56 protein-coding genes and 3 pseudogenes (2 of these 59 running past the window's edge) are annotated in these 55340 nt (G+C 75.1%); 34 read left to right on the top strand and 25 right to left on the bottom strand.

Annotation, left to right across the window (positions count from 1 at the left end):
* On the top strand, nucleotides 1–86 hold the 3' end of the coding sequence (locus HL189_RS21225) for a hypothetical protein (protein ID WP_369135720.1). It extends 529 nt beyond the left edge of the window; only the last 86 of its 615 coding nucleotides appear in the window; its start codon lies beyond the left edge, outside the window; its stop codon occupies nucleotides 84–86.
* Nucleotides 87–283: 197 nt separating this feature from the next.
* Here the strand turns inward: HL189_RS21225 and HL189_RS21220 are convergent, their stop codons facing one another.
* A complete protein-coding gene (locus HL189_RS21220) occupies nucleotides 284–514 on the bottom strand; it encodes a hypothetical protein (protein ID WP_369135719.1) in 231 nt (76 codons plus the stop codon).
* Nucleotides 515–799: 285 nt separating this feature from the next.
* The gene (locus tag HL189_RS21215) at nucleotides 800–2143 is read right to left on the bottom strand and encodes an FAD-dependent oxidoreductase (protein WP_369135718.1); all 1344 of its coding nucleotides are present in this window, start codon (nucleotides 2141–2143) and stop codon (nucleotides 800–802) included.
* A gap of 571 nt (nucleotides 2144–2714) precedes the next feature.
* Here HL189_RS21215 and HL189_RS21210 point away from each other — a divergent pair.
* Complete coding sequence (locus tag HL189_RS21210) at nucleotides 2715–3293, top strand: MBL fold metallo-hydrolase (RefSeq protein ID WP_369135717.1); 579 nt, start codon at nucleotides 2715–2717, stop codon at nucleotides 3291–3293.
* Nucleotides 3294–3420: 127 nt separating this feature from the next.
* Here HL189_RS21210 and HL189_RS21205 read toward each other — a convergent pair whose 3' ends face one another.
* On the bottom strand, nucleotides 3421–3567 hold the full coding sequence (locus HL189_RS21205; RefSeq protein WP_369135716.1) for a hypothetical protein: 147 nt from the start codon (nucleotides 3565–3567) through the stop codon (nucleotides 3421–3423).
* 42 nt (nucleotides 3568–3609) lie between these two features.
* Between HL189_RS21205 and HL189_RS21200 the strand changes: the two genes are divergently transcribed.
* Nucleotides 3610–3942 (top strand): hypothetical protein, encoded by a 333-nt coding sequence (locus tag HL189_RS21200; protein ID WP_369135715.1) that lies wholly within the window; start codon nucleotides 3610–3612, stop codon nucleotides 3940–3942.
* On the opposite strand, the gene HL189_RS21195 is transcribed toward HL189_RS21200, so the two are convergent.
* Both HL189_RS21195 and HL189_RS21190 read right to left on the bottom strand, forming a co-directional pair.
* Nucleotides 3918–5300: a hypothetical protein gene (locus HL189_RS21195; protein WP_369135714.1), complete on the bottom strand. Its 1383-nt coding sequence runs from the start codon at nucleotides 5298–5300 to the stop codon at nucleotides 3918–3920. The two genes, HL189_RS21200 and HL189_RS21195, sit on opposite strands and share 25 nt — an antisense overlap.
* Nucleotides 5297–5776: a sigma factor-like helix-turn-helix DNA-binding protein gene (locus HL189_RS21190; RefSeq protein WP_369135713.1), complete on the bottom strand. Its 480-nt coding sequence runs from the start codon at nucleotides 5774–5776 to the stop codon at nucleotides 5297–5299. Before HL189_RS21190 ends, HL189_RS21195 begins: the two co-directional genes overlap by 4 nt.
* A 113-nt stretch (nucleotides 5777–5889) precedes the next feature.
* Here HL189_RS21190 and HL189_RS21185 point away from each other — a divergent pair, with 113 nt between their 5' ends.
* The 7 genes and pseudogenes from HL189_RS21185 (at nucleotide 5890) to HL189_RS21155 (ending at nucleotide 10144) form a co-directional block, all read left to right on the top strand.
* The gene (locus tag HL189_RS21185; RefSeq protein WP_369135712.1) at nucleotides 5890–6720 is read left to right on the top strand and encodes an alpha/beta hydrolase; all 831 of its coding nucleotides are present in this window, start codon (nucleotides 5890–5892) and stop codon (nucleotides 6718–6720) included.
* A 113-nt stretch (nucleotides 6721–6833) separates the two neighbouring features.
* A pseudogene (locus tag HL189_RS21180) lies at nucleotides 6834–7028 on the top strand (cold-shock protein); the annotation flags it as partial.
* 111 nt (nucleotides 7029–7139) lie between these two features.
* A pseudogene (locus tag HL189_RS21175) lies at nucleotides 7140–7322 on the top strand (cold-shock protein); the annotation flags it as partial.
* A 135-nt stretch (nucleotides 7323–7457) separates the two neighbouring features.
* Nucleotides 7458–7640: pseudogene (locus HL189_RS21170) on the top strand (cold-shock protein); the annotation flags it as partial.
* A 147-nt stretch (nucleotides 7641–7787) separates the two neighbouring features.
* Nucleotides 7788–7979 carry a cold-shock protein gene (locus HL189_RS21165; protein WP_369135732.1) on the top strand — a complete coding sequence of 64 codons (192 nt, stop codon included), beginning with the start codon at nucleotides 7788–7790 and terminating at the stop codon, nucleotides 7977–7979.
* A 109-nt stretch (nucleotides 7980–8088) separates the two neighbouring features.
* Entirely contained in the window at nucleotides 8089–8673 is a 585-nt protein-coding gene (locus HL189_RS21160) for a hypothetical protein (protein WP_369135711.1), read from the top strand.
* Nucleotides 8674–8773: 100 nt separating this feature from the next.
* On the top strand, nucleotides 8774–10144 hold the full coding sequence (locus HL189_RS21155) for an AI-2E family transporter (protein WP_369135710.1): 1371 nt from the start codon (nucleotides 8774–8776) through the stop codon (nucleotides 10142–10144).
* 3 nt (nucleotides 10145–10147) lie between these two features.
* Here HL189_RS21155 and HL189_RS21150 read toward each other — a convergent pair whose 3' ends face one another.
* Entirely contained in the window at nucleotides 10148–12004 is a 1857-nt protein-coding gene (locus HL189_RS21150; protein ID WP_369135709.1) for a TIM barrel protein, read from the bottom strand.
* On the bottom strand, nucleotides 11997–12884 hold the full coding sequence (locus HL189_RS21145) for a shikimate dehydrogenase (protein ID WP_369135708.1): 888 nt from the start codon (nucleotides 12882–12884) through the stop codon (nucleotides 11997–11999). The genes HL189_RS21150 and HL189_RS21145 overlap by 8 nt, the downstream gene beginning before the upstream one ends.
* Before the next feature lie 152 nt (nucleotides 12885–13036).
* Here HL189_RS21145 and HL189_RS21140 point away from each other — a divergent pair, with 152 nt between their 5' ends.
* Nucleotides 13037–13711: a TetR/AcrR family transcriptional regulator gene (locus HL189_RS21140; RefSeq protein ID WP_369135707.1), complete on the top strand. Its 675-nt coding sequence runs from the start codon at nucleotides 13037–13039 to the stop codon at nucleotides 13709–13711.
* Between the two features lie 112 nt (nucleotides 13712–13823).
* On the opposite strand, the gene HL189_RS21135 is transcribed toward HL189_RS21140, so the two are convergent.
* Nucleotides 13824–13979: a hypothetical protein gene (locus HL189_RS21135; protein WP_369135706.1), complete on the bottom strand. Its 156-nt coding sequence runs from the start codon at nucleotides 13977–13979 to the stop codon at nucleotides 13824–13826.
* A 447-nt stretch (nucleotides 13980–14426) separates the two neighbouring features.
* Between HL189_RS21135 and HL189_RS21130 the strand changes: the two genes are divergently transcribed.
* Nucleotides 14427–15779, top strand: coding sequence for an MFS transporter (locus tag HL189_RS21130; protein WP_369135705.1), 1353 nt, complete (start codon nucleotides 14427–14429; stop codon nucleotides 15777–15779).
* Nucleotides 15780–15841: 62 nt separating this feature from the next.
* Complete coding sequence (locus HL189_RS21125) at nucleotides 15842–17284, top strand: carboxylesterase family protein (RefSeq protein WP_369135704.1); 1443 nt, start codon at nucleotides 15842–15844, stop codon at nucleotides 17282–17284.
* Here HL189_RS21125 and HL189_RS21120 read toward each other — a convergent pair.
* Together HL189_RS21120 and HL189_RS21115 are read right to left on the bottom strand one after the other, a co-directional pair.
* Nucleotides 17274–18497: an MFS transporter gene (locus HL189_RS21120; RefSeq protein ID WP_369135703.1), complete on the bottom strand. Its 1224-nt coding sequence runs from the start codon at nucleotides 18495–18497 to the stop codon at nucleotides 17274–17276. The genes HL189_RS21125 and HL189_RS21120 overlap by 11 nt on opposite strands.
* Entirely contained in the window at nucleotides 18494–19093 is a 600-nt protein-coding gene (locus HL189_RS21115) for a TetR/AcrR family transcriptional regulator (RefSeq protein ID WP_369135702.1), read from the bottom strand. The genes HL189_RS21120 and HL189_RS21115 overlap by 4 nt, the downstream gene beginning before the upstream one ends.
* Nucleotides 19094–19206: 113 nt before the next feature.
* Here HL189_RS21115 and HL189_RS21110 point away from each other — a divergent pair, with 113 nt between their 5' ends.
* Together HL189_RS21110 and HL189_RS21105 are read left to right on the top strand one after the other, a co-directional pair.
* Nucleotides 19207–19362, top strand: coding sequence for a hypothetical protein (locus HL189_RS21110; RefSeq protein ID WP_369135701.1), 156 nt, complete (start codon nucleotides 19207–19209; stop codon nucleotides 19360–19362).
* Nucleotides 19359–19955, top strand: coding sequence for a DUF4334 domain-containing protein (locus HL189_RS21105; protein ID WP_369135700.1), 597 nt, complete (start codon nucleotides 19359–19361; stop codon nucleotides 19953–19955). Before HL189_RS21110 ends, HL189_RS21105 begins: the two co-directional genes overlap by 4 nt.
* Nucleotides 19956–19957: 2 nt before the next feature.
* On the opposite strand, the gene HL189_RS21100 is transcribed toward HL189_RS21105, so the two are convergent.
* Together HL189_RS21100 and HL189_RS21095 are read right to left on the bottom strand one after the other, a co-directional pair.
* Nucleotides 19958–20650 carry a GAF and ANTAR domain-containing protein gene (locus HL189_RS21100; RefSeq protein ID WP_369135699.1) on the bottom strand — a complete coding sequence of 231 codons (693 nt, stop codon included), beginning with the start codon at nucleotides 20648–20650 and terminating at the stop codon, nucleotides 19958–19960.
* 63 nt (nucleotides 20651–20713) lie between these two features.
* Nucleotides 20714–21121: an STAS domain-containing protein gene (locus HL189_RS21095; RefSeq protein ID WP_369135698.1), complete on the bottom strand. Its 408-nt coding sequence runs from the start codon at nucleotides 21119–21121 to the stop codon at nucleotides 20714–20716.
* A gap of 290 nt (nucleotides 21122–21411) precedes the next feature.
* Here HL189_RS21095 and HL189_RS21090 point away from each other — a divergent pair, with 290 nt between their 5' ends.
* From HL189_RS21090 to mug, 4 genes are read left to right on the top strand one after another with little or no spacing between them, the layout of a single operon-like run.
* Nucleotides 21412–22551 (top strand): zinc-dependent alcohol dehydrogenase, encoded by a 1140-nt coding sequence (locus tag HL189_RS21090; RefSeq protein ID WP_369135731.1) that lies wholly within the window; start codon nucleotides 21412–21414, stop codon nucleotides 22549–22551.
* A gap of 13 nt (nucleotides 22552–22564) precedes the next feature.
* Entirely contained in the window at nucleotides 22565–23146 is a 582-nt protein-coding gene (locus HL189_RS21085; protein ID WP_369135697.1) for a hypothetical protein, read from the top strand.
* 19 nt (nucleotides 23147–23165) lie between these two features.
* Entirely contained in the window at nucleotides 23166–23774 is a 609-nt protein-coding gene (locus HL189_RS21080; RefSeq protein ID WP_369135696.1) for a hypothetical protein, read from the top strand.
* Between the two features lie 16 nt (nucleotides 23775–23790).
* Nucleotides 23791–24309 carry a G/U mismatch-specific DNA glycosylase gene (gene mug / locus HL189_RS21075; RefSeq protein ID WP_369135695.1) on the top strand — a complete coding sequence of 173 codons (519 nt, stop codon included), beginning with the start codon at nucleotides 23791–23793 and terminating at the stop codon, nucleotides 24307–24309.
* Nucleotides 24310–24337: 28 nt separating this feature from the next.
* On the opposite strand, the gene HL189_RS21070 is transcribed toward mug, so the two are convergent.
* The 7 genes from HL189_RS21070 to HL189_RS21040 all read right to left on the bottom strand — a co-directional run bounded on the left by HL189_RS21070 (nucleotide 24338) and on the right by HL189_RS21040 (nucleotide 30154).
* Nucleotides 24338–25087: a DivIVA domain-containing protein gene (locus HL189_RS21070; RefSeq protein WP_369135694.1), complete on the bottom strand. Its 750-nt coding sequence runs from the start codon at nucleotides 25085–25087 to the stop codon at nucleotides 24338–24340.
* Complete coding sequence (locus HL189_RS21065; protein ID WP_369135693.1) at nucleotides 25084–26223, bottom strand: globin domain-containing protein; 1140 nt, start codon at nucleotides 26221–26223, stop codon at nucleotides 25084–25086. The genes HL189_RS21070 and HL189_RS21065 overlap by 4 nt, the downstream gene beginning before the upstream one ends.
* A 24-nt stretch (nucleotides 26224–26247) precedes the next feature.
* Complete coding sequence (locus tag HL189_RS21060; RefSeq protein WP_369135692.1) at nucleotides 26248–26400, bottom strand: hypothetical protein; 153 nt, start codon at nucleotides 26398–26400, stop codon at nucleotides 26248–26250.
* A gap of 220 nt (nucleotides 26401–26620) precedes the next feature.
* Complete coding sequence (locus HL189_RS21055) at nucleotides 26621–27025, bottom strand: universal stress protein (protein WP_369135691.1); 405 nt, start codon at nucleotides 27023–27025, stop codon at nucleotides 26621–26623.
* Nucleotides 27022–28536 (bottom strand): tripartite tricarboxylate transporter permease, encoded by a 1515-nt coding sequence (locus tag HL189_RS21050; RefSeq protein WP_369135690.1) that lies wholly within the window; start codon nucleotides 28534–28536, stop codon nucleotides 27022–27024. The genes HL189_RS21055 and HL189_RS21050 overlap by 4 nt, the downstream gene beginning before the upstream one ends.
* 8 nt (nucleotides 28537–28544) lie before the next feature.
* Nucleotides 28545–29057 (bottom strand): tripartite tricarboxylate transporter TctB family protein, encoded by a 513-nt coding sequence (locus tag HL189_RS21045; protein ID WP_369135689.1) that lies wholly within the window; start codon nucleotides 29055–29057, stop codon nucleotides 28545–28547.
* A gap of 83 nt (nucleotides 29058–29140) precedes the next feature.
* Nucleotides 29141–30154, bottom strand: coding sequence for a Bug family tripartite tricarboxylate transporter substrate binding protein (locus HL189_RS21040; protein WP_369135688.1), 1014 nt, complete (start codon nucleotides 30152–30154; stop codon nucleotides 29141–29143).
* Nucleotides 30155–30296: 142 nt separating this feature from the next.
* Between HL189_RS21040 and HL189_RS21035 the strand changes: the two genes are divergently transcribed.
* From HL189_RS21035 to HL189_RS20995, 9 genes are all read left to right on the top strand, one after another.
* The gene (locus HL189_RS21035; RefSeq protein WP_369135687.1) at nucleotides 30297–31190 is read left to right on the top strand and encodes a LysR family transcriptional regulator; all 894 of its coding nucleotides are present in this window, start codon (nucleotides 30297–30299) and stop codon (nucleotides 31188–31190) included.
* A 133-nt stretch (nucleotides 31191–31323) separates the two neighbouring features.
* The gene (gene kdgD, locus HL189_RS21030; RefSeq protein WP_369135686.1) at nucleotides 31324–32238 is read left to right on the top strand and encodes a 5-dehydro-4-deoxyglucarate dehydratase; all 915 of its coding nucleotides are present in this window, start codon (nucleotides 31324–31326) and stop codon (nucleotides 32236–32238) included.
* 28 nt (nucleotides 32239–32266) lie between these two features.
* Nucleotides 32267–33598, top strand: a complete 1332-nt coding sequence (locus HL189_RS21025; protein ID WP_369135685.1) for an enolase C-terminal domain-like protein — start codon at nucleotides 32267–32269, stop codon at nucleotides 33596–33598.
* Nucleotides 33599–33615: 17 nt separating this feature from the next.
* The gene (locus tag HL189_RS21020; RefSeq protein ID WP_369135684.1) at nucleotides 33616–34788 is read left to right on the top strand and encodes a mandelate racemase/muconate lactonizing enzyme family protein; all 1173 of its coding nucleotides are present in this window, start codon (nucleotides 33616–33618) and stop codon (nucleotides 34786–34788) included.
* Between the two features lie 38 nt (nucleotides 34789–34826).
* Nucleotides 34827–36356, top strand: a complete 1530-nt coding sequence (locus HL189_RS21015; protein ID WP_369135683.1) for an aldehyde dehydrogenase (NADP(+)) — start codon at nucleotides 34827–34829, stop codon at nucleotides 36354–36356.
* A complete protein-coding gene (locus HL189_RS21010) occupies nucleotides 36353–37219 on the top strand; it encodes a RimK family alpha-L-glutamate ligase (RefSeq protein ID WP_369135682.1) in 867 nt (288 codons plus the stop codon). Before HL189_RS21015 ends, HL189_RS21010 begins: the two co-directional genes overlap by 4 nt.
* Complete coding sequence (locus HL189_RS21005) at nucleotides 37216–38139, top strand: AEC family transporter (protein WP_369135681.1); 924 nt, start codon at nucleotides 37216–37218, stop codon at nucleotides 38137–38139. Before HL189_RS21010 ends, HL189_RS21005 begins: the two co-directional genes overlap by 4 nt.
* Nucleotides 38140–38245: 106 nt before the next feature.
* Entirely contained in the window at nucleotides 38246–39748 is a 1503-nt protein-coding gene (mqo, locus tag HL189_RS21000) for a malate dehydrogenase (quinone) (protein ID WP_369135680.1), read from the top strand.
* Nucleotides 39745–41166, top strand: coding sequence for an FAD-binding oxidoreductase (locus HL189_RS20995; protein ID WP_369135679.1), 1422 nt, complete (start codon nucleotides 39745–39747; stop codon nucleotides 41164–41166). Before mqo ends, HL189_RS20995 begins: the two co-directional genes overlap by 4 nt.
* Before the next feature lie 15 nt (nucleotides 41167–41181).
* Here the strand turns inward: HL189_RS20995 and HL189_RS20990 are convergent, their stop codons facing one another.
* The 3 genes from HL189_RS20990 to HL189_RS20980 are packed head-to-tail and all read right to left on the bottom strand — an operon-like array spanning nucleotide 41182 to nucleotide 44334.
* Complete coding sequence (locus HL189_RS20990; protein WP_369135678.1) at nucleotides 41182–43017, bottom strand: TrkA family potassium uptake protein; 1836 nt, start codon at nucleotides 43015–43017, stop codon at nucleotides 41182–41184.
* Between the two features lie 7 nt (nucleotides 43018–43024).
* A complete protein-coding gene (locus tag HL189_RS20985) occupies nucleotides 43025–43411 on the bottom strand; it encodes a DUF6394 family protein (RefSeq protein WP_369135677.1) in 387 nt (128 codons plus the stop codon).
* Nucleotides 43408–44334 (bottom strand): helix-turn-helix domain-containing protein, encoded by a 927-nt coding sequence (locus HL189_RS20980; RefSeq protein ID WP_369135676.1) that lies wholly within the window; start codon nucleotides 44332–44334, stop codon nucleotides 43408–43410. The genes HL189_RS20985 and HL189_RS20980 overlap by 4 nt, the downstream gene beginning before the upstream one ends.
* 37 nt (nucleotides 44335–44371) lie before the next feature.
* Here HL189_RS20980 and HL189_RS20975 point away from each other — a divergent pair, with 37 nt between their 5' ends.
* Nucleotides 44372–44923 carry a TIGR03086 family metal-binding protein gene (locus HL189_RS20975; RefSeq protein WP_369135675.1) on the top strand — a complete coding sequence of 184 codons (552 nt, stop codon included), beginning with the start codon at nucleotides 44372–44374 and terminating at the stop codon, nucleotides 44921–44923.
* Nucleotides 44924–44958: 35 nt separating this feature from the next.
* On the opposite strand, the gene HL189_RS20970 is transcribed toward HL189_RS20975, so the two are convergent.
* Nucleotides 44959–46155 carry an SDR family NAD(P)-dependent oxidoreductase gene (locus HL189_RS20970; protein ID WP_369135674.1) on the bottom strand — a complete coding sequence of 399 codons (1197 nt, stop codon included), beginning with the start codon at nucleotides 46153–46155 and terminating at the stop codon, nucleotides 44959–44961.
* Entirely contained in the window at nucleotides 46124–47467 is a 1344-nt protein-coding gene (locus HL189_RS20965) for a M20 family metallopeptidase (protein ID WP_369135673.1), read from the bottom strand. Before HL189_RS20965 ends, HL189_RS20970 begins: the two co-directional genes overlap by 32 nt.
* Nucleotides 47468–47600: 133 nt before the next feature.
* Between HL189_RS20965 and HL189_RS20960 the strand changes: the two genes are divergently transcribed.
* The 5 genes from HL189_RS20960 to HL189_RS20940 all read left to right on the top strand — a co-directional run bounded on the left by HL189_RS20960 (nucleotide 47601) and on the right by HL189_RS20940 (nucleotide 54943).
* Nucleotides 47601–52274, top strand: coding sequence for an HAD-IC family P-type ATPase (locus tag HL189_RS20960; RefSeq protein ID WP_369135672.1), 4674 nt, complete (start codon nucleotides 47601–47603; stop codon nucleotides 52272–52274).
* 36 nt (nucleotides 52275–52310) lie between these two features.
* Entirely contained in the window at nucleotides 52311–52919 is a 609-nt protein-coding gene (locus tag HL189_RS20955; protein WP_369135671.1) for a hypothetical protein, read from the top strand.
* A 426-nt stretch (nucleotides 52920–53345) separates the two neighbouring features.
* Nucleotides 53346–53750: a VOC family protein gene (locus HL189_RS20950; RefSeq protein WP_369135670.1), complete on the top strand. Its 405-nt coding sequence runs from the start codon at nucleotides 53346–53348 to the stop codon at nucleotides 53748–53750.
* Nucleotides 53747–54028 (top strand): winged helix-turn-helix transcriptional regulator, encoded by a 282-nt coding sequence (locus tag HL189_RS20945; protein WP_369135669.1) that lies wholly within the window; start codon nucleotides 53747–53749, stop codon nucleotides 54026–54028. Before HL189_RS20950 ends, HL189_RS20945 begins: the two co-directional genes overlap by 4 nt.
* 405 nt (nucleotides 54029–54433) lie before the next feature.
* A complete protein-coding gene (locus HL189_RS20940) occupies nucleotides 54434–54943 on the top strand; it encodes a GNAT family N-acetyltransferase (RefSeq protein ID WP_369135668.1) in 510 nt (169 codons plus the stop codon).
* Nucleotides 54944–54997: 54 nt separating this feature from the next.
* Here the strand turns inward: HL189_RS20940 and HL189_RS20935 are convergent, their stop codons facing one another.
* Nucleotides 54998–55340, bottom strand: the 3' portion of a protein-coding gene (locus HL189_RS20935; RefSeq protein WP_369135667.1) for a hypothetical protein. It continues 86 nt past the right edge of the window; the window shows 343 of its 429 coding nt (coding positions 87–429); its start codon lies off the right edge, out of view; it ends in the stop codon at nucleotides 54998–55000.

Raw genomic sequence — 55340 nt, 5'->3', positions numbered from 1 at the left:
CGGAGGACTCCCGCGCCGGCGGCCCGTCGATCCCCATCACCGTGCGCTGGCACTGGAACGGGCGGGAGTTCGTCCGCGTCTCCTGACCGGACGAGCCGCCCACGGGGCGGCCGTTCTGCGAGCTGCCCACTGCGGGACACGTGCAGACGACGGCGTTCCCGCGGGAACGTGTGCGAGCGTCTCGCTCGCGCAGCACCTCTGATCGGGGTTCCTCGTCCGCTGCCGCCCTCGTGGGCAGAGCACAGCCGTCCGGCTCGCCGGGCAGCCGTGGCTGGTGGTCAGTTCAGCCGGTGGGCCCCGTGGCGTCGGCGATGCCCGGGCGCTTGGCATCCGGCTGGTCCGGCGCGCGGTCGGGCACCTGGGTGACGTCCCCGGACATCGGCCCCTCCGCAGCACGGGGTTCCTCGGCGGAGTTCGCGCCGACGCTCTCGTGGGTGGGGCGCTCGCCGGGCAGCACGTCGTTGTCGTCGGGGCGCTCGTTCACGCCGCCGTAGGGGCGACCGGTCTCGGTCATGGCAGCCTCCTCCACGTCGGAACGATGGATGCTCCAGGTCTGCCCGTGCTACGTCGGGTGAAACGGCCCGCCCTGCCCGGATCCGCCGGAGAAGACGCTCCCGGGCTTCCTCGATGGGCCGTCCTGGGACACGCCCGACGCCCGCGTGAGGGGCAGGGCGGACGTTGCCGGCCGGGCCGCATCAGATGTGTTCTGGATGACCGAGGTCTTCTCACGTGGTGTCGCGGTCAGAGTGGCATCGTCGCTGGCGGGTGCGGGTTCGTGATGTAGAGCAGGCTCCTGGGGTCACGATCGTCTCGCCGGAGCCGACGTCGGTGCTCCGCGCTGGGCGCGGAGCACCCGGCCAGCGATCATCGGGGACAGCAGCGACTCCGGACGTGCCATCAGGTTCACCGTGCGCAGGAAGGCCTCAGCGACCTCCGCATCCCTGGTTGCGGCCCGGACGACCCGGCCGACCCAGGCGTTGAGCATCGTCGTGCGCAGTGGCCGGGCACCTGGCACGCCGGGGAACCGGAGGTCTGCGCCGGCGGCCATGTCCCACACCGCGGATGCCGCGCGGGCGGTGGACCGGGCGCTTCTGTCCGCCAAGCCGTCCAGCCCGTGGGCGAGGTCGGCCTGCAGCGCCAACGCCTCGAGGGCGGCCACGGTCATGCCGTGCCCGTAGATGGGATTGAAGCCGGCGTAGGCGTCGCCGAGGACGAGCAGGCCTTCGGGTCGGCGGGGTAGGCGCTCGTAGTGGCGCCGGGTGCTCGCGGGCACTCGGTGGACGACCGGCGCCGGTTCCAGCGGCTCGCGGCCGCGGATCAGGGCACCGATCCGTGGGCTGACCAGGTCCTCGAGGAACGCCTGGAAGCCAGGACGGTCGCGGGGAACGGAGGTGCCGTAGTAGGCCGAGGCAGTGACCAACCAGCGATCGCCCTCGATTGCGCTGGCCGATCCGCCGCGGGGCAGCTCCGGGTTGGCGGCGACGATGCACACCGCAGCGCCGTCCAGGTCGCCGGGGTCGCGGGGGAATGTCCAGGACGTGTAGGACAGGCCCAGTTGCAGTGACGACTCCGGTGGCCGCCCATACCCCTGCCCCTCCAGCCAGATCGGCAGGTGGGAGCCGCGTCCGGTGGCGTCGACCACGACGTCGGCCGGCACCTCGCGCTCCTGCCCGGCGCTCCGACGCACCCGGACGCCGACGACCCGGTCGCCGCGCAGCAGCGGTTCGGCGGAAGCAGGGGCCATCGGCGTCACTCCGGGCAGCTCGCTCACCCGGCGCCGCAGGACGGACTCCAGAAGTGGACGGCTCCCGGCCACCCCCACCATTCCGCTGGGCCGGTGCGCCATCAGACCGGCCTCGCTGAAGTAGCGCCCGTCGCCTTGGAAGTCCCACTCGTGACCGCCGGCGGCTACGACGTCCGCGGAGAACCCGGGGCAGAGGCGATCGAGCACCTCGCGTCCGCGGCCGAGCAGCAGGTGCGGCTGGCGGCCCTGCGGCACCCCGCGCCGATGGACGGGTGCATCAGACCAGGCGTCCCGCTCGACCAACATGACCTCGTCGACGGCTTCGGTGAGCACACGGGCGGCCAGGAGGCCGGCCACGCTGCCCCCGATGACCACCGCTCGCTCTGCGATCCGCTTCACGCCACCCCCTTCCGATACCAGCCGAAGAACCTCCTCATCAGTGTGGCTGCATCAGACCGGCGACGAATGGCGCACCGTCCGCGACGACCATGCCGGCACGGGTGATCCGCTAGAACGCTGGCGCTGCCTCACCGCTGCAGTGCGGGCTGCTTGAGCCCCACGGTCGGCAGAGGCCTACCCGGGGCGCCCGAGCCGACCAGCGTCGTCACAGAGACCGGACCTCAGCCCGGGCCCATGGGGTGCGAGAGGTCGTAGGCCTTGGAGACCCTTCTCGGGGACGACCGCCCGCCGAGCGTCGACGACGAGCTCGCGGGCTTCGGTCGGGTCCAATGCAGCGAGGTCAGCATGGACCCAGTTGAAGCGCATGTCCGACGCCACGGGCATCTGGAACTCGATCATCCAACTTCGACCGCGGGTCGAAGTCATCGGTTGTTGCACTCACACCGGTGTGGCGAGGCAGGTCCTGAGACCGTCCCACGGGCGAGCCGTCGCCGGTGTGTCCGAGCGGCCCACTCAGGGGCTCTTCTGATCTCCGGACACCGGGACTCGCTGCGCCAGTACGGTCCGCTCCATGACCGAACTCGCCCGCACCGCCCGCCTGGACATCCTCGTCGAGGGCTACGTCCGGCCGCCGAACGTCGCCGGCACCGTGAGCCTGATCAGGGACGCCGACCGAGTCGTGATCGTGGACCCGGGCATGGTGGCTGACCGCGAGTTGATCCTCCGCCCGCTGCGCGACCTCGGCGTCCGGCCAGAAGAGGTCACGGATGTCGTCGTCAGCCATCACCACCTCGACCACACCCTCAACATCGCGCTCTTCCCCGCGGTCCCGGTGCACGACTTCCAGTCCGTCATCGAGGGCGACGTGTTCACCCAGCGCGCCGCGGAGGGCACCCACATAACGCCGAGCATCCGGCTGCATGCAACTCCCGGACACACACCCCAGGACATCACGACGCTGGTGGGGACAGTCGAGGACACGATCGCCCTCACCCACCTGTGGTGGACCGAGGAGGGGCCAGCCGACGACCCCTACTCGTTGGATCGCGAGGAGTTGCGGCAGCAGCGGGAGCGGGTGTTGGACCTCGCGACCCTGATCGTCCCTGGTCACGGCGCGCCCTTCCGCGCGGGGTCTTCGACGCCCCGCTGATCCTCAGCGACTTCTGCCATGTCGGGCCATTTCCGGCGCTCGAAAGCCCTGAGACCGCAGGAGTCACCGCGCCACGCGTGTCCCTGAGGCCGCCTTGAGGGCGGACGTTGGCGGGTGCGGAACCAGCTCAGTCGGCCGGGAGCTCGGCGCCGCAGGCGGGGCAGTGCCGGGCCTGCGGGTCCTCGGTCAGCCGTCCGCACGCGGGGCACACCAGCCGGGCCCAGCACGCCGGGTCGCCGCCCTCGTCGTCGTCCCTCCGCGGTTCGGGGTCCACGTCTCGTCCGTGCCCAGCGGCCCGGCGCGGCACACTGCCGCCGTGGACCACGCGACCTCCCCGCTGACCGCCGCCGCCGACGCCTTGGAGGCCCTCGCCGCGCGCACCACCGGCGGCGCCTGGGAGCGGGCCGGCCTGCTCGCCAGCCGGCCCGAGGTGGTCGCCCGGTTCCCCGACGGGAGCACGGAGCACGTCGCCGAGGCCCGGGCGGCCACGGTCGACTGGATCACGGCCCTGTCACCCGGGCTCGCCACGCCGCTCGCGGACTGGCTGCGGGAGGCGGCGCGGTCCCCGGCCGGCCCCGCCGCGCTGGCCGTGGCCCGGGCCGTGCTCGCCGGCGTGGGCCCGGATCAGCGCTCGGGTCCGCTGCCGTAGTCGCCGAACGGCGCCAGCGCCGGGGGTGCGATCGGCGTCTCGGCCAGCTCCTCACCGGACGCGTCGAGGGTGCGCACCTCCCGCGCCTCCTCGGGCAGCTGGACGACGGCGCTCCCGCCGGTCAGCGGCAGGTCGGCCAGCACCTGCTCGTGCCGGTCGACGACCTCGGCGCTCGCCGCGGACGGCGGCGCGGTCAGCACCAGCCACCGCTCGTCGTCTGCCCCGCCGGCCGGCGAGGGCAGCGCGCACACCCGCGCCACGGTCAGACCGTCGACGTCGGCGGTGCCGGGCGGGGTCTGCGTGCCGCAGGCCACCGGCGCTCCGGCACCCCCGGCCCAGGTGGTGACCACCAGCGCGCCACCCGGGCTGCGCGCGACGACCACGGCCACCGAGCCCGGGCGCCCGCCGGCCGGCAGCGGCCCGGACCACAGCAGCTCCGGGTCGAGGGCCGCGGGCTCCACGCCGAGCGGCACGGCCACGCCGACGAGGGCCGCGGCGAGCACCGCGGGCGCCGGGGCCGCGCCGCCCGGCCGCAGCGCGGTGAGCACCGGAAGGTCGCCCCGCCGCCCAGCCCCGCTGCCGAGCCAGTCCACGCCGGACCGGTGCACGACGCGGTCCTCGCGGAGCACCCGCACGCTCACCGCGGTGCCGTGCTGCGTGGTCCGCACCGGCACCACGGCCACCCCGTCGACCGCCTCGGCCTCCGCGTAGCTGCGCGAGACGGTGCCGCGGGGGCCGGCGGCCAGCCGGGGGGAGACCTCGATCCGGTCGCCGCGCCCGGCCACCACCACGAGCGTCGCCGGTCCCGGACCGCCCAGCACCAGCGAGAGCGGCCGCGACCGTCCCAGCCCGGTGGGCAGGTGCACCTGCAGCTGGTCGGCGGCGGCGCCGACCGGGCCGGTGAGCCAGACGCCGCGGAAGTCGTCCTCGACGTGGCCCACGACCAGGGCCACCCGCCCGTGCGGGGTGTCGGTCGCCAGCACGACCTCGCGTTCGTCCGGCGGCGGGGCGTCCTGCGCGCCCCAGCCGACCCGGTGGACCGCGGCGAGGAAGGCCTCGTCGCCGGCCAGCGAGCCCCGGGTGGGCCCGACCAGGACGGGCAGCGACGGCACCGGTCCGCGGTCCGCATCCGTCGTCGCCGCCGGGCCCGGCAGCGCCGGCTCGGGCACCGCCCGGGCCAGCGGGACGGCGACGGCGACCACGGCCAGCGCGGTGACCACGCCGCCGGCCAACCGCCGCCGCTGGCGCCGGGACCGGGCGAGGACGTCGGCGACGGACTCCTCGGTCGACAGCCGCCACCGCCCCGCGGGCCGGGCGACCTCGTCGAGCGCCTCCCGCAGCCGGGCGTCGTCGCTCACCGCGGACCTCCGGCGGGGAGGACTGCCAACAGCGATTCCCGGCCGGTTGCCGCCTCGGCGCGCGCCGTCCCGACCGGGCACCCCAGGGCCCGCGCCGTCTCGTCCTCGGAGCACTCCGCGTACCAGCGGAGGACGGTCGCCGCGCGGGTGCGCGGCGGCAGCTCGCGCAGCGCCCGGGGCAGCGCGGGGGAGGGCCGGGACGACGGCGGCGCGAACGGGTCGGGCAGCTCCTCGACCACCTGCTCGCCGCGCAGGAGACGGGCCCGCCAGCCGGTGACCCCGCGGACCAGCTCGCGCCGCAGTACGGCCGCGGGATCGCCCTCGACCCGTCGCCACCGCCGCCACACCCGGGTCAGCGCCGCCTGGACCAGCTCCTCCGCGGAGCCGCGGTCGCCGGTCAGCAGCAGCGCCGTACGCAGCGACCCGGCGCGCTGCTCCGCGACGAACCGGCGGAAGGACGCCTCCTGGTCGCTCACCCGGCTCCCTCCTCCGTCCACCGCCGTCCACGGTCGCCCATGGCGGGTCGCCGCGCAGCGCGGACCGTCGGCCCGGTGTGGCACCGCCGCCACCGGGTACGCGGCCCGACGACATGGACCGCTCGGGCACCCCGGCCGGAGGCCTGCGCGACGGGGCAGGCTCCCACCCTTCCGCGCTGGTGCTCGACCGGCGGCGGTTCCTCGCCGCCGGCGCCTGGCTGGGGGCGGCCGCGCTGCTGCCGGGGTGCGACGTCCTGCCCGGACCCACCGACGCCGCCCGGCTCACCGCGCGCCCGGACGAGCTCCTGGCGGGGACGACGGCGGCCCCGGGCACCCGACCCCTGGGGCTGACCGGGACGCGCGACGTGCTGCTCCATGTGCCCCCGGGCCTGGCGACCGACCGAGCCGCGCCGCTCGTCGTGACCCTCCACGGTGCCGGTGGCGACGCCGAGGCCGGGCTCGCGCTGCTACGGGGACAGGCCGACGAACGGGGGCTGCTGCTGCTCGCCCCGGCGTCCCGGGGGTCGACCTGGGACGCGGTGGGCGGGCGCTTCGGTCCCGACGTCGTCCTCGTGGACCGCGCCCTCGCGACGGTCTTCGCCGCCGTCCGGGTCGACCCGGAGCGGATCGCGATCTCCGGCTTCTCCGACGGGGCCTCCTACGCGCTCGGCCTCGGGCTGGCCAACGGGACGCTGTTCCGCCGCGTCGTCGCCTTCTCCCCGGGGTTCGTCCCCGACGCGCCCGCCGACGGGCGGCCGGCGGTGTTCGTCGCCCACGGCGACGCCGACGAGGTCCTGCCCATCGACCGGACCAGCCGCCGGATCGTGCCGCGCCTGCGGGAGGACGGCTACGAGGTGACGTACCAGGAGTTCGCCGGTCCGCACACGGTGCCACCCGACGTGGCCCGGACGGCGGTGGACTGGCTGGACTGGGCCGCAGGATGAGGGACCCTGGTGGTGCGGGCCGGGGCGGACACTTGGCAGAGTCCTCCTCCGGAACGAGGACAGCAGACCGGCTCGACGGGAGCCGGGGGTCGTGGGAAGTCAGGTCGGAGAGCATGGCGCAGGGCACGGTCAAGTGGTTCAACGCGGAGAAGGGGTTCGGGTTCATCGAGCCCGACGACGGCGGCGAGGACGTCTTCGTGCACTTCTCCGCGATCGCCGACGAGGGCGGCTTCCGCACCCTCGACGAGGGGCAGCGGGTCGAGTACACCGCCGGTCCCGGGCAGCGCGGGCCGCAGGCGGAGGCGGTGTCCCCGCTCGGGGGCGCCCGGCGCCCGGCCCGGCCGGAGCGTCGGGACGACCGGCGGGACGACCGGCGTGACCAGCGGCCGGCGCGGGGCTCCGGCGGTGCGGAAGGCACCGTGCGCTGGTTCAACGCGGAGAAGGGGTTCGGGTTCATCGAGCCCGACGACGGCGGGGACGACGTGTTCGTGCACTTCTCCGCGATCGCCGACGACGGCGGCTACCGCAGCCTCGACGAGGGGCAGCGGGTGGAGTTCACCGCCAGCCAGGGCCAGCGGGGCCTCCAGGCCGACTCGGTGCAGCCGCTCGGCGGCGGCGGCCAGCGCGGCGGCCGGGACAGCGGCCGGGACAGCTGGCGCGACGACCGGCGCGACGATCGGCGCGACGACCGGCGCGACCGGCGCCCGGCCCGCGGGTCGGGCGGTGCGGAGGGCACCGTGCGCTGGTTCAACGCGGAGAAGGGCTTCGGGTTCATCGAGCCCGACGACGGCGGCGACGACGTGTTCGTGCACTTCTCCGCGATCGCCGACGACGGCGGCTACCGCAGCCTGGACGAGGGGCAGCGGGTGGAGTTCACCGCCAGCCAGGGCCAGCGGGGCCTCCAGGCCGACTCGGTCCAGCCCCTCGGTGGCGGCGGGCAGCGCGGCGGCAGGGAAAGCGGCAGGGACAGCGGCCGGGACAGCGGCCGGGACAGCTGGCGCGACGACCGGCGTGACGACCGGCGGCCCGCGCGTCCTCGGGGGAGCTCGGGCGGCACCGGGGGCACGGTGAAGTGGTTCAACGCCGAGAAGGGCTTCGGGTTCATCGAGCCCGACGACGGCGGGGACGACGTGTTCGTGCACTACTCCGCGATCGCCGATGACGGCGGCTACCGCAGCCTCGAGGAGGGCCAGCGGGTGGAGTTCACCGCCAGCCCCGGCGAGCGCGGCCGGCAGGCCGACGAGGTGCACCCGCTCTGAGCGGACGGCCCCGTCCGGTCCGCCGGGCGGGGCCGTTTGCTCCCGCGGAGCTGGTGGGTAGCCGCGCCTGAGGCGGCGCAGCCCGCCGCTCGGCAACCAGGGGGGCAGCATGGGCAACACGGACAACCACGTCGTCGCGCAGGCGGTGCACGACCTCGGGTCGGCCCTGTGGTTCGGCGGGACGGTCATGGGCGTCGCCGGGGTCAACAAGGCCGGCAGCGACCTGACCCAGGGGATCGACCGGATCCGCGTGGCGAGCGCCGCCTGGGGCCGGTTCGCCCCGGCCCAGTGGGCCGGCATCGGCGCCACGCTGCTCGCGGGGCTGCGGCTGACCCAGGTGGGCGGCCGGAGGATGGCCCTGCAGGAGGGCTTCGCGCGCGTCGGCGCGCTCAAGGCGGGGATCGTGGTCGCCGGCGCGGCCGCCACCGGCTACTCGGCGTACTCCGGCAGCCGGATCGGCAAGCTGGCCGAGCAGGCGTACGCGCACGGCGAGCCGATCGAGGTGAAGGACGCCACGATCCCCACCGACGGCACGCCGGAGCAGATCGCCACCTGGCAGCGGCGGCAGCGGGTGGCCCAGTTCGTCGTGCCGGTGCTGGCCGGCGCCAACATCGTCTGCGGCTCCTGGCTGGTCCAGTCCTACCGGGCCGGCGCGACCGTGAAGGGCGTCCTGGGCCGTCTGCTGCCCGGCTGAGCCGCAGGTCCGCAGGCTCCCGAGAGCGCGCCTCCCCACCTGGCTGCCCGGGGCGTCCACGTCTACCGTGCCCGGCGACGGCCCGGGGAACGGAGGCACGATGACCGAGCCCGCGAGCCGCCGGTCCCGGGTGGCCGCCCGGCTGCGCGCCTCCCGGTTGTGGACCCGTCCGGGGTCGGCGGACGACGATCTCGACCCGTTGCCCCCCGTGCTCCCGGACGCACCCGCCGCCGACCCGGCTGGGGGAACCGGCTGGCCCGGTGCCCTCCCGCCCTGGTTCCGGCGCGGGGTGTTCCTCGTCCTCTCCGCCATCGCGCTGTTCCAGGTGGTGGAGTGGGCCTTCTGGAACCTGCGCGGCTTCCTCGGCCTGGTGTTCCTCTCCTGGCTCTTCGCGATCAGCGTCGAGCCGCTGGTCGCGGCGCTGGCCCGGCGCGGGATGCGGCGGGGGGTGGCGACCGGGCTGGTGCTGCTGGGCCTGGTCGGGCTGGTGGTGGCCTTCGGCGTCCTGTTCGGCGCGCTGCTCGTCGACCAGCTGGGCGCCCTGATCAGCGGGCTGCCCGACGCCGTCCGCAACGGCGTCGGCTGGGTCAACGACACCTTCGACACCGACTTCAGCCCCGCTGACATCGTGGCGTCCCTGCAGCTCACCCCGGGCCGGGTGCAGTCCCTCCTCCAGCAGCTCACGCCGGGCGTCGTCGGCATCGTGACCGCCCTGATCGGGCTGCTGTTCCAGGGCTTCACGTTCCTGCTGTTCGCCTACTACATGTCCGCGCAGGGGCCGGCCCTCCGGCGCTCGGTCTCCCGGCGGTTCCCGCCCCGGCACCAGCTGGTCATCGCCACGGTCTGGGAGATCGCGGTCCGCAAGACCGGCGGCTACGTCGTCTCCCGGCTGCTGCTCGCGCTGATCAGCGGGGTCATCACCGGCGTCGTCCTGGTGCTCCTGGACGTGCCGTACTGGCTGCCGCTGGCGATCTGGACCGGGGCGGTGTCCCAGTTCATCCCGACCATCGGCACCTACCTGGCGATCGCCGTCCCGGCGCTGATCTCGCTGTCCGGGGACCCGTCCGACGCGCTGTGGGTCATCGTGTTCGGCGTCGTCTACCAGCAGGTGGAGAACTACCTGATCGCTCCGCGGATCACCGCCCGCACCGTGGACGTGCACCCGGCCGTGGCCCTCGGCGCGGTGATCGCCGGCGCGGCGCTGTTCGGCGCCATGGGCGCGCTGGTGTCCATCCCGGTGGTCGCCGCGGTCCAGGCGGTGCTCGAGACCTACTGGCACCGGTACGAGCTGGTCGCACCCGACCACCCCGTCGTCCCGGTGGTCCCGGCCGCCAACGGGCCGGCCCGGGCCGAGGCGGTCCGGCCGGAGACGCCCGAGCCGACGGCCGACGGGCTCCCGGACGCGCCCCGGCCTGCGCCGGTCACCGACGACGAGGACATGCCCGAGCGCGACGCCCGCGGGACGGGGTAGCGGTCAGTCCGTCGTGGCCAGCGCCCGGCTGCGCCGGTGCGCCGCCATCCGCACGGGGGCGTCCGCGGCGCCGTACCCGTCGTAGCCGCCCAGGCGCTGGACCACCACCAGGAACACCCGGTCGCCGAGGACCCGGGTGACCAGCTGCAGCCAGCGGCCGTGCTCGTCCTCGTCGTAGAGCAGCCCGAGCTCGCGGATCGCGGCCAGCAGCTCGGGCGCGAGGTCGTAGCGGGCGTCGAGGTCGTCGGCGTAGTTGCCCGGGATCGTCAGCAGGGGCGCCCCCGCGGCCCGCGCGGCCCGGGCCGTGGCGACGACGTCCGCGCTGGTGAAGGCGACGTACTGCGGGTCGGGCACGCCGGGCGCCCAGGTGCCCCGGCGCAGCGCGCTCACGCTGAGCGCCAGCCGGACGGCGCGGGCCGGGTCGCTCACCGCGCGGGTGCGCACCAGGCCGAACGGCGCGGCGAACTCGCCGACCGCCTGCGGCTCCAGGCCCAGCACCGCCCGGTAGAACAGCGCCGCCTCGTCGAAGGAGTCGAACGGCTGGGTCAGCCCCACGTGGTCCACGCCGGTGACCCCGGCACCGGCGCCGGCGGGGGAGCCGGTCGGGAGGAAGTCGGCGGGCCAGCCGTCGGGACCGGTGCGGGTGAAGAACACCTGCGTCCCGTCGGGGGCCGCGACCGCCGACAGGTCGGCCTCGGTGGCGCCGCGGGTGCGGGGCAGCACCGGCGCCTTGAGGCACTCGGCACGCTGCGCGGACCGCGGTGGGTCGGCGCTCTCCAGGCCCAGGGCGGCGACCGACGCCACCCCGGTGGCCGACGGCCGGACGACGGAGGCGTTGAGCAGCACCCGCGCCCGCCCCTGCTCCCACAGCTGCACCGGCTTGGATCGGTGCTGTCCCGTGTGGGTGAAGCCCATCCCGGCGAGCGCCGCCGCGACCTCGGGCCCGGACACCCCGTCCACGGCGAGCTCGGTGAACGACCAGCCGGTCAGCGCCGGGGCGGGCGGCGCGACCGCGAGCTCCGGGTCCCCGCGGCGGGCGGCGAGCTGCTCCTGCAGCCACAGCAGCGACCGCATCGCGTCCACGGCCGTGCGGGCCGGGTCGGACTGCCGGTAGACGTCGTTGAAGACCTCCAGCGACAGCGGGCCGGTGTAGCCGGCGGCGAGCACCGAGTCCAGGAAGGCGGCCAGGTCGAAGGCGCCCTGCCCGGGGAACAACCGGTGGTGCCGGCTCCACTGCAGCACGTCCATCTGCAGCTGCGGCGCGTCGGCGAGCTGGAGGAAGAACAGCTTGTCGGCGGGGACGGCGGCGAACCCGGCCGGGTCCCCGCCGCGGGAGAGCACGTGGAAGCTGTCCAGGCACAGCCCGAGCGCGGGGGAGTCCGCGCGCCGGACGGCGTCCCACGACCGGTCCCAGGTGGAGACGTGCGTACCCCAGGCCAGCGCCTCGTAGGCGATCCGCAGCCCCCGCTCGCCCGCGCGCTGAGCGACCGCGGCCAGCTGCCCGGCGAGCTGGTCGGGGTCGGCGACCGCGTCCGCGGCCACCGAGGAGCAGACCAGCACCGTCGTCGTCCCCAGCTGCTCCATCACGTCGAACTTCCGCTCGGCCCGGCGCAGATTGCGGGCGAACCGCGCCGGGTCGGTGGAGTCCAGGTCCCGGAAGGGCTGGTACAGGTCGATCGACAGCCCGAGGTCGGCGCAGCGGGCCGCCAGCTCGGCCGGTGACCACGGCGCGGCGACGAGGTCGGGCTCGAAGACCTCGATGCCGTCGAACCCGGCGGCCGCCGCGGCGCCCAGCTTGTCCTCCAGCGTGCCGGACAGGCAGACGGTGGCGACCGCGCGGCGGAACGGCCGGTCAGACACGCGCGTCCACCCCCGGCTCGGCGACCAGCGTGGAGAAGTGGGCCCGCATCCGCTCGGCGTCCGGCTCCAGGCCGGTGAACAGGCGGAAGGCGTCGACCGCCTGGTAGACGGCCATGCCGCCGCCGTCCAGCACCCGGCAGCCCAGCGCGCGGGCGGTGCGCACCAGCTCGGTCTCCAGCGGCCGGTAGACCACGTCGGCGACCCACAGGGCCGGGCGCAGCAGCGCCGTGGGCACGGGGAGGCCGGGGTGCGCGACCATCCCGGTGGGAGTGGCGTGCACGAGGCCGTCGGCGGCGCTCACCGCGGCGTCCAGGCCGGTCAGGTCCCCGCCGCGCGCCCGGTCGGCGCCGAACCGGTCGGCGAGCGCCCCGGCCAGCGCGCCGGCGCGCTGCCCGTCGACGTCCAGGACGGTGAGCCGGCCGGTGCCCAGGGTCAGCAGCGCGTGCGCCACGGCCGCCCCCGCCCCGCCCGCGCCGAGCAGCACCACCTGGTCGGTGGGGACGTCGGCGAGCCCCCGGTCGAAGGACCGGGCGAAGCCGGACCAGTCGGTGTTGTGGCCGACCGCGCGGCCGCCGGTGAGGACGACGGTGTTCACCGCACCCAGGGCCGCCGCGTCCGGGGAGAGCTCGTCGAGGTGCTCCAGTACGAGCTGCTTGCACGGGTGGGTGACGTTCAGGCCGTCGAAGCCGAGCAGCCGCGCGGCGGTGAGCAGCTCCCCGACGGCGGTCGCCGGGAGCCCCAGCACGTCGAGGTCGAGGCGGCGGTACAGGTAGCGGACGCCGAGCTCGTCGGCCTCCTGCTCGTGCAGGGCCGGGGTCAGCGAGGGGCCGATGCCGCTGCCGATCAGACCGACCAGGAAGCCGGGGGAGCTGAGGGACACGAGCGGACCTCCGCGTCTGTACCAGTTGGTGAGTTGTGTCTCAGGGGACCACAGGATCCGGGCGGGCGCCAGCCCCCGTCCCGGACCATGCCCGGGGCGTCGAGCTCCGTCGCCCGTAGGCTCAGGGGCGACGCCGACCGTGGAGGAAGCCCGTGACCGCCCAGCCGACCGACGCCGCGCCGCCCGACGAGGCGGCGCTGCCCGGCGAGCGGATCCGCGACGCCGAGCGGACGAAGGCCGACATCCTCACCGTCGCGACCCGGGAGTTCGCCGACCGCGGCTACGCCGGTGCGCGGATCAACGAGATCGCCGACAAGACCAGCACCACCAAGCGGATGATCTACTACTACTTCGGCGGCAAGGAGCAGCTCTACATCGCCGTCCTGGAGCAGGCCTACAGCCGGATCCGCAGCCTGGAGCAGCAGCTCGACGTCGAGCACCTCGACCCGGTCGAGGCGATCCGCGAGCTGGCCGGGCTCACCTTCGACCACCACGAGTCGCACCCGGACTTCATCCGGCTGGTCAGCATCGAGAACATCCACCGCGCCGAGCACATCGCCCGCTCGGAGGTCCTCTCCGGCCTGGCGAACCCCGCGCTGGACGTGCTGGAGGCGATCCTGCGGCGGGGCTGGGCGGCCGGCGTCTTCCGTGAGGACGTCGACGCGCTGGACGTGCACCAGGTGATCAGCGGCTTCTGCGTCTTCCGGACGGCGAACCGGCACACCTTCGGCGCGATCTTCGGCCGCGACATGCTGGACCCGGCCCGCCGGGAGCACCAGCGGCGGCTGCTCGGCGACCTCGTCGTCGCCTACCTCACCGCCCGCTGAGGACGGCGGCGACCGGAACGGGTCCTGCTGACCGGTAGGGCCGAGCGGCCGAGCGGCGATGGCCCGTCCCCGGCGCCGACCGGGCGCCGGTGTCCACCCCGGGACCGAGTCGTCAGGGCCGGTCGGTGAGGACCTCGGCACCGTGGAGCGCTGCGAGCGCGATGATCCGGTCCGGATCGGGCGCGACGGTGCCGATCGTCAGCAGCTCCCCGAGGGACCGGTACGCCGGAGCCTGGTCGAGGCGAACGGTGAACGGCTGTGGGGCCATGATCGCCTCCTGTAGCGCGGGACCGCTGCTGGCAGCGTCCCGCAGGTCCTCCAGGTCGTCGAGTCCCCGCGTGGGCCCGTCGGGTCGGTCGCCGCTTCGTGCACGTGCAGGAGGAGTCGGCAGGGCGCCACACCCGTCCGGCGTCTGCGCGCTCCGTCCCCGGCCGTCGTTGCGACCCGGCCCTGACCTCCGACTCCGGGCCACCGTCGACAGCAGTCCGCGGGGGCACTTGACACGGTGACCCGGGTCACCTCACCATCTGGTACGTAACCAGTTGGTACATAGCCGCTGGACGAGCTCCTGCCCGAGAGGGCGGGCGTGTGGCAGCCGGGACCCCGGCGGCCGCGCGAACAGCCCTGCACCGCCGCACCGCTGTCCGACCGGGCCCGTCCCGGTCGCCCACCCGGCAGCCTTGCCCGCTGCCGCCGGCACCCCAGGAGACCTGACATGAACCCGACCCCCGCGCCGCCCGGCGGGACCGTGCCGGAGCGCACACCGCGCAAGGCCGCCCTCGCCAGCTTCGTCGGCAGCATGCTCGAGTACTACGACTTCTTCATCTACGGCGCCGCCGCGGGCCTGGTGTTCCCGCAGGTGTTCTTCCCGGAGAACGACCCGGCCACCGGCACGCTGCTCTCGCTGGCCACCTTCGGCGTCGCCTACGTGGCCCGCCCGCTCGGCGCCGTGGTCATCGGGCACTTCGGTGACGTGCTCGGCCGCAAGAAGATGCTGGTGCTGACGCTGCTGCTGATGGGCGTCTCGACGTTCGCGATCGGTCTGATCCCGTCCTACGCCGTCATCGGCGTGGCTGCCCCCATCCTGCTCGTGCTGATGCGCGTCCTGCAGGGGCTGTCCGCTGCCGGCGAGCAGAGCGGCGCCAACTCGATGACGCTGGAGCACGCACCCGAGGGTCGCCGCGGCTTCTTCACCAGCTTCACCCTCCAGGGCACCCAGGCCGGCCTGATCCTGGCCAACCTGGTCTTCCTTCCGATCGCGCTGCTGCCGGAGGACCAGCTGCTGAGCTGGGGCTGGCGGATCCCGTTCTTCCTGTCGGCCGTCGTCGTCGCGGTCGGCTACTGGGTGCGCCGCTCGCTGCCCGAGACCCCGGAGTTCGAGCGGGTCGAGCAGGAGCACACCGTCGCCAAGCTGCCCGTCGCCGTCCTGTTCCGCGACCACTGGGCCGCGGTGCTGCGGGTCGTGCTGTGTGCGCTCGTCTCCGTGGTGAGCACGATCGTCGGCACCTGGTCGCTGGCGCACGGCACCAACGTCGTGGGCATGGAGCGCTCGACCCTGCTGTGGATGGTCATCGCGGCCAACGTGGTCGCGATCGGCACCCTGCCGCTGTGGGCGATCCTGTCCGACCGGATCGGCCGCCGTCCGGTGTTCGCCTTCGGGGCGCTGGGCTCCGCCGTGGCGGTCTTCCCGTTCCTGTGGGCGCTGCAGCAGGGCAACGTCGGGCTGGTCTTCCTCTTCGGCATCCTGCTCTCCGGCGTCACGTACTCCGCGGCCAACGGCATCTGGCCTTCCCTGTACGGCGAGATGTTCGACACCCGGGTCCGGTACTCCGGCATGGCGATCGGCACCCAGATCGGCTTCGCGCTCGGCGGCTTCTCCCCGGCGATCGCGGCCGGCATCGTCGGCGAGGGGCCCAACGGCTGGCTGCCGGTGGCCTACCTGACCGCCGGGGCGGCCGTCATCGCCGGGCTGTGCGCTCTCACCGCCCGCGAGACTGCGCACATCCCGCTGGAGCAGCTCGGCCGGCCGGACGCCACCCCGCGCGACCGTCACCTCACCCACGCCTGAGACCGACCGACGGGGCCCCGGCCGACGGCCGGGGCCCCGTCCCGTGCACGGTGGAGGAACCCATGTCCCACGTCGTCCGCCTCTCCTCCGGGGAGGTCGCCGGCCGCCTCGACGGCGGGGTCGGCAGCTGGCGCGGCATCCCCTACGCGACGGCGGCGCGGTTCGCGCCGGCCGGTCCGGTGGTGCCGTGGTCCGGTGTCCGGGACGCCACCGGACCCGGCCCCGTCGGGCTGCAGTGGGCCGTCGGCGGCGGGCTGGTCGGTACCGAGGCCTGCCTGACCCTCGACGTGTACGCACCCGCGGAGGCGACCGTGCCGCTGCCCGTGCTGTTCTGGGTGCACGGTGGTGCCTTCGTGACCGGCGCGGCCGCCGACTACGACGGCTCCGTGCTGGCCGCCGCGGGTCCGTGCGTGGTCGTGGCGGTCAGCTACCGGCTGGGCCCGTTCGGCTTCCTGCAGCTCGGCACACCCGAGGACCCCGAGCCGAGCCCGGTGATGACCGACCTGCTCGCCGCGCTGGACTGGGTCCAGCGCGAGGTCGGCCGCTTCGGCGGCGACCCGGGGCGGCTGACCCTGGCCGGCCAGTCGGCCGGTGCCAGCTTGGTCTGCGCGCTGCTCGCCACGGACGCCGGCCGCCGCACCCGGGCCGCGGTCGCGTTGTCGGTCGGGGGGCCGCCGCTGGAGGCGGCCGAGGCGGTCGACGTCGCCGGCCGGGTCCTCGCCGAGCTGGGCCTGGCGCGGGAGGACCGCACCGCCCTGCGCGACGTGCCCGCCGCTGCGGTGATGGACGCGGCCCGCCGGGTGGCGCGCGCCAGCGACCGGGTGGGCGGAGCGGTCTTCGCCCCGGTGGTCGACGGCACGGTCCTGCCCGCGCGGCCGGCCGACGTGGTGGCGTCGGGCGCCCTCCGGGACGTCTCCGTGTGGTTCGGCTCCTGCCGGGACGAGATGACGTCGCTGCTGACCGCCGGCACCGACGGCGCCACCGCGGTGGCCCGCCGCCGGGTCGGCGCGGCGCGGTTCGACCGGCTGCTGGAGGTCTACGCGCGCACCGCGCGGCCGGGGGAGGACCCGCTGCGGTCGCTGCTGACCGACGAGATGTGGCTGGAGCCGGTCCGGGAGCTGGCCCTCGCGCAGGCCGCCGCCGGCGGCCGGGCCTGGCTGAGCCGGTGGGACCACGCGCCGTCGCTGCCGCCGTTCGACGCGCTCGGCCCCACGCACGGCGCGGACAACGCCTGCCTCTGGGCGGCTCCGCCGCGGTTCGTGGAGCGGCCGCTGCTCACCCGGCCGGGCGGGCCGATGAGCCCGGCCGACCGCACGGTGACCGAGGCCCTCCACGAGGCGGTGCTGGGCACGGTCCGCTCCGGGTCACCGGCCGCCGGGCTGCTGGCGGACTGGCCGACCTACCGGCCGGACGCCCACTGCACCGCGGTGTTCGACGCGGTACCACGCGTGGTGGCCGACCCCGCCGCGCAGCGCCGCCGGGCGTGGGCCGACCTCAGCGGCTGACGACCGACCGGCGCAGCACCCGGCCCAGCACCAGCGCGCCCAGCCCGGCCAGGACGACGGTCGACAGGGCGACCCGCAGCGAGCTCGCGTCGGCGACCGCGCCGATCAGCGGCGGGGAGACCAGGAAGCCGATCCGCAGCAGCCAGTTGGAGACCGCCAGGCCCAGGCCGGGCGGCAGGCCGGGCAGCTCGTCGGCGGCGTGGAAGACCGCGGGGACGAGGGTGGCCACGCCCAGTCCGGCCAGCGCGAAGCCGACCAGCGTGGTGGCCACCGAGGGGACGGCGAGGGCCAGGCCCATGCCCGCCGCGGTCAGCGCGCCGCCGACCCGCACCACCCGGCGCTGCCCGAACCGGTCGACGACCCGGTCCCCGGTGAGCCGGCCGACGGTCATCGCCACCGACATCGCGACGAAGCCCAGCCCAGCGGTGGCGGCGCCGGCGGCCAGCTCGGTGCGCAGGTACAACGCGCTCCACGAGGCGCCGGCGTCCTCGACGAACGCGCCGCAGGCGGCGAGCACGCCGAGGGCCGCCAGCGCCCACACCGCCGTCCGCCGGGGTGCGCGGTCGGCGGGTGCCTGGCCGGCGGCCGCGGCCGGGTGCTCGTCGTCGTCCCGGCCGGGGAGCATCCCTCGGCCGCTGAGCAGCGCCAGCACGCTGAAGGCGACCGCGGCGACGGCCAGGTGCACCGCCAGCGGCACGCCGAGCCCGGCGGCCGCCGACCCGAGCAGCCCGCCGGCCACCGCGCCGACGCTCCAGAGGCCGTGCAGGCCGTTGAGGATCGACCTCCCGTACAGCCGCTGGACACGGAGGCCCTGCGCGTTCTGCGCGACGTCCACGACCGCGTCCAGCGCGCCGGCGACGAACAGCGCGACTGCCAGCAGGCCCCAGTTCGGGGCGACCGCGACCGCCCAGAGCGCGACGGCGAGCAGCACCAGCCCGGCCGACGCGACCCGCCCGGACCCGAGCCGGCGGATCAGCGCCGCGGACGCCAGCCCGGCCAGCAGCGCACCGAGGGGGAAGGCGGCGATCGCCGCGCCGAGGGCGGAGTTGCTCAGCCCCAGCTGCTCCTTGACCTCCGGGAACCGCGGGACGAGGTTCGCGTAGAGGACGGCGTTGGTGAAGAAGCAGGCCGCGACGGCGAGCCGGGCCCGGCGCAGCCGGGTCGCGGGCAGGGTGACGGCGGTGCCCGCGGCGGTGGTCTCGGCGCTGCTCACGCGGACGTTCCCCGGGAGTCGGCCGGCCGCACCGCGCGGGCGACGATCTCGCGGGTCTGCGCCCGCGGAACCGGCCGGGTGGACAGGATCTTGTGCATCACCAGGCCCTCCACGAGGGCGTCCAGCCCGCGGGAGGTCGTGGGGTCGACGAACCGTTCGAGCACCGCGCGGCTGCGGCGCATCCACGACTCGGTCACCTCGCGCAGCGCCGGGTCGCGCAGCGCGGCCAGGTACAGCTCGTAGGCGATCGCCCAGTCGCGGTCGTCGGCACCGGCGTCGCCGTGCACCAGGTCGGTGACCGCCTCGACGAGGTCCTCGAGGCCGTGCACGTCGCGGAAGTGCGCCTCGTAGGTGACCGCCATCCGCTCCGCGTGCCGGCGGAACGCCTGGGCGCGCAGGTCCGCCAGGCTGCGGAAGTGGTAGGTCATCGAGCCGAGCGGGACGTCGGCGGCCGCGGCCACCAGCCGGTGGGTGGTGGCCGCGACCCCGTGCTCGGCGATGACGTCCAGCGCTGCTTCGAGGATCCGCTCGGCCCGCCGGGGGTCGTGGCGGCGGGCCGGCCGGGAAGCTCCGGCCACCTGGTCGACGTCCGTCATGCGTACGAGTGTACGCACTAGGCGTACAGCCGTACACAACTACCCGGCCCGCGGTTCAGGGGCCGCTGACGGGGCACCAGCACGGGCGTCCACGACCCCACGAGGAGGACCTGATGACCGAGCAGCCGAACCAGCCGGACAGCGTCGCCGAGGAGGAGGGGTCGCACGCGAGCACCGGCGCGGACGTCGACCAGCCCGGCGGTGGGGTCACCGAGGGCGAGACCACGGTCGACGAGGCGATCGGGAGCGGGGACGACGCCACCCGGTGACCGGGCACGACGCGACGGCCGGTCCCCGGCCTCCGGACGACGGACCGGCCGCGCGCCGGCTGCAGGAACTGCGGACCGGCGCCCCCGACGCGGCGACGGTGCTCGCCTGGTTCGACGAGCTGCCCGCCGTCGGCCTGGCGGACCTCACCGGCCGGTGGCGGGGGAGCGAGCTGCCCAGCGGCCACCCGCTCGACGGGCTGCTGACGGCGTACGGCTGGTACGGCAAGGAGGTGGTGGACCCGGAGACCGTGCACCCGCTGCTGTGGCAGCGGGCCGGCGGGCCGCCCGGCCCCATCTCGCTCGACCTCGTCCCGGTCCCCCTGCTCCGGGACTACGCACACCTGGCGCGGAACCCGCTCGCGCGGGCGGCCTTCGCCGCCCTCCGCCCGCTGCTCGGAACCGGCAGCCCGCGGGCGCGGGCCCGCCTGGTCGAGCACCGGGGAGTGCTGACCGCGGCCCTGGTCTACGACCGGCTGCCGGTCATCGATGTGTTCCGCCGGGTCACCGCGGACACGCTGCTGGGTGAGATGGACCTGCGCGGTCAGCCCGCGCCCTACTTCTTCACGCTCCACCGAGCGCCGGCGGCCGGTTGAGCTCAGCCGGGTGGCGCCTGGGTGGAGGCCACGATGGCGGCCGCGACGTCGCGCACCTTGCGGTTGGCGCGCTGGGACGCCGCCCGCAGGATCTCGAACGCCTCGTCCGGGCCGACGTGCCGCTGGGCCATCAGCACGCCCTTGGCCTGCTCGATCACGGCACGGGAGTGCATCGCGACGCTGAGGTTGTGCGCCTGGTGGTCGAGCTGGGCGTGCGAGTCGGCGTTGAGCACCGCGACCGCCAGGGCCTCGGCCACCTCGGTGCCGATCCGCACGGCGTCGGGCGAGGAGAACGCCGCGGGCGCCGCGGAGTACGCGGTGAGCGCGCCGATGCTCGACCCCTGGTAGGGCAGCGGCACGGCCAGGCAGCTGCGGACACCGAGTCCGGCCGCGCGGGGACCGACCGCGCCGAACCGGACGTCCGCGCGCAGGTCGTCGACCCGGACGACGACGCCACCCCGCGACGCGTCCAGGCAGGGCCCGCAGCCGAGCTCGTACTGCAGCTCGTCGACCTGCAGCGCCACATCCCCGTGATGGGCCGCCGTCAGCGCCCCGTCGTCGCGGACCAGCGTGAGCGAGGTGGCCTCGGCCTCGGGGATGGTGCGGGTGGCCAGGCGGAGCACCTCGAGGAGGACGTCGTCCAGCGACCGGTCGGGCAGCACGATCCGGCTCAAGTCGCGCAGCAGTTGTTGCACAGATCACATCTTGACGCGACCGGGGCCGGTGCGGCGGGGGCAGGGCCGGCCGACCCGGCGGGTTCAGCGGGGCGCGGGCGGGGACGCCGGCTGCTCCGCGGGCGCCTCCTCCGGGAGCAGGTGGCCGTCCAGCCGCAGGGCGGTCAGCGCCCGGCGCAGCCAGGCCCCCGGCTCGCGGACGGTCAACCGGGCGCCGTGCCGCAAGGCCCGGCGGTAGACGGTGGTGATCGCCCGCAGTCCGGCGATGTCGCAGAAGTGCAGGTCACGGGCGTCGAGCACCCATTCGCGGTGGTCGCCGGCGGTGAGCGCGGTCGCCGCGTCGAGCAGGTGGTGGGCGGTCTGGCGGTCCAGCGACCCGTTCAGCGCGATCCGGCCGGCGACCAGGTCGACGCGCACGGTCAGCTGGGCGGGCGACGCGCCCTCGGCGAAGGAGACGGGCAGCGGACGGGGGTGGGACGGGTGGAGGAGCACCCGGACGACCTCCTGATGGGGGTCGGGGTGGCGCGCTCCGCGACGAAGGCCGCGGACCACGCGCCAGGTCGGGCCGATCGGCCCCGGGCTGTGGGTTTCAACCCTGTCCGGAGAGGATATGGGGTGCGGTTCCGTACAGCAATGGCCTCGTCCCGGGCATGTGGGATTCGGCTGGCCGGGACGCGGGCGCGGGGGCAGAGTCGACCTGCCGGGGCCGAGGTGGGAGCCGGCGGGCAGGACGGCCGCCGACCGGTGGCCCGGCCCCGTAGCCAGGAGGTCCCGTGCGGGCGATGGTGTACCGCGGCCCCTACAAGATCCGGGTCGAGGAGAAGGACGTCCCCGCGATCGAGCACCCGAACGACGCGATCGTCCGGGTCGCGCTGGCCGCGATCTGCGGCTCGGACCTGCACCTCTACCACGGCATGATGCCGGACACCCGGATCGGGCACACGTTCGGTCACGAGTTCATCGGCGTGGTCGAGCAGGTCGGCTCGTCGGTGCAGCACCTGCAGGTCGGCGACCGGGTGATGGTGCCGTTCAACATCTTCTGCGGCAGCTGCTGGTTCTGCTCCCGCGGGCTGTTCTCCAACTGCCACAACGTGAACCCCAACGCCACCGCGGTCGGCGGCATCTACGGCTACTCGCACACCACCGGCGGCTACGACGGCGGGCAGGCCCAGTACGTGCGGGTCCCCTTCGCCGACGTCGGCCCGGTCAAGATCCCGGACTGGATGCACGACGAGGACGCCGTGCTGCTCACCGACGCCGCCGCCACCGGCTACTTCGGCGCCCAGCTCGGTGGGATCGCCGAGGGGGACACGGTCGTCGTCCTCGGTGCCGGCCCGGTCGGTCTCGTCGCCGCCCAGTCCGCGTGGCTGATGGGCGCCGGCCGGGTGATCGTCATCGACCACCTGCCGGAGCGGTTGGAGAAGGCCCGCACCATGGCCCATGCCGAGACGCTGGACTACGACGAGCACGACGACATCGTCGTGGAGATGAAGAAGCAGACCGACTTCCTCGGCGCGGACGTCGTCATCGAGGCGGTGGGGGCCGAGGCCGACGGCAACTTCCTCCAGCACGTGGCCGGCACGAAGCTGAAGTTGCAGGGCGGCTCGCCGGTCGCGCTGAACTGGGCGATCGACGGCGTGCGCAAGGGCGGCACCGTCTCGGTGGTCGGCGCCTACGGGCCGATCCCCAACGCGGTGAAGTTCGGCGACGCGCTGAACAAGGGGCTCACCCTGCGGATGAACCAGACCCCGGTCAAGCGGCAGTGGCCGCGGATGTTCGAGCACGTGCGCAACGGGCACCTGACGCCGCGGGAGATGGTCACCCACCGGTTCCCGCTGGAGGACATCGCCGAGGCCTACCACGTGTTCTCGGCCAAGCTCGACGGCTGCATCAAGCCGCTGATCCTGCCCAGCGCGGACTGAGGGAGCCACCACCGTGACCGAGCCCGACATCCCCAGCGCCTACGTCCGCGACAAGCGCACGCCGCCGCCGAGCCGGGAGGAGCTGCGGGCCCGCATCCCCGGCTGGGGTGCCGACCTCGACCCGGCCGACCGGCCGTCGCACCCCAAGCTGCAGTACCCCGCCGACACCGGCGCGCACTGGGACTTCCCGGAGCGGCAGCCCGGGGCCGAGGGGCGCGAGCGCTCGATCGAGCACGCGTTCGTCACCCCGGTCTTCGGCACCGCGCAACCGCTGCACGGGCTGTCCGGGGCGATCCGGCGGGTGGCCTACCGGCGGTTCAGCGAGGGCCGGCTGGCGCACTGGATGCTGCTCATCGTCGGTGACCGGGTCGACGCCTGGGAGAACCACCTCCGCTCGTTCGCCTCCGGGCGGCCGGACGTGCCGGCCACCGGGCTGCGCGGGGAGCTCACCGGGAACGGGCTCCGCTCCCGCGCGGGGCGCTCGGACAAGCGGCACCAGGCGCTGGACCCGGTCGTCGTCGCCGGGCCGTGGCTGGCCGCCGCGGGCGTCACCGCGCTGGGCGCACGGGCGGTCGTCCGGGCGCTGCGCCGCTGATCCGGGGCAGGGGGCCGGTGTGAGCGCCGGCCGGCTGCGCTTCGACGGCTGGATCATCGGCGTCGGCACCACCTCCGGCACCCGGATCGTGGTGGGGCACTGGCCCCGTTCGCCGCTGGGGCCGCTGTCGGACGTGATGGTGCAGCGGCCCGACGACCACCGGGTGCTGTTCGCGCCGCACCGGGAGGCCGCCGACTTCATCGCGTCCACCTACACCTTCGACGAGGTGCGGCTGGTCGACGTCGTCGTCACCCGGCCGGACGAGGCCACCTGGACCGTGGCCGCCGGCCCGCTGGCCCTGCGCGTGCGCACCGCCGGCCGGCCGCTGCTGGGCCGGCTGCTGCGCGCGGTGCCGGCGCCGCTGGCCCGCACCCCGGCGTGGACCGGCCTGCTGGACCGGCCGGCCCGGCTGCTCACCGGGCTGCGGACCACCGGCTCGGCCGGCAACGGGCGCACCGAGTGGTACGGCGTGCAGGACCTGCACACCGTCACCGACCTGGCGGCCAGCTGGGACGGCGTCCCGCTCGGCACCCTGGCGCCGGTCCGCCCACCGGTGACCTTCGGCTTCGGGTCGGTGCCGCCCGACCCCGGGGTGGTCCGGGTGACCACCACCGTGCGGGTGCCCTGAGCGGCAGACTGGACCCGTGGGGGAAGGCCGGGGCAAGCCGCTGCGGGACGTCGTGGGTCCCGGCCTCGACGTGCTGTTCTGCGGCATCAACCCGTCGCTGGTGTCCGCCGAGAAGGGGCACCACTTCGCCCGGCCGGGGAACCGGTTCTGGCCCGCGCTGCACCTGGCCGGGCTCACCCCGCGGCGGTTCCGGCCCGAGGAGGACGCCGAGCTGCTGCGCCACGGGCTCGGGGTGACCAACGTCGTCGACCGCCCCACCCGGACCGCCGCCGAGCTGGACCCGGCGGAGCTGCGCGCGGGCGCGCGAGCACTGGCCGAGCTGGTCGAGCAGCACCGGCCGCGCGTGCTGGCCGTGCTGGGCGTGACCGCGTGGCGGGTCGCCCTCGACCGTCCGCGGGCCGGGCTGGGCCGCCAGCCCGAGCGGATCGGGGGAGCGGAGACCTGGGTGGCGCCCAACCCCAGCGGGCTCAACGCCCACCACCAGCTGCCCGACCTGGCCCGGCTCTACGCACAGCTGCGGCCGGCCGGCCGCTGAGCAGCGACGGCCGGCCGCACCGGCCGCCTCAGGTGGTCGCGGTCGACCCGGTGCCCGCCGGCACACCGGTCCGCGGCTGCTCGTCGCCGACGTCGGCTGCGGTCTCGTTGGAGTGGAAGGACGCCTGGGCGCCGCGCAGCTGGCGCGGCACCCGCGCCCCGCTGGGCGGCTCGGGGAGCGCCGCCGGGTGCGCGCGCCCCCACTCGGTCTCCACGTCGGCGAGCAGCGCCTCCAGGTAGGAGCGGAGCTGGGTGCGGCAGGCCTGGCCGAAGGCCCGCAGGTAGGCCACCTGCTCCTCCAGGTCCTCGGTGGCGGGCTGGGCGGAGACCTCGGGGGTGCTGCGCCCGGAGGAGATGCGCACCCCGGCCTCCTGAGCGGCCTGGATGATCGCGCCCGCCTTCTCCCGCGCCTGGCTGAGCTGCTCCTCGTAGTGCAGGCGTGCCTCGCTGGTCATCTGCCGGCTGAACGCCTCGGCCTCGGCGACGTACTGGTCCGCGGTGAGCTGCGCCGTGGCCAGGATCCCGACCGCCTGGTCGCTCGGGGAGGGCCGGTCGGCCGCGGCCGCGAGCTGCTGCTCGAGCCGCTGGAGCTGCTCGCGCAGCTGCGTGTTCTCGGCGGTGAGGCGGTCCAGCTCGGACGACACCCGGTCGACGAACGCGTCGACCTCGGTGTCGGTGTAGCCGGGGTGCAGCATCGTCCCGTGCGTGAAGCGCACGTCACGGACGACGTCCGGCGTGAGGCGCTCCCCGTCCCCGGCTGTGGGTGTGCTGGTGGTCATTCGGTCACCTTCCCGTCGACCGTCGGGCTCGGTCGGCTCGCTGCGAACACCTCGGTGCGGATGCGGCCCATGGGCAGGCCGTGTGAGTGGAGCCGGGTCACGGTGTCCTCGACCGTGGCCGGGTTGCCGGCGACGTAGGCGTCGCGGTTGGCCCAGGGGCCGTGCCGCAGGACGACGTCACCGATGTCCCCGTGCTCCAGGGACGAGGTCTTGTCCTCCGAGACGGCCAGCGTGACGGTCAGCCAGGGCAGTTCCTGCGCCAGCCGGCGCAGGTCCGCCCGGTCGTAGAACGCGTCCTCGTTCCGGGCTCCGACGAACAGGTCGACCCGGCGCGGTGGGCCCTGGCGGGCCACCTGGTCGATGATCGCCTTCACCGGTGCCAGTCCCGTGCCGCCGGCGACCAGCAGGAGGTCGCGCTCGGACCCGGTGTCCAGAGCCAGGTGCCCCACCGGCGGACCCAGGCGGACGGCGTCCCCCTTCTGGACCTGCCGGACCAGGGCGGTGCTGACCGGGCCGCCGTCCCGGGCCTCGACGTGCAGCTCGAGCATCCCGTCGGGCCGCGGCGCGTTGGCCGGGGAGTACCAGCGCCACAGCCGGGGCCGCAGTTCCGTCTCGACCGACAGCGCCTGCCCGGGGAGGTAGTCCACCGGCGTCCGGGGCGCGAGCTTCAGCACGGCGATGTCCAGGGTCCGGCGGTCGTGGTCGACGACCTCCGCGTCCCACCACGGGGGCTGGTCGGTCGACTCGTCGGCCGCCTTGACCATGACCTGGGCGATGAGCTCGTAGGCCTCGGTCCAGCTGGCGGCGAGGGCGTCGTCCCACTCGTCGTCGAAGTGCTCGAGGGTGGCGAGCAGGCTGGCGCCCACGGCGGGGTAGTGCGCCGCGACGGTGCCGAACTTGCGGTGGTCCCGGCCGAGCTGCTGGAGGATCGGCACCAGCGTGTCCAGGTCGTCGACGCGCGCCACCACCTGGCCCAGGGCGGCGAAGAGCCGGTCCCGCTGGTGGGCCATCGACACCGGGAACAGCTCCCGGGTCTCGGGGTGGGACAGGAACAGGTGCGAGTAGAACCAGAGCGGGGCATGGTCGCCGTGGGCCGCGGCCTTGGCGAAGTTGGCCCGCATGGCGGGGATGTCCACGGAGCTTCTCCTGGTGCTGCGGCGTCAGCTCGCCGCGAGCGGTTCGGGAACGGTCTCGTCCCGGTGGGCGGTGAGCGCGGCGCCGATGTCCTCCTGGGTCACGTCGAGCGGGATCAGCGGGCCGGCGAGGTGGTGGAGCACCCGCGTGGAGAACTCCTCACCCGGTCGTGCGGACACCGTGCGCGGCCGGGTCGTCCTCGGACGGGGGCGGGGGCCGTGCAGCCCGGGACGGTCACCGCTGGTAGCGAGAGCGCCACAGACATGATCGCAGTCTGTCGGGTGGGCTCGCGCTATGCCAGTCAGGACGACGACCGCCCGGCGCCGGAGGGCGCCGGGCGGTCGGGGGCGGTCGGGGTGGTGCGGTCGGGGTCCTGCGGTCAGGCCCGGCGCGGCCGGCTCAGGAGGCGTCCGGGCGGGGCTTGACCGCGAGCACCGGGCGGTCGGCGTCGAGCAGGATCCGCTGGGCGCTGCTGCCCAGCAGCAGCTTGCCGACCGGGGAGCGCCGGCGCAGCCCGATGACGATGACCGAGGCGTCGTGCTCCTCGGCCGCGCGCAGGACCGTGTCGGCGAGGTCGCCCGAGTGCGGGCTCTGCTCCACCCGCAGGCCGACGCCGGCGGTCTGCGCCTCGCCGGACAGCCGGTCCACCAGCTCGGGCGGGGCGACGTCGGCGCTGACCGGGGCGCCGCCGCGCGGGGAGTTGAGGACCAGCAGGTCCTCGCCGCGCAGCCGGGCCTCGGTCAGGCCGGCGGCGAAGGCCGCCTCGCCCTCGGGGGTGGGGACGAAACCGACGAGGACGGTCACACGAGCTCCTTGGTGTCGGAGTGGGCGGCGGCGCGGCGGCGGGCCCGCGCCCCCTGGACGGCGGGCAGGGCCGCCACCAGGACGAAGACGACGAGCAGCACCCCGGAGATGGGACGGGTGAAGAAGCCGGTCACGTCACCGTCGAAGATCAGCAGCGAGCGGCGCAGCGAGTCCTCCAGCAGCGAGCCCAGGACGAACGCGAGGACCAGCGGGCCGGGGTCGAAGCCCAGCTTCTTCATCAGGTAGCCGAGGGCGCCGAAGACGATGACCAGCACGATGTCGAAGACGTCGTTGTTCACCGTGTAGACCCCGACCAGGGTGATCAGGACGGTGATCGGCGCCAGGACCGTGGCGCGCACCCGCAGGATCCGCACGAACAGGCCGACCAGCGGGATGCTCATGATCAGCAACAGGATGTTGCCGATGTACATGGAGTTGACCACGCCCCAGAACAGCTCCGGCTCCTGGGACACCAGCTGCGGGCCGGGGCTCACGCCCTGGATGAGCAGCGCGCCGAAGATGACCGCCATCGTGGCGTTGGCCGGGATGCCCAGGGTCAGCAGCGGGATGAACGACGACGTCGCCGCCGCGTTGTTCGCCGTCTCCGGGGCCGCGACGCCCTCGACGGCGCCCTGACCGAACCGCTCGGGGTGCTTGGACCGGCGCTTCTCCAGGGCGTAGGCGGCCAGGGAGGACAGCGTGGCCCCGCCGCCGGGGAGGATGCCGAGGACGAAGCCGAGCACCGAGCCGCGGCCGATGGCACCCGCGGACTGCCGCAGGTCGGTCCGTGAGGGCCACACGTTGGCCACCGTCGCGGGCGCGTGCACCGCCCGGTGCCGTTCCTCCAGGTTGTAGAGGATCTCGCCGAGGCCGAAGAGCCCCATCGCGATCGGCACGAAGTCCAGGCCGTCGGCGAGGGAGAGGTTGCTGAAGGTGAACCGCTCGGCGCCGGTGAAGCCGTCCCGCCCGACGGTGGCCAGCAGCAGGCCGATGCACGCGGCGATGACGGCCTTGAGCCGGTCACCACTGCTGACGGTCGAGACGAGCAGGATGCCCAGCAGCGCCAGTGCGGTGTACTCCGGCGGGCCGAAGTCCAGCGCGAAGCTCGCCACGATGGGCGCCAGCAGGGACAACGCGATGATCGAGACGGTGCCGCCGATGAACGACCCGATGGCGGCGATGCCCAGCGCGGTGCCCGCCTTGCCCTGCCGGGCGAGGGCGTGGCCGTCGAAGACGGTGACCACCGAGGAGGCCTCGCCGGGCAGGCGCAGCAGCACCGAGGTGATCGTGCCGCCGTACTGGGCGCCGTAGAAGATGCCGGCCAGCATGATGATCGCGGTGACCGGCTCGATGCCGAAGGTGAGCGGAAGCAGGATCGCGATGGTGGCCGCCGGACCGAGGCCCGGCAGCACCCCGATCAGCATGCCGATGACGACACCGATCAGGCAGTAGAGCAGGTTGGTCGGTTCCAGGACGACGCCGAAGCCGTCGATGACCGGGGCCAGGTCCACGGGGGCTCCTAGAACAGGTGGGGGATGGGCACGGACAGCGCGGCGACGAAGATGACGTAGAAGGCGGCGACCACGCCGAGGCTGACCAGGACCGAGGTGCGCCAGCCCTCACCGCCGAGGAAGCGCAGCCAGACGAAGGCGAGCAGCGCCGCGGGGATCTCGAAGCCGATGACCTCGATGACCAGCACGAACACGACCATGGTCGCCAGACCGGCGAGCACCAGCCAGCTCGCGCGGGTGAACCGCTCGGCGTCCGAGGTCCGCCGGGCGACGGCGACCAGCCCGATCCCCAGGACCACGACCAGGATGCTGACCAGCAGCGGCCAGGTGCCCGAGTCGGGGACCCGGGCGGAGCCGAGGCCGAGCCGGCCGGACCCGACGACGGCGACGATCCCGAGCACGACCACGGCGGCCGCGATGACGAGGTTGGCCACCGGTCCGGCGGCCGGCGGCCGGCCCTCGTGCTCGGCCGCCTCCACCGCGTGCACGGCCTCCTCGAGGTCGTGGATCGTCGCGGGCACGCTGTCCGCCGCCGCGGGGGGCGCCCCGCCGGCCGGGCGGCCGGCGGGGCTCCCCTCGTGCTGCGGTCCGCTGGGCGGGGTGGTCACTCGGCGCCCAGTTCGATGCCGTACTCCTCGACCACGCTGCGGTAGGAGTCGAGGGCGGACGTCCACTGCTCGCGCAGCTCGTCGCCGGACACCTCGTTCGGGGTCAGCTGGTTGTCCTCGTTGAACTGCTGGTACTCGGGGGAGTCGAACGCGGTCTGGAAGGCCGCCTGCAGCCGGTCGAGGACCTCCTGGGGCGTGCCCGAGGGGGCGAAGACCGCGCGGGACTGCTGGACCGGGACGTCGTAGCCCGCCTCCACCGCGGTGGGGGTGTCGGGCAGGTAGGAGGGCCGCTCCTCGGCGAAGGTGACGATCGGGGTCAGCTCACCGGCCTCGATCTGCTCGATGGCCTCGCCGAGCTGGATGGAGCCGACGTCCACCTGGCCGCCGAGCACGGCGGTCAGGGTGGGGGAGCCGCCGTCGAACGGGACGGCGGTCGCGTCGATGCCGGCCTGCGCGAAGAGCAGCTCCTGCGACAGCTGGCTGCCGGTGCCGACGCCCGTGGTGCCGAAGGTGATCGGCCGGCCGGCGTTCGCCAGGTCGTCGACGGTCGCGAAGCCGGAGGACGGCGCGGTCACCAGCACGTAGTCGTCCTGGGAGACCCCGGTGACGATCTCGTAGTCGGCGATGTCGATCGCCTCGTCCTCGGGCACGGCGAGCGGGGTGATGTAGCCCAGGCTGCCGTTGAAGACCATCAGGGTGTGGCCGTCGGGCTCCTGCCCGGCCAGCTCCTGCGCGGCCAGCGCACCGTTGGCACCCGGCTTGTTCTCCACGGTCACCGGGACGCCCAGGTCCTCGGAGGCCGAGTCGGCGAGCGCGCGGGCGATCAGGTCGGTGCTGCCACCGGGGTCCTGGCCGACGTAGATGGTGACCGGGTCGCCGCCGGGGAAGTCCTCGGCCGCGGCGTCCGAGCCGCCGCCGCCCACGTTGCCGCCGCAGGCCGCCGTCGAGAGGGCGAGGGTGATCCCGAGGCCGGTCAGCACCCAACGGCGCGTGCCGGAGTTCCTGGTCATGTCGTTTCTCTCCTTCGAGAAGCCGGCCGCCCGGCGAGTTCGGTTGTGAATGGCGTCACGCCAGGCGTGGACCGGCCGAGCGTAAGAAGACAGAGTCATGCCTGTCCAAATCCGTTGTGGCATGGGTTGATACCTTGAGGGCATGAGCTTCACGCTGGAGCAGCTGCGGGGCTTCGTGGCCGTCGCCGACGAGCTGCACTTCGGCCGCGCCGCCGCCCGGCTGAAGATGACCCAACCCCCGCTGAGCCGCCAGATCCAGAAGCTGGAGCGCGCCGTGGGCGCCCAGCTGCTGGAGCGGGACAACCGGCGGGTGGCGCTCACCGCGGCCGGCCAGGTCTTCCTCGCCGAGGCCCGGCGGCTGCTGGCCCTGGCGGAGGCGGCTCCGGACCAGGCCCGCCGGGTGTCGGCCGGCTCCAGCGGCGTGGTGCGGATCGGGTTCACCGCCGCCTCGACGTACGGCATCCTCGGCCGGCTGCTCAACGAGCTCGCCCGCGAGCTGCCCGACGTGTCCGTCGACCTCGCCGAGATGGTGACCCGCGAGCAGGTCGTCGGGCTGGCCAACGAGGAGATCGACCTCGGGCTGGCCCGGCCGCCCTTCGACCGGGAGACGTTCGGCTCGCGCCTGCTCCACCGCGAGTCGCTGCTCGTGGCGGCGCCCGGAGAGCACCCGCTCCTCGCCCTCGGCCGCGACGTGACCGCCGCCGACCTCACCGGCGAGCCGGTCGTCATGCACTCACCCACCCGGGCGCGGTACTTCTACGACCTGGTGGCCGGGGCCGTGCCCATCGCGCACCAGAACACCGTCCACACGGTGAGCCAGGTGCTGACGATGCTCTGGCTGGTGGCCGCCGGGCGCGGCATCGCCTTCGTGCCCGCGTCCGCCGCGCGGCTGCCGATCGAGGGGGTCGGCTTCGTCCGGCTGGCGACGCCGGTGCCCGAGCCGGTCGAGCTCCACCTGCTGTGGGCGCGGGACTCGCCCAACCCGGCGCTGTGGCGGGTGCTCCAGGTGCTGGAGGGCGTCGAGCTCGACAGCTGATGCCCGCCGGGCATCGAGCCATGCGCAAACGAACCTGGACAGGCATCGTCGGCTGTTCCTACGGTGACGACGACCACCCCGTCCCGCGTACCCCCTCCGCGGCGCGGACCCGTCGAACCAAGGACATGCCGCCGTGACGCTGCTCCCCCCGGACGAACTCGCCGACCGCCTCAAGTCCGGTCTGCTCTCCTTCCCGGTGACCCACTTCGATGCCGACCTCCAGTTCGACGAGCCGCGCTACCGCGAGCACCTGGCCTGGCAGTCGGGCTTCGACGTCGCCGGCCTGTTCGCCGCCGGTGGCACCGGTGAGGGCTTCTCGCTGACCCCCGCGGAGATCGACCGGGTCGTGCGGGTCGCCGTCGACGAGGTGGCCGGGAAGGTGCCCGTGCTGGCCCCGGCCACCGGCGGCACGGCGGTCTCGGTCGAGCAGGCCAAGGCCGCCCAGGACGCCGGGGCCACCGGCCTCCTGCTGTTCCCGCCCTACCTCACCGAGGCCAGCCAGCAGGGCCTCGTCGAGCACATCAGCGCGGTCTGCCGGGCCACCGACCTCGGCGTCATCGTCTACAGCCGGGCCAACGCCGTCCTCACCGACGTCACCGTCGCCGAGGTCGCCGAGCGCAACCCCAACCTGATCGGCCTCAAGGACGGCATCGGGGACATCGAGCAGATGACCCGCACCTACGCCCGGGTCGGCGACCGGCTCATCTACGTCGGCGGCCTGCCGACGGCGGAGACCTTCGCCCTGCCCCTGCTGCAGCTGGGCGTGAGCACCTACTCCTCGGCGCTGTACAACTTCCTGCCCGAGTTCGCGCTGCGCTTCTACGCCGCGGTCCGCGCCCAGGACCGCACCGCGGTCTACGGCATGCTCAACGACTTCGTGCTCCCGTACCTGGACATCCGGGACCGGCAGCGCGGCTACGCGGTCTCCATCGTCAAGGCCGGGCTCACCGCCGTGGGCCGCGACGGCGGGCGGGTGCGCCCGCCGCTCACCGACCTGGACGACGCCGAGCTCGCCGAGCTGACGGCCCTGGTCCAGAAGACCGCCTGACCGGCCCACGACGAAGCGGAGGACGGCGATGAGCAGCCGCACACCCACCGTGGCCCGCGTGGAGGCGGTCCCCGTGGCCGGGCACGACAGCATGCTGCTGAACCTCAGCGGTGCGCACGCGCCGTTCTTCACCCGCAACATCGCGATCGTGACCGACAGCGAGGGGCGGGTCGGCGTCGGCGAGGTGCCCGGCGGTGAGGCGATCCGGCGCACGATCGAGGACGCCGGCGCGCTGCTGACGGGCCGGCCGATCGCCGCCTACGCCCGGCTGCTGCGGTCGGTGACGACGACGTTCGCCGACCGCGACGCCGGCGGGCGGGGGCTGCAGACCTTCGACCTGCGGACGACGATCCACGCGGTCACCGCGTTGGAGTCGGCGCTGCTGGACCTGCTCGGCCAGCACCTGGGCGTGCCGGTCGCCGAGCTGCTCGGGGACGGGCAGCAGCGCGACGCCGTCCCGATGCTCGGCTACCTCTTCTACGTGGGGGACCGCCGGGCGACCGACCTGCCCTACGTCGCCGAGGAGCGGCCGGCCGACGACTGGGAGCGGCTGCGCCGCGAGCCGGCCCTCACGCCGGAGGCGGTGGTCGCCCTCGCCGAGGCGGCGCGGGCGCGGTACGGGTTCTCGGACTTCAAGCTCAAGGGCGGCGTGCTGCCCGGGAGTGAGGAGGTGGCCGCGGTGCGGGCGCTGGCGGAGCGGTTCCCCGACGCCCGGATCACGCTGGACCCCAACGGCGGCTGGCTGCTCGCCGACGCGGTGGAGCTGTGCCGCGACCTGCACGGCGTGCTGGCCTACGCCGAGGACCCGGTCGGCGCGGAGGGCGTGTTCTCCGGGCGCGAGACCATGGCGGAGTTCCGGCGGGCCACGGGGCTGCCGACGGCGACGAACATGATCGCGACCGACTGGCGGCAGATGGCCCACGCCGTCCGCTCCGGCGCGGTGGACATCCCGCTGGCCGACCCGCACTTCTGGACCATGCGCGGCTCGGTCCGGGTCGCCCAGCTGTGCGCGGACTTCGGCCTCACCTGGGGCTCGCACTCGAACAACCACTTCGACGTGTCCCTGGCCATGTTCACCCACGTGGGCGCCGCCGCGCCGGGGCAGATCACCGCGCTGGACACGCACTGGATCTGGCAGGACGGGCAGGCGCTGACCCGCGAGCCGCTGCAGATCCGCAACGGCGAGATCGCCGTCCCGACCGCTCCCGGGCTGGGCGTCGAGGTGGACCGGGACGCGGTGGCCGCGGCCCATGAGCTGTACCTCGAGCACGGCCTCGGTGCCCGCGACGACGCGATCGCCATGCAGTACCTGGTCCCCGGCTGGACCTTCGACCCCAAGCGCCCCTGCCTCGTCCGTTGACCTCCCCTGGAGCGACCATGACCACGACGTCCCCCGCCGCCCCCGTGACGGCCGCCCCGGCGGTGCTCGACCGGATCGAGTCGGTGACGCTCTCCTCGGTGACGCTGCCGCTGCCCAACCCGATCAGCGACGCAAAGGTCTTCACCGGCCGCCAGCGCCCGATGACCGAGGTCGCGTTCCTGTTCGCCGAGGTCCGCACCGAGGGCGGGTTCGAGGGCTTCGGTTTCGGCTACTCCAAGCGGGCCGGCGGGCCGGCCCAGTTCGCCCACGCCCGGGAGATCGCCGGCGACCTCATCGGCGAGGACCCGAACGACATCGCCCGGCTGTGGACCAAGCTCGTCTGGGCGGGTGCGTCGGTCGGCCGCAGCGGCGCCTCCACCCAGGCAATCGCCGCGATCGACGTGGCGCTGTGGGACCTCAAGGCCAAGCGTGCCGGCCTGCCGCTGGCCAAGCTGCTGGGCGCCCACCGCGACTCGGTGCGCTGCTACAACACCTCCGGCGGGTTCCTGCACGAGTCGATCGAGCAGGTCAAGGACAACGCCACCCGCACGCTGGAGAGCGGCGTCGGCGGCATCAAGATCAAGGTGGGTCTGCCGGACTCGGCCGAGGACCTCCGCCGGGTGCGTGCCGTGCGCGAGCACCTCGGCGACGGCGTGCCGTTCATGGTCGACGCCAACCAGCAGTGGGACCGGCCCACGGCCATGCGGGTCAGCCGCCGGCTGGAGGAGTTCGACCTGGTCTGGATCGAGGAGCCGCTGGACGCCTACGACGCGGAGGGGCACGCGCAGCTGGCCCGCTCGCTGGACACCGCCGTGGCCACCGGCGAGATGCTCACCAGCGTCGCCGAGCACTACGAGCTAATCCGGCAGGGGTCGGTGGACATCATCCAGCCCGACGCCCCGCGGATCGGCGGCATCACCCAGTTCCTCAAGCTGGCGGCGCTGGCCGACCACGCGAACCTGCAGCTGGCGCCGCACTTCGCGATGGAGATCCACGTGCACCTGGCCGCGGCTTACCCGCACGAGCCCTGGGTCGAGCACTTCGACTGGCTGTACCCGCTGTTCAATGAGCGGCTGGAGACGCGCGACGGCCGGATGCACCTCTCCGACCGCCCCGGCCTCGGCGTCACCCCCAGCGACCAGCTGCGGGCCTGGACCGTCGACCGGGTCACCATCGGCGCGTCCCGCTGAGCGTCCCGATCCCCGTACGCACCCCTGGAGGAGCACACATGGCGAGCACCCACCCCGGCGAGATCGTGAGCATGGACCCGCGTACCGGCGAGGTCGCCGAGGTCGTCGCCCCGGAGACGACCACCGAGGAGGTCGCCCGCCTCTGCGAGGCCGCGCTCGCCGCCGCCCCCGCGCTGGACGGCATGGGCCGCCAGGGCCGGGCCGCGCTGCTGCGCGCGCTCGCCGACGCGCTGGAGGCCCGCCGGGAGGACGTCGTCGCGGTGGCCGACCGGGAGACGGCGCTGGGCACCACCCGGCTCAACGGTGAGCTGAACCGGACCAGCTACCAGCTGCGGCTCTTCGCCGAGGTGCTGGAGGAGGGCAGCTACCTCGAGGCGACGATCGACCACCCCGGGGACACCCCGATGGGACCGCGCCCGGACCTGCGCCGGATGCTCGTGCCGCTGGGCCCGGTGGCCGTCTTCGGGTCCAGCAACTTCCCCCTGGCGTTCTCGGTGCCGGGCGGGGACACCGCCTCCGCGCTGGCCGCCGGCTGCCCGGTGGTGCTGAAGGCGCACAGCTCGCACCCGGCCACCTCGCGGCTGGTCTTCGACGTGCTGGTCGAGGCGGCGCGGGAGGCCGGTGCGCCCGAGGGCACGCTCGGCATCGTCTTCGGCCAGCGGGCCGGTGGCGCGCTGGTCGCCCACCCGGCGATCCGTGCGGCCGGGTTCACCGGGTCGGTGGGGGGCGGGCGCGCGCTGCTGCAGATCATCGAGCAGCGGCCGGACCCCATCCCGTTCTTCGGCGAGCTGAGCAGCCTCAACCCGGTCGTGGTGACCCCGTCCGCGGCCGCCGAGCGCGGTGAGCAGATCGGCCGCGAGCTGGTCGGCTCCTTCACCCTCGGCGCCGGGCAGTTCTGCACCAAGCCCGGCCTGGTCTTCGTGCCGACCGGCACCGAGGGCGACGCCGTCGTCGACGCGATGGCCGAGGCGGTGCGGGGCAGCAGCGCGCAGGTGCTGCTCAACGAGGGCATCGCCGCGTCCTACGGCCGCATCTCCGGTGGGCTCGCCGACGCTCCGGGCGTCGAGGTCGTCGCCCGGGGTGAGGACGCCGACGGCCCCGGGTTCACCGCGGTGCCGCAGCTGCTGTCCACCACGGCCGCCGAGCTGCCGGCCGAGGTGACCGAGGAGTGCTTCGGCCCGGTCAGCGTGGTGGCCCGCTACGACGGCGAGCGCGAGCTGTTCGGTGCGCTGGACGCCATGCCCTCGTCGCTCACCGCCACGGTGCTCCGCGGCGCGGAGGAGACCGACATGCCGCTGGCCGTGTCCCAGCAGCTGCGGACCCGGGCCGGCCGGCTGGTCTACGACGCCTACCCGACCGGTGTCGCGGTCTCCTGGGCCCAGCACCACGGCGGCCCCTGGCCCTCCACGAATTCCCAGCACACCTCCGTGGGCACCAGCGCGATCCGCCGCTTCCTGCGGCCGGTGACCTGGCAGGGCGCTCCGCAGGACGTGCTGCCCGAGGAGCTCACCGACGGCTACACCGGCATCCCGCGGCGCATCGACGGCGTGCTCCAGCTGCCCCGGTGAGTCCCCGGGTCGCCCTGGTCAGCTCCGAGCGGGGACTCCGCCTCGACCCGGACCTGCCGATCGCAGCCCCGGCGCTGCGGCAGGCCGGGCTCGCCGTCGACGTCGTCCGATGGGACGACGCGGCGGTGGACTGGGCGGACCACGACCTCGCCGTGGTGCGGTCGTGCTGGGACTACTCCTGGCGGCTGCCGGAGTTCCTCGGCTGGGCGGCGTCGGTGCCCCGGCTGCGCAACGCGGTGGAGCTGCTCCGCTGGAACACCGACAAGACGCACCTGCGCGACCTGGCCCGGGCCGGGCTGCCGGTGGTGCCGACGGTCTGGGACCCGACCGAGGCCGGGCAGCTGCCCGACGCGCCGGAGTGGGTGGTCAAGCCGTCGGTGTCCGCCGGCTCCCGGGACACCGCGCGGTGGGACGACCCCGCGGCGGCCCTCGCCCACGTCGCGGAGCTGACCGCGGCGGGCCGGACGGCGATGCTGCAGCCCTACCTCGCCGGGGTCGACACCGCGGGCGAGACGGCGATGCTCTTCCTGGGTGGCCGCTTCTCGCACGCCGTCCGCAAGGGGCCGCTGCTCCGGCGCGGGGAGGGCGTGCGGCAGGACCGGAACAGCCGCGGCGACCTGCGGGCGGTCGAGCCGACGGCCGCGCAGCGCGAGCTGGCGGAGGCGGCGCTCGACGCCGTCCCGGCCCTGGTGCCCGGTGCGGCCCCACCGCTGTACGCCCGGATCGACCTGGTGCCCGGCCCGGCGGGCCGGCCGGTGCTGCTGGAGCTGGAGCTCGCCGAGCCGAGCCTCTTCCTGCCGCAGGCCCCGGCGGGTGCGGTGGCCCGGCTGGTCCGGTCGGTGGAGGACGCGATCGCCGCGTGAACGCGGTGCTGGGTGGCTTCGTCACCCTGGTCGCGGTCATCGTCGTCGGCTGGGCCTTCGGCCGCGCCGGCGTCCTGGGCGGCGAGGCGGCGACGGTGCTGTCCCGGCTGTCGTTCTACGTCGCCACCCCGGCGCTGCTGCTGCTCACCCTCGCCGACGCGGACCCGGCGGTGATCTTCTCGGCGGGGCTGCTCGGCACGGCGGGCAGCGCGGTGCTGTGCGCGCTGCTGTTCGCCGGCCTCGCGCGCTGGCGCTGGCGGCTGGGCCCGGCCGACCTCACCACCGGGGCGCTGGCCTCCTCCTACGTCAACGCCGGCAACCTGGGCGTGCCGATCGCGGTGTACGTGCTCGGCGACGCGTCCTACGTCGCGCCGGTGCTGCTCTTCCAGGTGCTGGTGATGGCGCCGGTCGGGCTGGCCGTGCTCGCCGGGTCCCACCACCAGGGCGCGGGATCCCGCTGGAGGCTGCTCAGCCAGCCGGTGCGGACGCCGGTGGTGATCGGCTGCGCGATCGGGCTGCTGCTGGCGGCGGCCGGGTGGCAGCTGCCCGCGCTGGTGCGGCAGCCGGTCGAGCTCATCGCGGACGTCGCGGTGCCCGCGGCGCTGCTCGCCTACGGCGTCAGCCTGCACGGCGCGCCGCGGCCCGCGTCCGGGGAGGGCGCCGGGCAGGTCTGGCTCGCCGTCGTCCTCAAGACCGCGGTCCAGCCGGGCCTGGCGTACGCGCTCGGCCGGTGGGGGGCCGGGCTGGACGGGGTGGCGCTGCTCGCGGTCACCGTCACCTCGGCGCTGCCGACGGCGCAGAACGTCTTCGTCTACGCCACCTCCTACGGTCGCCGCACCGAGGTGGTCCGCGACGTCGTGCTGCTCAGCACGGTGCTGTCGGTGCCGGCGCTGGCCGGGATCGCCGTGCTGATGGGGTGATCCGGCAGGTCCGCCCGTGCATCACGTCATGCCGCAGCGGTCTTGGACACGCATCGTCCGGCGTCCCTAGCCTGACCGGGTCCCGAGCGCACGAGGAGGTGCCCGAGTGTCGGACGCCGACGTGCAGGACGTCGTCCTGGTCGGAGCGGGCGTCATGAGCGCCACCCTCGGCGTCCTCCTCGGCCGGCTGCAGCCGGACTGGCGGATCACCGTCGTCGAGCGGCTCGGCGAGGCGGGGTCGGAGAGCTCGGGGGCCTGGAACAACGCCGGCACCGGCCATGCCGGGCTGTGCGAGTTCAACTACACGCCCCGCCGGCCGGACGGCTCCGTCGACGTCTCCAGCGCGGTGCAGATCGGCGAGCAGTTCCTCACCTCGCTGTGGTTCTGGGCGCGGCTGGTCGAGCAGGAGCTCATCGGCGCGCCGGCGGACTTCATCCGCTCGGTGCCGCACATGGGCCTCGGCCGCGGGGCGGACGGCGTGGCGTACCTCCGCGCCCGGTACGAGGGGTTGCGCGACCACCCGCTCTTCGCCGACCTGGAGTACAGCGACGACCGGGCGGTGCTGGCCCGCTGGCTGCCCCTGGTGTTCGAGGGGCGGGACGCCGGGGAGCCGATCGCGGCCACCCGCTCGGCGGCCGGCACCGATGTCGACTTCGGCGTGCTGACCCGGGCGTTGCTGGGCGCGATGCGGCAGCAGGGCGCCGCCGTGCACCTCCGGCACGAGGTGCGCTCGCTGCGCCGGCGCGACGGGCTCTGGCAGGTCGACGCCCGCGACCGGGACACCGGCCGGCCGCGCCCGCTGCGGGCCCGGTTCGTCTTCGTGGGCGCCGGCGGCGGGACGCTGCCGCTGCTGCAGTCCGCCCGGGTGCCGGAGATCCGCAGCTCGGCCGTCTTCCCGATCAGCGGGCAGTTCCTGCGCACCTCCCGGCCCGACCTGGTCGGCGGCCACCGCGCGAAGCTCTACGGCCACGCCGCCCCGGGGGCGCCGCCGATCTCCGTGCCGCACCTGGACCGGCGGGTGGTGGCGGGGGAGGAGCACCTGCTGTTCGGCCCGTTCGCCGCGTTCTCCCCGCGGTTCCTCACCCAGGGCCGGCTCACCGACCTGGCCCGGTCGGTCCGCCCGGGCAACCTGCCGACCCTGCTGGCCACCGCCCGGGACAACCGGTCGCTGGTGGCCTACCTGGTCCGGCAGGTCACCCAGTCCGACGCCGCCCGGCTCGCCGAGCTCCGCCGGTTCGTGCCCACCGCCCGCGCCGAGGACTGGGAGCTGGTGAGCGCGGGCCAGCGCGTCCAGCTGCTGAAGACCGCCGACGGCCGCGGCACCATGGTCGGCTTCGGCACGGAGGTCCTGGTCTCCGCCGGCGGCTCGCTGGCCGCGCTGCTGGGTGCCTCACCCGGGGCGTCGACCGCGGCCGCGGTGATGCTGGACGTGCTCGCTGCCTGCTTCCCCGACCGGGGTGCCGACTGGGCGCCGCGGCTGGCGGAACTCGCCCCGCCGGCCGCCGTGCTGCGGGCGCTGGGACCCGCCGGCCTGGCGGCCGCCGTCGCGCGCGCCCGGGGGACGCTGGGCCTGACGCCGGCCGTGCCCGGCCGGGAGGGGAACCGATGAGCGCCGATCCAGTGGCCGGGCTGCGGGAGGTGGTCGGGCCCGCGGGCCTGGTCACCGACGCCGACCAGATGGCCGGGTACCTCACCGACTGGCGGGGCGCGTACCGCGGCGCCGCGGCCGCCGTCGTCCGTCCGGGCAGCACCGAGGAGGTCGCCGAGGTCGTCCGGCGGTGCGCGGCCGCGGGGGTCGCGGTGGTCCCGCAGGGCGGCAACACCGGGCTGTGCGGCGGGTCGGTCCCCGACGCGTCCGGGCGGCAGGTGGTCCTGTCGCTGACCCGCCTGCGCCGGGTCCGGGACCTCGACCCGGCCGACCAGACCATCACCGTCGAGGCCGGCGTCGTGCTCCGCGCCGTGCAGGAGGCCGCCGCGGCGGAGGGCCTGCTGTTCCCCCTGTCGCTGGGCTCGGAGGGCAGCTGCACGATCGGCGGGAACCTGGCCACCAACGCCGGCGGCACCGCCGTCCTCCGCTACGGCACGATGCGCGACCTCACCCTGGGCCTGGAGGTGGTGCTGCCGGACGGCCGGACCTGGTCCGGGCTGCGCGGGTTGCGCAAGGACAACACCGGCTACGACCTCAAGCAGCTGTTCCTGGGCTCGGAGGGCACCCTCGGGATCATCACCGCCGCCGTCCTGAAGCTGTTCCCGGCGGTGCGCACCCGGGCCACCGCGTGGGTGGGGCTGCCCGGTCCGCAGGCCGCCGTCGACCTCATCGGCGTGGTGCGCGAGCTGGCCGGTGACCGGCTCACCGCGTTCGAGGTGATGTCCCGGCAGAGCCTGGAGCTGGTCCTGGCGCACACGTCCGGGGTCCGGGACCCGCTGGGCGGGCCGCACCCCTGGTACGCGCTGGTCGAGCTCTCCGACACCCTGCCGAAGGCGCCGCTGGACGAGGTGCTGGAGGCGGCGCTCGGTGCCGCGTTCGACCGGGAGCTGGTGACCGACGCCGTCGTCGGGTCCGGGTCGGGGCAGGTGGCCGCCCTGTGGGCGCTGCGGGAGGGCATCTCGGAGGCGCAGCAGCCCGAGGGCCCCAGCCTCAAGCACGACGTCACGGTGCCGATCAGCAGCATCCCGGCCTTCGTGGCGCAGACCGACCGGGCGCTGCAGGTAGCCCTGCCGGGGGTGCGGATCGTCTCCTACGGGCACGTCGGTGACGGCAACCTGCACTACAACCTCAGCAAGCCGGTGGGCGCCGACGACGACGTGTTCCGGGCCCGCGGCGCGGAGCTGAGCCGGGTCGTCCACGACTCCACCGCGTCCTTCGGCGGCAGCATCAGCGCCGAGCACGGCCTCGGCCGGGCCAAGGCCGGCCTGATCGCCGACTACAAGGACCCGCTGGACATCGAGCTGATGCGCGGGCTCAAGCAGCTGCTCGACCCGGCCGGCCTGATGAACCCGGGCGCGGTGCTCCCCGCGGCCCGCTGAGCGCCGGTCGCGGGCTCAGCGGTCGGCGGGCTCGGCGGTCCGCCCCTCGGTCGTCCCGGCGGTCCTCCCGGCTGGGGAGAGCCGGCGCCAGATCCAGCTGGAGGGCACCCGGCGGCCGGTGACGACGTACTCCCGGACGGCGTCCACCTCCAGCACGATCTCCAGGGCCCGGCGGGCCGCGCCCCAGCCGGCCAGCAGCAGCTCGTCGCCGACCGCGAGCACGAAGTCGGGCTCCGGGGCGACGGTGGCCTCGTGGCCGCGCAGCACCAGCAGCACCACCGCGTGCAGCGGCTGCTCCCGGTCCTCCGGGTTGCGCATCAGGTCCCCGAGGGTCGCCCGGCCGGAGGCGAGCCAGCCCGGGAGGGCCGGTGCGTCCTCCGGGGAGAGCCGGACCTTCCACAGCGCCTCCAGGCGTTCGCCGCAGAGGGCGGTCAGCCGGTCGATCACCTCGGCGGCCCAGGCGTCGCCCCGGGCCGGCATCTCGCGCAGGAACCGCCACAGCAGCGGGGTGGCCAGCTGCGCGTACACCTCGTGCGCGATCACCTCGGACGGCACGAGCAGGGCGTCGACCTCCATGGCGGCGAACAGCGGCGCGTTGGCGGCCTGGTTCTGCCGGGCGCCGATGAACAGCGACGGGTTGCCCCGCCGCGCCGCGGCGACCAGTGAGAGGTTGGTGGTGTCGTTGTCGGTGCCGGCCACGAAGCCGACGGACCGGACCAGGTCGACCTGCCGCAGCACGTCCGGCTCCGCGGGGTCGCCCACGACGAGGTCGTCGTCCTCGTCGCCGGCGGCCCGCGGCTCGACGACGGTCACCTCCAGCCCCTCGGCGCGGAGGTCGGCGGTCAGCTCCCGCCCCAGCCGCCCGTACCCGCAGACGATCCAGTGCCCGGTCCGCGGGGGCGAGCCGCGCGCCGGGAGCTCGGCTCCGGGCCCGCTCTCCAGCCAGGTCAGCAGCTGGTAGGAGGCCGGGGCCCGCAACGCCAGCCCCAGGTGGTCGCCGAAGCGGTCGAACGGGTTCACCGTGCTCGGGCCGCCGAACGCCCGCATCCGCTCCTCCAGCGCGCGGGACGTGACCCGGGCGATGACCGGCAGCTCGGGGCGCAGCAGCGCGGCGGCCATGACCACCGCGAGGTTGGCCTCCTCGTCGTTGGTGAGCGCGACGACCGCCTCGCACGCCGGGTGGTCCAGCCCGGCTACGGCGAGGTGCCCGGGGTCCCGGGCGTCCGCGGGCAGGCCGGGCACGTCGGCGTGGTACGAGTCCAGCTCGAGGGCGTCGATCCGCTCCGGGTCCCGGTCCAGGACGACGAACTGGCGGCCCAGCGCGTCGAGCGAGTGCCCGAGCAGCTCCCCGGTCCGGCCGTAGCCGGCGATGAGCACGAACGGCTCCCGCAGCCGGGCGACCTTGCGGGTGAAGTGCTGCAGGGCCAGCGCCTGGCGGAACGCCCGGTCCTGGAGCAGGGACAGCAGCGAGCCGATCGCGTAGGCCCAGCCGACCACGGTCAGGTAGATCGAGATCGTCACCCACATCCGCTGGTTGTAGGTGAACGGGTGGGGGATCTCCCCGAAGCCGATCGTGGAGGCGGTGTAGCTCATGATGTAGAAGGCGTCGAAGAACCCCATCCGCCACGGCCGGCCCTCGCCGTCCTGCCCCGGGATGAGCGTCAGCCCCAGGACGCTGATCGCGAAGATCCCGATCAGCACGATCAGCGGCGCGCGCATGCGCCGCATCACCAGGAAGATCGCCGCTGACGCCTGGGCGGCGGAGCTGGCCGCGACCCGGCGGGCCGCCCGGCGGTGCCAGCGGTCGTCCCGCCCGGCCTGACCGACGGCGACCGCAGGTGGGGTCCTCACAGGTGGCTCACCTCCGGTGGAAGGACACCGTCTCCACGACCAGCAGCACGACCGAGACCAGGTTGGCCAGCAGCGCGCCCCCGGAGAGGGAGACGACGCTCGCCGTCCAGCCCGCGGTCATGCCGGCGGAGGAGACGTACACGGCGTAGCCGTACATCAGCGCCGCGCCGATCAGCTGCAGGTCCGCGACCAGGCTGGTGGCCAGGTGCACCGCGCCGATCTGCGTGCGGTCGCCGAACTTGAGCACGGTGGCGATCAGGTTGACGACGACCGCGGCGAACAGCTCGTACGGGTTGTGCAGCACCGGGTCGTCGATGTCCCCGATGAAGAAGCCGAAGTTCAGCGTGGCTGCGAGCAGGACGAAGAACCCGAAGACCACCTTCTCCAGGTTCATCCGGCCCTCCCCGTCCGCCCGTCCTCCGCGGTGCCCGCATCGTCCTGGTCCCGGCCCCCCACCGCCACCCGCTCCCGCGCCACGGGGGCGCGGTGGCGGGCGGCGAACCGGCCCGGCGTCATCGCGGTGACCCGGGAGAAGTCCCGGACGAAGTGCGCCTGGTCGGCGTAGCCGAGCACCGCGGCGGTCTCCGCGAGCGCGGCCCCGTCGGTGCGCAGCCGCTCCGCTGCCTCCTGCAGCCGGCGGCGCTGGATCAGCCACTTGGGGGTGAGGCCCAGCCGGCGGTGCACCAGCCGCTGCAGGGCGCGCTCGGAGAGCCCGAAGGCGTCGCAGACCTGCCCGACCCGGGTCACCTCGGAGTCCTCCTCGACGAAGGCCACCACCCGGTCGACGAGCTCGCCCTCGGGGTCGACCGGGAGGAAGGGGCGCAGGGCCGCGTCGAAGGCGGCCATCGCCGCCTCGTGCGCGCCCGGGGCGTGCGGGTCGCCGGCCATCGCCGTCCGCACCCGGCCCACCAGCACGTCGGCGGCGTCGCCGAGCACCTCGGCGAGGTTGACGTGCCGGTCGGTGTAGCGCGCCACCGGGGCGCCGGCCAGCAGGGCGCCGGCGGCCGGCGTGCACATCACCCCGACCGCCCAGCCGTCGCCGGTCAGCGTGGTCGTCGACAGCCCGGTCTGGACGCCGTAGAAACGGGCGTAGCCGGAGGCCACCACCGGCAGGCAGACGGGGTACTGGAGCACCCGCTGCACGGACTCCTGCCCGGGCGGCACCGACCACACCGGGATCCAGAACCGGCGCACCAGCCCGGCCAGGTCGGGCGTCGGCTCGTACCGGTACATCGCGTGCGAGGCGTCCCCGGGCTCCTTGAGGTGGGCGCGCTCGACCGGGTCCAGTCGCTGCCGCGGCTCGCTGTCGGGTTTCATCAAGACGCAGCGTGCCGCATCCGGCCAGGCTGCGGGCATGTCGAACCCCACTGCCACCTCCTACGAGGCAGCCTCCCGGCCCCTGTCCGCCGTCCTCGACGCCGTTCCCGCCGATGCCTGGTCCCGGCCGTCGCCGTGCGAGGGGTGGACGGCGCGGGACGTCGTCCGGCACCTGGTCGACAGCCAGCGCGACCTGCTCACCGGGCACGGCCTGGACCTCGGTCCCGCGCCGGACCTCGACGCCGACCCCGCCGGTGCCTGGCGGCAGCACGCCCAGCGGGTGGCCGCGGTGATCGCCGACGACGAGGTCGCCGGGCGCGGCTACGAGGGCTTCTTCGGCCCGACCACGATCGGCGCCACCCTGGAGCAGTTCTACGTCTGGGACATGGTCGTGCACCGGTGGGACGTCGCCCGCGCCACCGGCCAGGACGCCGTCCTCACCGACGCCGAGCTCGACCGGGTCGCGGCCGGGGCGGACAGCTTCGGCGAGGGGCTGTACATGGACGGCATCTGCCGCCCGGGGGCCACCCCGCCGCCCGGGGCGGACCGGGCCACCCAGGTGCTCGCCCGGCTCGGCCGGGCGGCCTGACCGGCCGGGACGCCACCGCGCCGGCCGCCCTGCGGTCAGCCGGTGGCGTCCCGCCAGGAGTACGCGGGCTCGTACCCGAGCAGCCGGCGGGCCTTGTCGATCGACAGCAGCGTCTCGTGCTCGCCGACCTCCCGGGTGACGGGGACGCCCGGGAACACCTCGACCGCCAGCTCCCGGCTCGGGCGGGACATCACCGTGTCGGCGTTGGCGATGATGAAGACGTCCGCGCCGACGGCATGCCGCTCGAGGGCGCGGCGCACGGCCTGCGCGCCGTCCCGGGCGTCGATGTAGCTCCACAGGTTCCACTTCCGCAGCTGCGGGTCGGCGTCGAAGCCGGGGAACGCGGCGTACTCCTCGGGCAGCATCACGTTGCTGAACCGCAGCCCGGTCATCGACAGGTCCGGGTGCCAGCGGCACAGCTGCCGGGCCAGCTCCTCCTCCAGGGTCTTGACCAGCGAGTAGGTGCTGTTCGGCCGGGGCGGGTACTCCTCGTCGACCGGCAGGTAGGGCGGCGGCTCGTCGAAGGGCAGCCCCAGCACCGTCTCGCTCGACGCCCAGACGATCGTCCGGACCCCGGCCCGCAACGCCGCCGAGTACACGTTGTACGAGGCGGTCACGTTGTTGGCGAACGTCGCGGCGTTCGGGACCAGGCCCGGGGCCGGCACCGCGGCCAGGTGCACCAGCGCGTCCACCCCGTCGTGCCGGTCGTCGATGCCGCTCAGCGCCTCGACCGCCTGCCCGAAGTCGGTGAGGTCGACGACGGTGGACACCACGTCGCGCCGCGGCGAGGGCACCCGGTCCAGGGCGACGACGTCCCATCCGGACTCGAGCAGGTGGTCGACCACCACCCGGCCGAGCTTGCCGCTGCTGCCGGTCACCGCCACGCGCGCCATGCGCCCTCCGAACTCCATCGGGACCCGTCGGGCCACCCTCTCCCGGCCCGGCCCGCACCGCAGGTCGGCCAGCCGCATCCCCCGGCGGGCCCGGTCGTCGATGGTCAGGTCGGTGACGTCCTCGACCGCGCCGCGTCCCTCCTCGGCGTCCTCGCTCTGCTGCCGGGGCACCCGTAGCCGCTCCAGCCGCGGCTCCAGCACCTCGGTGATCAGCAGCCCGCGGACGACGGAGAGCACCAGCGAGCCGGCGATGTGGAAGAACCAGTTGGAGGCGCCCGGTCGGTGCGGGTGGGCGCGGGCGCCTCGGTCATCCCAGGACCTCCTCCAGGTCGAGCACACCGCCCTCCGCGTCGAACTCCGCGCGCACGGCGGCGAGCAGCTCGGGGTCGGCGAGCACGTCGAGCGCGGTCAGCGCCAGGCCCACCGCGCCGTCCAGCACCGCCCGGTCACCGGCCGGCGACACGGCGGCCGTGGCGAAGCCGGTGGTGTGCATCGACGTGTCCGGGTCGGCGATGGCGATCATGGGGTGGATCGACGGCACGCGCACGCTGACGTTGCCCAGGTCGGTGGAGCCGGCCAGCGACGCCGGGGTGACGCCGGGGGGCAGCGCGCTGCGGCCGCGTCGCGCCTGGTGCCGGGTCCAGCGGGCGGCGAGCTCGAGGTTGGCCCGGATCGGCAGGTAGGCGGGCATCTCGTCCCAGTGCAGCTCGTAGCCGCAGCCGGTCATCGCGGCGGCGGCCACCGCGATCGCCTCCATCCGGCGGGACAGGTCGGCCAGCGTCTCCGGCGTCGCGGAGCGCACGTAGTAGAGGGCCTCGGCGGTCTCGGGCACCACGTTGGGACGCTGCCCGCCGTCGGTGATGATCCCGTGCACGCGGTCGGTGTCGGGGACGTGCTGGCGCAGCATCGCGACCCCCGAGTAGCAGGCGACCACCGCGTCGAGGGCGTTGCGGCCCATGAACGGCTGGGCCGAGGCGTGCGCGGCGATCCCGGTGTAGGTGATCCGCAGCTGGCGGCGGCCCAGGAACGGCTGCACCGCGGCGTCGTAGCTGAACGGGTGCAGCATCACCACCGCGTCCACGCCGTCGAAGGCGCCGTCCCGGGCCATCAGCTCCTTGCCGCCGCCGCCCTCCTCGGCGGGCGTGCCGAGCAGCACCGCAGTCCCCCCGACGTCCCCGGCGGAGAGGACGGCGGCCAGGCCGAGGAAGGCGCCCACCGCCGAGGAGCAGATGATGTTGTGCCCGCAGCCGTGGCCGATGCCCGGCAGTGCGTCGTACTCCGCGAGCAACGCCACGGTGGGGCCGTCGCCGGAGCCGGTCGTGGCGCGCAGCGCCGTCTCCAGGCCGTGCGCCCCCACCTGCGCCTCGATGCCGTGCCGGGCCAGCAGGTCGGCGACCGCGCGGGCCGACCGGTGCTCCTCGTAGCCCTCCTCGGGGTGGGCGTGCAGGTCGTGGCTCAGCCCCCGCAGGTCCTCCGCGGACGCCTCCACGGCCTGCTCCACCCGGGCGAGCAGCTCCTCCGGGGCGCCGGCGTGCGACGAGGTCAGCGGCTCGGCGGTGGCGGCGGCCCGGTCGGTGGCCGCCCGCAGCTGCTGGAGGTGCGCGGTGTCGGCGGGCTGCGGTCGGCGGGGGTCGGGAGCGGCGTCGGACATGGTCCGTGTCTACCGGTTGCGGACGCTGCTGTCCGCAAGTGGTGCGGGCCGCGGCCGCGAGGGCCAGGATGGTGACCTGCACCACCGAGGAGGACAGGATGACCTCGTCGTCGCCCACCGGGTCCGGCTCCTGATGTCCGTGCTGGGGCTGCGGCGGGCAGCACGCAGCGCGCTCGGCGCGACCGCGTCCCTGGCGGCGACGGGCACCGCGCTGGCGGCCGCCCCGGTGCTCGGGGCGGCCGGCCTGCTGGGCGTGCCGCCGGGCGGGTCGTCCCGGGTCGGCGCGGCGGCGGCCGACCTGACCGGCGCCGTCCTCGGCGGCACCCTCGGCCTGGCCCGGGTCGCCACCGTCGCCGGGGTGCGCAGCGTCGGCACCCTGGTCACCGGGGCCGACCCGGTGCCCAGCGGGCACCTCCGCGACCTGGCCGCGGCGGTGCACGGGCTCGTCGAGCCGCCGGCCGACCGGCGCACGCACCGGGTGTGGGCCGACCGCGACCGGATCCAGGTCGAGCTGGCCACCGAGCCGACGCCGGGCGCGCGGCGCAACCTGCGCCGGCAGCTCGAGCGGCTCGAGGGGGTGGAGTGGGCCGCGGTCAACGACGTCGTCGGCCGGGTGATGGTGGCCTTCGACGAGCGCCGGGTGCGCCCGGCGGACCTCGTCGGCGTGGTCACCGCGGTGGAGCGGGTCCGCGGCGGCCCGGCGCACGGCCCGCGCAGCGACCACCCGGCGGACCTCGAGCCGATGATCGCGGCCCTCGCCGAGGCGGCGGTCGACACCGTGGCCATGGGGGTCGCCGTCGCGGCGAAGTTCCTCCCGGTGCCGGCGCTGTCCCGGCACGCCACGGTGGCCGTCGTCCTGCTCGACTCCCAGACGTGGCTCAAGGACCGGATGTCCCGGCGGATCGGCCCGCTGGGCACCGAGCTCGCCCTGGACGCCACCGGGGCGCTGCTGCACGCGCTGACCCAGAGCCCGACGGTGCCCGCGATCAACGCGGCCGCGTCGCTGCAGCAGGCGCTCGCGGTGCGGGCGCGGCGGCAGGTGTGGGGCCGCCGGGAACGGGAGCTGTGCGGTCCGGCGGCGGCCGAGGACGAGCAGCCGCTGGAGCCGCCCGGCCCCCGCCCCGGGTCGTTGCCGCCGGGGCCGGTGGACCGGTACCGCAACCGGCTGGGTCCCACCACGCTCGCCGGGTCCCTCGCCGTCCTCGCGCTGACCCGGCGGCCGGGCCGCTCGGCGGACTTCATCAAGGGGCTGTCCCCGAAGGCCGCGCTGAACGGACGCAGCTCCTTCGCCGCCGTCCTGGACCTGCTGATGTGCCGCCGCGGGGTGCTGCCGCTGGACGGGTCGGCATACCGGCGGCTGGACCGGCTGGACGCCGTCGTGGTCGACAGCGCCGCGCTGTGCACCGGCCCGCCGGTGGTGATCGAGGCCGAGGCGTCGGCGGGGGCCGACGGCTGGGACGACGCCCGGGTGTGGACGGCAGCCACCGGGCTGCTGGGCGACGACGCTCCCGCGGCGGACGACGGGTCCGTCCGGCTGGAGCCGCCCGGCGAGCACCCCGACGTCCCGGGCGGCCAGGTCCGGGCGCTCTGCGAGGGGGAGCGGCAGGTCGGCACGGTGACCGTCGCCGCCGAGCTCGACCCGCACGCCGAGGCGCTGCTCGCCGCCGTCACGGAGGCCGGTCACCGGCTGGTCCTGACCGCGCACGTGGGCACCCGGGAGATCGCCTCGGCCGCTGAACAGGTCGATCCCGGGCAGGAGCCGCTGGCCGCGGTGGTCCGCCGGCTGCAGGCCGAGGGGCGCGGCGTGCTCGTCGTGTCCGCCGCGGACGACGCCGCCCTGCTGGCCGCTGACGTGGGGATCGCCCCGGCCCGACCGGGCGTCCGGCCGGCCTGGGGAGCGGACCTGCTCACCGGCCCGGGGCTGGTCGACGCCTGCCACCTGGTGCAGGCCACCGCGGCGGCCCGCACGGTCAGCCGGCGGTCGGTGGAGACGGGCCTGACCGGCAACGTCCTCGGTGGGCTGCTCGCCGCGGTCGGCGGCGCGCGGGGCGGCCAGCGGAAGGCCACGACGCCGGGCAAGTCGGCCACGGTGCTCACCATGCTGGGCGGGTCCTGGGCGGCGGTCCGGGTGGCCCGCCGCCCGGCACCGCCGCCGTCGGTGCACACGCCGTGGCACGCGCTCGACCCCGACGACGTGCTGCGGCGGGTCGCCGGCCTGCGCACCGACGACCCCGTGCCGGCCGGTCCGCTGGCCGCCGCCCGCCGGCGGGCCGGGGCGCTGCCCGCCGTCCGCGGCCCGGTCCGGTTCGCCCGGACCGTCGCCGCCGAGCTGTCCGACCCGCTCACCCCTGTCCTCGGGGCGGGCGCCGCGGCGACCGCAGTGCTCGGGGAGTCCACCGACGCGATCCTCGTCGGCAGCGTCACCGCGGGGAACGCGCTGCTCAGCGGCCTGCAGCGGATGCGCGCGGAGACGGCGCTGGAGTCGCTGCTGCTCGAGCAGGACGTCCCGGTCCGCCGGGAGACCGACGACGGCACCGAGGAGGTGCCCTCCAGCGCGCTGCGGGTGGGGGACGTGGTCGCCGTCCAGTCCGGGGACGTGCTGACCGCGGACGCCCGGCTGCTGGCCGCCGACGACCTGGAGGTCGACGAGTCCAGCCTCACCGGGGAGTCGCTGGCGGTGGTCAAGTCGGTGGCGGCCACGCCCGGGGCCGACGTCGCCGACCGCACCTGCATGCTGTTCGACGGGACGACGGTGGTGGCCGGCACCGGCCGCGCGGTCGTCGTCGCCGTCGGCGGGGCCACCCAGGCCGGGCGCGCCGCGCGGGCGGCTGGTGCCGCGGCGCCGCCGGCCGGTGTCCAGGCCCGGCTGGCCGAGCTGACCCGGTCGGTGCTGCCGGTGACCCTGTCCGGCGGCGCGGCGGTGACGGTGCTCAGCCTGCTGTGGGGCCGCCCGCTGCGGGAGGCGGTCCGCTCCGGGGTGGCCGTGGCGGTCGCCGCCGTCCCCGAGGGCCTGCCGCTGGTCGCCACCGTCGCCCAGCAGGCCGCCGCCCGGCGGCTGTCCCGGCGGGGCGCGGTGGTGCGCAGCGCCCGGGTGCTGGAGGCCCTCGGCCGGGTGGACACCGTGTGCTTCGACAAGACCGGGACGCTGACGGAGAACCGGCTGCGGGTCGTCCGGCTCGTGCCGCTGGACGGGGAGCTGACGGACGAGGAGCTGCTGCGGCTCGCCGCGGCCGGCGCCGGCAACGGTGACGACCAGGCGCACGAGACCGACCGGGCGGTGCTCGAGGCGGCGGCCGACCGGGAGGTGGTGCCCGACTCCCCGCCGGACGCGGCGCTGCCGTTCGCCGCCGGCCGCGGGCTGTCCGCGGCGCTGCGGGACGGCCGGCTCGTGATCAAGGGAGCGCCCGAGGTCGTGCTGCGCCGGTGCGGCGACACGGGGGACGCCAGCGGGCGGGTGAAGCAGCTCGCGGGGGAGGGGCTGCGGGTGCTCGCGGTCGCCGACCGGCCCATGGAGGGCCGCCCCGACGACCTGGACGACGCCGCGACCGACCTCACCCTGCGCGGGCTGGTCGCGCTGGCCGACACGGTGCGGTCGTCGTCGATGACCGCGATCGAGCAGCTGGGGGCGGCCGGCGTGCGGGTCCTGGTCGCGACCGGCGACCACCCGCAGACCGCCGCCGCCATCGCCGCCGAGGCGGGCGTCCCGAACGCCGACCGGGTGGTGACCGGCAGCCAGCTGGCCCGCGCGTCCGAGGCCGAGCGGGCCCGGATGGTGGCCGAGACGGCGGTCTTCGCCCGGCTCTCCCCGGAGCAGAAGGTGCTCCTGGTCGGGGCGCTGCGGCGCGGCGGGGCGACGCTGGCGATGACCGGGGACGGGGTCAACGACGCCGCGGCGATCCGGCTGGCCGACGTCGGGGTGGGGGTCGCGGGGGCCGAGTCACCGGCCGCACGCACGGCCGCCGACCTGGTGATCACCGACCTGGACCTCACCCGGCTGGTGGACGCGATCGCCGAGGGTCGGGCCATGTGGTCGCGGGTCCTGGACGCCGTCGCCGTCCTGGTCGGCGGCAACGCCGGCGAGGTCGCGTTCACCGTGCTGGGCACCGCGCTCGGCGGGCGGGCGCCGCTGGGCACCCGGCAGCTGCTGCTGGTCAACCTGCTCACCGACATGTTCCCCGCGCTCGCCGTCGCGGTGGCGGCCCCTCGCACCACGACGGCGGACGGCGGCGACGGGCCGCTGGCCGGCCACCCGCTGGAGGACGTGCTGCGGGCCGGGCCGCACCGCGGTTTCCAGGCGGCGGTGCGCCGGCTGGTGCTGGTCCGCGGTGCCGCCACCACCGCCGGCGCGACCGGTGCCTGGGCGACCGGACGGCTGACCGGCACCCGCAGCCGGGCCTCCACCATGGGCCTGGCGGCGCTGATCACCACCCAGCTGGGCCAGACCGCCTGGGCGGGCCGGCGCAGCCCGATGGTGCTGGCCACCGCCGCCGGGTCGCTGGCCGTGCTGGCGGCGATCGTGCAGGTGCCCGGGCTCAGCCAGTTCTTCGGCTGCCGTCCGCTGGACCCGTTGTCCTGGCTCGCCGTGCTGGGCTGGGCGGCCACCGGCACCGCCGGAGCCGAGCTGGTCCCCCCGCTGGTGCAGCGGTGGCAGAACCGCTCCGGTGGCTCCGGTGGCTCCGGGGACCCGTCGCCGGCGGGCCCGGCCGACGGGGCGGCGCGGCACCGGTCGGGTACGTCCGGTGACACACCTCCGCAGGGGGCGGAGCCGGTCCCCGGACCCCTCCACGCGGAGGCGCCCAGTTCCTAGCCTGCGGGAGGACCGATCCCCGACAGGAGGCGTGCGATGTACGTCGAGGTCGTGCAGGGCAGGACGTCGGACCCGGCCGCGGTGCGGGCGGGGCTCGACCGGTGGGCCCAGGAGGTGGCGCCGGGTGCGACGGGGTGGCTGGGGACCACCGCCGGGGTCACCGAAGACGGTCGCGTCCTGGCGGTGGTCCGCTTCGAGTCCGAGGAGGCGGCCCAGAAGGCCGCCGACCGCCCGGAGCACCGGCGGTGGTGGAGCGAGGCGGAGCAGTCCCTGGAGGCGGTGACCACCGTCCGGTCCAGCACCGACGTCACGGTGGACCTGCAGGGCGACCCCGACCGTGCCGGCTTCGTGCAGGTGATGCAGGGGCGGACCAGCGACCCGGTCCGGGCCGCGGAGCTGATGAGCCAGGACCCGGACGTGTGGGCGGAGTTCCGGCCGGACGTGCTCGGCAGCGTGACGATCGGCCACGAGGACGGCGGCCACACCGTCGTCCTGTACTTCACCACCGAGGCCGACGCGCGCGAGGGCGAGCGCAAGGAGGTCCCGCCGCAGCTGCGGGCCGCGATGGAGGAGATGGAGCAGCTGGCCGTCGGGCCGACGGACTTCTTCGACCTGCGGGATCCCTGGCTCCGGTCCCCGGCCTGAGACCGGCCCGGCCACCCGAACCTGACCACGCCGATCGCGCTGTGGGACCACACGGCGGCGACCGTCCCTGAGGGCGGCCTGAGGGACATCGATACGGGGACGTGAGGCGTTCTCTGGGGCGCCGCTTCGGTGAACCGTTCCAGCTCGAGTTCCCCTTCCCGAACCGCGCCAACGTGACCCGCCACGGCGCCCCGGTGCGGTACCGACTCCATGCTTCTGCAGCGAGCCGGTGATCCGTCCACGGCCGCGACCGCTCGGTCACCGTCGGCATCAGCGGTTCCAGGAGGGACCACATCGGCACAGACCTCCTGCCGCGTCACCGTTCAAGACTCACCTGGCCCCAACGAGAGCTCCCTGTGAGCACGGCCCAACGTGAGCGCGCGGCCGGTACTTGACGTCGCACTTGCATTTTGCAAGTGTCGCCGCATGAGCCTGTTCATCACCTGCCCGGTCGAGAGCGTCGAGCGCGCAACCGCCTTCTACGCCGCCCTCGGCTGGACCCTCAACGCAGAGATGTCCGATCACAACGTGTCGTGCTTCGCGATCGCGCCCGAGCAGTACGTCATGCTCGGTAGCCGCGAGATGTACGCGAGCGTCGGCGGCGTCGAGGAGCTGGTCGGCGGATCCCACACGCCCTCGAAGGTCACCGTCTCGTTCGACCTGGGCAGCCGCGAGGCGGTCGACGAGCTCACCGAGCGCGCCGGCGCCGCCGGCGGGCGGATCGGTGACACCGACGACTACCCCTTCATGTACCAGCGCCAGTTCGACGACCTCGACGGCTATCACTACTCGCCGTTCTGGATGAAGCCGGACGACGATCCGACCGCGTGAGCGACCTCGCCGCGGCCCTCGACATCGTCGGGGCCCGGTGGGCCCTACTGGTCGTGGAGCGGCTGCTCGACGGGCCGCAGCGCTACGGCGATCTGCAGCGCGACCTCGGAGTGCCCACGAACATGCTGGCGACCCGCCTTCGCGAGCTCGAAGCGGCCGGCGTACTGACCCGTCTGCCGCTCCGGCACAACACCCGGGCCTACGCGCTCACCGATCGCGGGCTTGCATTACGCACGGCGATCGTCGCGCTCGCACGCTGGGGCGCCGAGCAGGCTTAGGGGTGGCGCGGGATCGCGATGCGCTACAGGGGCTCAGCCGTGGCGGGGCCTGTCTCATGGTGGGCCGCTGTGGGACACCGGCGAGCTGGCAGGGTGCTGGTCACCGCGATCTCGACTTCGAGGACAGTGAGCACGCCGCCGGCGGTGGCTACGCGCAGCGGTCACCGCTGTGGCTGACCGCGAAGGCAGTTCAGGGACGCCGGTGTCGGCAGACCCCGGCCAGGCAGGCGGACATCCCGCGAGGGCGTCCGCCGCGATCGGCCGAGCGGCCAGACGCGACGGCCGCCGTCCCCTTGTCGCCCCCGTCCCGAGCTGGCGCACCGCACGACCCCACAAGTGGTGCGGCTGGGCGAGGATGGCGGCGTCTCACCGCACGCGGCGTCGGCACGGGAACCGGATGAGTCCATGGAAGCGCAGCACACCGTCGTCGAACCGCTCACGCGCGACCGGGCCGAGGCACTGCTCGAGGGCAGCGACGCCTTCACGCGGGGATTCGGCTACCGGGTGGCCGACGGCTACCTGGAGTTCCCCGAGGCCCTCCCCGCGGTCGTCCAGGGGCTCCGGGACGGGATGGACCCCGACTGGTCCAGTTACCTGGTCATCGACCCCACGACGACCACGGTCGTCGGTCTCGGCGGCTTCAAGGGTCCACCCACCGACGGATCCGTGGAGATCGGCTACAGCATCGCTCCGTCCCACCGCGGACGGGGCCACGCCACCGAGGCCGCCCGCCGCTGGCTGGACATCGCGACCGCCCGGGGGGTGACGCTGGTGTGTGCCCACACCCTGGCCGAGGAGAACGCCTCGGCGGCGGTCCTCCGGCGACTGGGCTTCCGGCGCACCGCCGAGCTCACGGACCCCGACGTCGGCGCCGTCTGGCGCTGGGAGCTGACGACCGGCACGAGGCACCCGTAGCGCCGCTGAGCGGCGGGTGCCGCCTCACGGCGGCCAGCCGCTGAAGGTGGCCGCTCAGGGAGCTGGGCGCCCACCGACGTCCGGGCCCCCGACCTCCTCCCGGATCGCCGCGAGCATGAGTTGGTTCTCCACGCGCCGCGCCTCGAGCAGTCGACGCAGGTCGTCCTCGGCCGCGACGTGGTCCCGGAAGGCATCGAGGACGTCGGTCGTGGTGATCGCGGCCATGTCGTGTGCGCCCATCGGCAGGTCGACCGCCGAGGCCATCTCCGCGGCAGCGGCCTGCAGCTCGGCGGCGGCCCTGCGCAGCCGGTGCGCCACGCGCTGGTAGACACCCTGTTCCTCGGCCGCGGCGGCCTCGCCGGGGTCGAGAGCGCGCACGTGGACCTCGAGGTTCTGC

This window comes from Modestobacter sp. I12A-02662 (genome assembly GCF_041028325.1).
Classification (GTDB): domain Bacteria; phylum Actinomycetota; class Actinomycetes; order Mycobacteriales; family Geodermatophilaceae; genus Modestobacter.
The sequence above is the reverse complement of the archived record's forward strand: the minus strand, read 5'-3'. Positions and strand labels throughout refer to the sequence as shown.

Excerpts from the sequence above, each read along its gene's own strand:
- HL189_RS21220 (WP_369135719.1), bottom strand. The coding sequence starts at position 514 with ATGACCGAGACCGGTCGCCCCTACGGCGGCGTGAACGAGCGCCCCGAC.
- HL189_RS21210 (WP_369135717.1), top strand. The coding sequence starts at position 2,715 with ATGACCGAACTCGCCCGCACCGCCCGCCTGGACATCCTCGTCGAGGGC.
- HL189_RS21185 (WP_369135712.1), top strand. The coding sequence starts at position 5,890 with ATGGACCGCTCGGGCACCCCGGCCGGAGGCCTGCGCGACGGGGCAGGC.
- HL189_RS21160 (WP_369135711.1), top strand. The coding sequence starts at position 8,089 with ATGGGCAACACGGACAACCACGTCGTCGCGCAGGCGGTGCACGACCTC.
- HL189_RS21155 (WP_369135710.1), top strand. The coding sequence starts at position 8,774 with ATGACCGAGCCCGCGAGCCGCCGGTCCCGGGTGGCCGCCCGGCTGCGC.
- HL189_RS21135 (WP_369135706.1), bottom strand. The coding sequence starts at position 13,979 with ATGGCCCCACAGCCGTTCACCGTTCGCCTCGACCAGGCTCCGGCGTAC.
- HL189_RS21130 (WP_369135705.1), top strand. The coding sequence starts at position 14,427 with ATGAACCCGACCCCCGCGCCGCCCGGCGGGACCGTGCCGGAGCGCACA.
- HL189_RS21125 (WP_369135704.1), top strand. The coding sequence starts at position 15,842 with ATGTCCCACGTCGTCCGCCTCTCCTCCGGGGAGGTCGCCGGCCGCCTC.
- HL189_RS21115 (WP_369135702.1), bottom strand. The coding sequence starts at position 19,093 with ATGACGGACGTCGACCAGGTGGCCGGAGCTTCCCGGCCGGCCCGCCGC.
- HL189_RS21110 (WP_369135701.1), top strand. The coding sequence starts at position 19,207 with ATGACCGAGCAGCCGAACCAGCCGGACAGCGTCGCCGAGGAGGAGGGG.
- HL189_RS21090 (WP_369135731.1), top strand. The coding sequence starts at position 21,412 with ATGGTGTACCGCGGCCCCTACAAGATCCGGGTCGAGGAGAAGGACGTC.
- HL189_RS21070 (WP_369135694.1), bottom strand. The coding sequence starts at position 25,087 with ATGACCACCAGCACACCCACAGCCGGGGACGGGGAGCGCCTCACGCCG.
- HL189_RS21040 (WP_369135688.1), bottom strand. The coding sequence starts at position 30,154 with ATGACCAGGAACTCCGGCACGCGCCGTTGGGTGCTGACCGGCCTCGGG.
- HL189_RS21035 (WP_369135687.1), top strand. The coding sequence starts at position 30,297 with ATGAGCTTCACGCTGGAGCAGCTGCGGGGCTTCGTGGCCGTCGCCGAC.
- HL189_RS21025 (WP_369135685.1), top strand. The coding sequence starts at position 32,267 with ATGAGCAGCCGCACACCCACCGTGGCCCGCGTGGAGGCGGTCCCCGTG.
- HL189_RS21020 (WP_369135684.1), top strand. The coding sequence starts at position 33,616 with ATGACCACGACGTCCCCCGCCGCCCCCGTGACGGCCGCCCCGGCGGTG.
- HL189_RS21015 (WP_369135683.1), top strand. The coding sequence starts at position 34,827 with ATGGCGAGCACCCACCCCGGCGAGATCGTGAGCATGGACCCGCGTACC.
- HL189_RS20995 (WP_369135679.1), top strand. The coding sequence starts at position 39,745 with ATGAGCGCCGATCCAGTGGCCGGGCTGCGGGAGGTGGTCGGGCCCGCG.
- HL189_RS20985 (WP_369135677.1), bottom strand. The coding sequence starts at position 43,411 with ATGAACCTGGAGAAGGTGGTCTTCGGGTTCTTCGTCCTGCTCGCAGCC.
- HL189_RS20980 (WP_369135676.1), bottom strand. The coding sequence starts at position 44,334 with ATGAAACCCGACAGCGAGCCGCGGCAGCGACTGGACCCGGTCGAGCGC.
- HL189_RS20975 (WP_369135675.1), top strand. The coding sequence starts at position 44,372 with ATGTCGAACCCCACTGCCACCTCCTACGAGGCAGCCTCCCGGCCCCTG.
- HL189_RS20965 (WP_369135673.1), bottom strand. The coding sequence starts at position 47,467 with ATGTCCGACGCCGCTCCCGACCCCCGCCGACCGCAGCCCGCCGACACC.
- HL189_RS20960 (WP_369135672.1), top strand. The coding sequence starts at position 47,601 with ATGTCCGTGCTGGGGCTGCGGCGGGCAGCACGCAGCGCGCTCGGCGCG.
- HL189_RS20955 (WP_369135671.1), top strand. The coding sequence starts at position 52,311 with ATGTACGTCGAGGTCGTGCAGGGCAGGACGTCGGACCCGGCCGCGGTG.
- HL189_RS20950 (WP_369135670.1), top strand. The coding sequence starts at position 53,346 with ATGAGCCTGTTCATCACCTGCCCGGTCGAGAGCGTCGAGCGCGCAACC.
- HL189_RS20940 (WP_369135668.1), top strand. The coding sequence starts at position 54,434 with ATGGAAGCGCAGCACACCGTCGTCGAACCGCTCACGCGCGACCGGGCC.